Here is a 56,429-nt window from a genome sequence, read left to right as displayed (position 1 = left end):
AGGGGTTTCCGGCCCGCGGAGACGTGCTCACCCTCAGCGGAACCGAGGATGAGCATCTCCTGCCAGGCGGGTGGCTCCGAACGGGGCGTGACGCGCCGTCAGGGGGTGACCGCGAAGTGGGCCAGGATGCGGGCGCCGAGGTCCTGGTCGCCGTCGACGGTGACCGGGCCGGGGCGGCCGCGGCCGCAGGCGAGGCGGAGGTAGGTCTCCCAGTCGAGGGTGAGGCGGACGTCGGGGGCGAGGCTGACGGTCTCGTCGGCGGTGGCCCGGCCGTCGTCGCCGACCCGGACGGTGCGGAGGAACTCGACCGGGCCGGAGACGTCCAGGGCGAGGGTGGTGCCGGGCGGGGCGCCGACGGCCTTGCGGAGCACCTTGGGGAGGCCGGCCAGCAGGACGTCGCGGGAGATCAGGGCGGCGGGGGAGTCCAGGTTGCCGGGGACACCGAGCGCCCGGCGGAGGTCCTGCTCGTGCACCCAGACGTCGAAGGTGCGCAGCCGGAGCAGCTCGGTGTACGGCACGTCCCGGGAGAGCGGGCCGGCCGGCCAGCGGACCAGGTCGTCCGGCTCGTGCTTGGAGGTGCGCAGCGCCCGCGAGCGGCGGATGACGGTGTACTCCAGCTCGCCGGTCATCTCGGGCGCGGTGTGGCAGCGCCGCTTGTCGACCGGGAGCTCCATGTAGCGGGCGAACTCGTCGGTGACGTGCCGGAGGTCGCGCGGCAGGGAGTGGATCGGGCGCGGGTCGCCGAGCAGTTCGGACTCCAGCGCGATGATGTGCGAGACGACGTCGCGGACCGACCAGCCGGGGCATTCGGTGGCGCGGTTCCAGGCGTCGGTGGGCAGCGGGGCCAGCAACTCGGCTATCGCCTCGATGGACTGCGTCCACGCGTCGATGCAAGCCTGCACGGTCTGGTTCTCCGTCACGGGATTCTCCGGCCCTCCGTCAGCTTCCGTACTGTGCCGCCCTGGAGCGCGAACCCGGGTGTTCCGGCTTCCGGGCGGCGGCGCTAACCGCACGTTACGCTGCCGGGTGACAGCCGGGCAGTGCTTTCGGGTGACGATCGTAGGACTGGTCTCATGGACGGTGGTAGTGTGCGCGCTTCATTGATCCAAATCGACGTCTCGGACGTCGAACCGCCCGCCGAACGGCGGGCCAGGGTAGCCGCGTTGGTCCGTGCCCAGGAGGGCGCCGACCTGGTGGTGCTGCCCGAGTTGTGGCCGCTCGGCGGCTTCGCCTACGACGCCTGGTCGGACGGCGCGGAGCCGCTGGACGGGCCGACCGCCGAGGCGATGTCGGCCGCCGCCAGGGCCGCCGGGGTGTGGCTGCATGCCGGTTCGATCGTCGAACGCGATCCGGACGGCCCGATCTACAACACCTCCCTGCTGTTCGCCCCGGACGGGGAGCTGACCACCACCTATCGCAAGATCCACCGCTTCGGTTTCGACAGCGGCGAGGCGATCGCGATGGGGGCCGGGCAGGAGATCGTGGCCACCACCACCGAGCTGGGCACCATCGGCCTGGCCACCTGTTACGACCTGCGCTTCCCGGAGCTGTTCCGGGCCCTGCTGGACGCCGGGGCCGAGCTGCTGCTGATCCCGGCCGCCTGGCCGGAGCGGCGGCGCGAGCACTGGACCCTGCTGGCCCGGGCCCGGGCGGTGGAGGAGCAGGCGTACGTGCTGGCCTGCAACACCGCCGGCACGCACGGCGGGGTCGAGCAGGCCGGGCACAGCATCGTGGTCGACCCGTGGGGCAAGGTGCTGGCCGAGGCCGGGGCGGGCGAACAGGTGCTGACCGTGGACTTCGACCCGGCGGGGGCGGCCAAGGCCCGCTCCGAGTTCCCGGTGCACCGGGACCGGCTGCTCGGCATCCCGGCCCCCGTCCAGCGCTGAGCCGGGCGGTGCCGCACCGGGCCGCCCCGGTGGCCGGGCGCATGTCCGGGTATGGACACTGATAGGGCTCTTGCGCACCAGGTGGGCGCATTTGAGAAGATGAGCCCTGGTCGTGTTCCTGCCGGACCGGCCGCCGTGCAGTGCCGAGCCCGGAGAGGAGGCTGCCGCCCGGATGTCCAGCCCCACGGCTCCCCCCGGCGACGGCCGCCCGGCGATCCAGCGCAACAGCCTGCGCGAGCAGATCGCCGCCGCGCTGCGCGAGGAGATGATGGCGGGCCGCCTGGCGGCCGGCCGCAACTTCACCGTCAAGGAGATCGCCGAGCTGTACGGCGTCTCCGCCACCCCGGCGCGGGAGGCCCTGGTCGACCTGGCGGCCCAGGGCCTGCTCCGGGCCGAGCACCACCGGGGCTTCACCGTCCCGGAGTTCGACTGGTCGGACTTCGTGGAGATCTTCGAGGCCCGCACCATGCTGACGGACAGCGCCCTCCGCCGGCTCGGCTCCCGGGCCAGCGGCTACGACTGGCGGCGGCTGCCCTCGCTGCGCCGCCGGGCCGAGGCGGCCCAGCGGGCCTCCCGGTCCGGTCAGCTGGACGTGCTGGTCGGCTGCGACCTGCGGTTCTGGCACGAGGCCGGGGCGCTGCTCGACAACTCCCGGGTCTCCGGTTACCTGGGCTGGCTGCGGGTGCAGTCCTGGATGTTCGCCGCTCCGCACCTGCGGTCCGCCGGTGCGCTCGAAGGGGTCTGCTGGGACCGGCACCCGGAGCTGGTGGACCGGATCGAGGCCCGGGACATCCCGGGGGCGCACCAGGTGGTGAACGAGTACAACCTGTTCACCGTCGAGCTGCTGGCCCGGCTGACCGGTCGGCCGCTGGACTCGGTGGCGGTGCTCCCGCTGCTCCGCGAGCCGGTGGCGGCGCCGCAGCCGACGGCGCCGGCCGCCGCGGCGGGCGAGGTCGGGCTCGGTCTGGTGCCGCTGCCCAGGGCCGTCCCGCCGGGCCGTTTCGGCCGTCCGCGACAGCCCCGGGCCGGGGCAGGTACCGAGGAGCCGGTGGCGCAGTAGGGTGGGCTCTTCCCGTGTCCGCCCTCTGAGAGGAAGAGCCGGCCCATGGCCTGCGACCTCTGGCTCGTCCCGCTGGTGGACGTCCTGACGCACAGCCCCGAGAACCCGTTCCGGGACGACCTCGTCCGCTACAACGCGGCCCTGGTCGCGCACGGTCTGCCGGAGGTCCCGGTGTACCGGTACTCGCCGGAGCTCAGCGGCTCGGTGGAGCCGATCGCCGCCTTCGACTACGACTCGCTGCACTTCCTGCGGCGGGCCTACCTGCTGGGCCTGACCGGCTTCGCGATCGAGCCGGTGGACGCGCTCGGCGGCGACTACGAGCAGCTGCTGGAGATGTTCGAGTCGACCGCCGAACAGTCCCACCTGGTCTGGCACTTCGACCACGCCGGGGCGTACGTGCCGATCGACTTCCAGCTCCCGCTGGTCGCGGACGAGCTGCTGGCCTCGGGCGGCCCGCTCGGCTCCTCGTACGGGCTGCTGCGCGAACTCCAGGCGGTGGCGCCGGTGTTGGGCCTCGACCCGCTGAACCCGCCGGCCCCGACCCGGCCGTTGGCGCCCACTGACCTGGAGCAGACCTTCGAGCCGCCGATCGACGACCAGCACCCGTTCGCCCGGGAGCGGCACGCCTGGGCGGGGCTGTACGCGGCGGCCACCCGGAGCGTCACCCAGGGTTCGATGATCGTCTTCGCCTGAACCGGCGGGGCGGGGGCGCCCGAGCCCGTTGCCGGACTGGTGCATCGTTTCTGCGCGGACGCCCGACCGGGCGCCCGCGCAGTGTGCGGTCAGCGCAGCGGGCCCTCCGGCGGCCGCTGGCGCGGCATGGTCGGCCGGGCGCCCGGCGGCGGCAGGATCCGGACCTGGGCGCCGGCCCCGTTCTCGGTCCGGCCGCCCCACGGGCCGGGGGACTGGGTGGGCAGCTGGGTCATGGTGGCGCGGAACTCCAGCATCCACTCCGAGGTCTCGCCCCTGACCACGTCCGAGACGTCCTCGCAGAACCGGCGCAGCACGCCGAGGCAGCGCTCGGCCGCCTCGCCCGCGGTGCCCTCGGTCGGGCCGAGCACCTCGCGCACGCACTCCGAGGCCCAGTCGAACTGGAACGCCTCCAGTCGGCGCTGCAGTGCCTGGGCGGTGCTGACGTCCCGCATCCAGCCCGAGGTCTGGCCGAACGCCCGGTCCACCCCGAGGCAGGCGGCGGAGAGCGCCAGGCCGACGTAGCCCCAGCTCGGCGAGGCCCAGGAGACGCCACTGAGCGCGAGCAGCGGGTCGACCGCCCCGCCCACCGCGAACCCGGCCGCGCCGAACCGCAGCAGCCTGGCCCAGCGGCGTTTCCAGACCCGGTCCCGGCGGTACCAGTCGATCGCCTCGACGGCCCGCTCCTCGGACCAGCGGTACAGCTCCTCAAGACGCTCGGCCGGCTCTCCCCAGTCCCCGAGCGGGAACTGGCGGGCACTCAGATCGGTGCGGCGGCGGGTGGGGGTCCGGGCGGTGGAGGCCGCGACGGGCTGGTCCTCCTCACCGACCTCCTTGCCCCAGGGGCTCTCCTCGGGCTGCATTTCCGGCTGGCTCACCTGTGGGGCTCCCTGTGGCGGGCGGACTGCTGAGGCCCTGGCGGGTACCGGGCCTGACGGTGCGTCGAGCGGTCAGTGTTCCGGACACCGGCCAGATGTGACACTTCGTCGGACGGTCGGCACCGCGAGCGGTTGTGGGTCGCCCATGGTGTCGTGCAACGGTGACGGCCGGTGCTCGTCCAACAGCACTTCTTACCGCCAAATGGCTGACCATGGGGCCGCTTCGGCAGCGATCGTTATCGGATTTCACCCCATCAAGCCGAGGTGGGAGAGTTGCGGCGGTCGGTGAGATTTCACCCTTCCGAGCGAGCCCGTCCGGTCCTGTCGCCGTGACCCGGCCGCTCCGGGTGGTCCGGCCCCGGGGCGGGAATGGAGCTTCCTCCAACTCCGGGGGCCCGTCCACGGCTCCGGTTGGAGGTTCCGACGGGCCCTGCGACCGACCCGATCCGGCCACCGACTACCCTTCAAGGCGTGAAGGTCCTCGTCATCGGCGGCGGCGCCCGCGAACACGCCCTGTGCCGCTCTCTGTCCCAAGATCCCGCCGTCACCGAGCTGCACTGTGCCCCGGGCAACGCCGGGATCGCACAGGTGGCGACGGTCCACCCGGTCGACCAGCTGGACGGTGCGGCCGTGGCCGCGCTGGCCCGGCGGCTCGGCTCCGACCTGGTCGTGGTCGGCCCGGAGGCCCCGCTGGTCGCGGGAGTCTCCGACGCCGTCCGGGCGGTCGGCATCCCGGTCTTCGGTCCGTCCGGGGAGGCCGCCCAGCTGGAGGGCTCCAAGGCCTTCGCCAAGGACGTGATGGCCGGCGCCGGCGTGCCCACCGCCCGCTCCTACGTCTGCACCACCGAGGCCGAGGCGGCCGAGGCGCTGGACGCCTTCGGCGCCCCGTACGTGGTGAAGGACGACGGCCTGGCGGCCGGCAAGGGCGTGGTGGTCACCGCCGACCGCGCCGAGGCGCTGGCGCACGCGGTCTCCTGCGACCGGGTGGTGATCGAGGAGTACCTGGACGGTCCCGAGGTCTCGCTGTTCGCGATCACCGACGGCGTCACCGTGCTGCCGCTGGTGCCGGCGCAGGACTTCAAGCGCGCGCTGGACGGCGACCAGGGCCCGAACACCGGCGGCATGGGCGCGTACTCGCCGCTGCCGTGGGCGCCCGAGGGCCTGGTGCAGGAGGTCCTGGAGACCGTCCTGCAGCCGACCGTGGACGAGCTGCGGCACCGGGGCACCCCGTTCTCCGGCCTGCTCTACGCCGGTCTGGCGCTCACCTCGCGCGGCACCCGGGTGATCGAGTTCAACGCGCGCTTCGGCGACCCGGAGACCCAGGTGGTGCTGGCCCGGCTGCGCACCCCGCTGGCCGGCGTGCTGCTGGCCGCCGCCGAGGGCACCCTCGACACCCTGGAGCCGCTGCGCTGGGACGAGGGCGCCGCGGTCACCGTGGTGATCGCCTCCGAGGGCTACCCGGCCGCCCCGCGCACCGGTGACCCGATCGACGGCCTGGACGCGGTCGAGGCCGAGGGCGCGTACGTGCTGCACGCCGGGACGGCGGCCGGTCCGGCCGGCGAGGTGCTCAGCGCCGGTGGCCGGGTGCTCTCGGTCACCGCGGCCGGGGCCGACCTGGCCGAGGCCCGTGAGCTGGCCTACCGGGGGGTCGCCCGGATCTCGCTCAAGGGCGGGCAGCACCGCACCGACATCGCGCTGAAGGCGGCTCAGTAGCCGACCGTCCACCGAGGGCGCTGCGACCGGGGTCATCCCACCGGCCGCAGCGCCCTCCGGCGTTCTCGGACACCAGTCGCCACACCGGTCGGCGGCAGGATTCCAGTCCTTCGGGTGATCCGGTCGCCATCCGGCTGACGTGACCGGGCCCCGGGTCGTAGGGTGCGCTGGATCGCGTCGGCGGGCCGTCCGCCGGTGCGGCCGCCACCGGGTGTCCGGGCGCGGCCGGGGGGATGCTGTCGGTGGCGCTCGGTTCGGCCGTCGTGTCATCAGGACGGGTGGAAACGGTAGCGATCCGGAACGCCCGCCCACGGGCAGGCGTCAGAACTGTCAGAAGTGCCAAGCACGATGCACAAGCGGGGCCGACGTCCGTCGTCCCCCGTTCGGATACTGATCATTTCGAGTCGGCTCGGGTGCCCGGGTCGTGGCCGACCTCCCGTCACCGGGAGCCGCCGCGATCCGTGGCGGTCGGCTCCGAAGGGGGTGCCGCGCCGTATGGCCGCTGTCGACGCAGCCCGCGCACGTGCCCAGGCCGTGCTCCGGGTCCGTGGGCGGGCCCTGGGGGTCGCCGCGCTGCCCGCCGCCCTCGCGGTGGTGCTGTTCGCGGGCCGGTTCACCGGCCGGATCGGCGCTCCCGGCGCCGCCGACGCGGCGGCCTGGGACGCGGCCCGCTGGGTGGTGGGCGGCATCGCGGTCCTGGTGCTGCTCGGCACCTGGCTGGTGGCCAGGACGTACGCCCGGGCCGAGCCGCCGCGCACGCCTGCGGTGCCGATCGCCCGCTCCGCCGCCCCCGAGCTCTACCGGCAGATCGGTGAGCTGGCGGAGCGGCTCGGGGTGCCCGCTCCGTCCGGGATCGCGATCACCCCGGACTGCGACAGCTGGCTGGAGGAGGTGCACCGGCCCGGCCGGCACCCGGTGGCCCCGGCCGCCCCGGTGGCCGGGGAGGTGCTGTCCGGTGCGCCCGACCGGGCGGTGGGGACGGCGCCGGTGCTGGTGATCGGCTCGCCGTTCCTCTGGTGGATGCGGGCCGGGGAGCTGCGTGCCCTGCTGGCCCCGGTGGTGGCCGGCACGGCCGCCGCCGCCGATCCGGAGATCGCCGCCGCCCGGCGCTTCCTGCGCGGTCTGGACGCCTCGCTCGGCGAGCCCCGGCGCGGGCCCGCCGCCCTGCTGGACCGGATCACCAAGCTGCTGCTCGGCGCCTGCCGGGAGCACTCGGCCGAGCTGGAGCGGGCGGTCGCGGCGGCCGCCTCCGAGCAGGCCAAGGCGGTCGACTACGGCCTGCGGATCGCCGCCCAGGAGCAGGTCGGCCTGGCCTACGCGGGGTGGGACAGGCTGCTCACCCGGGTCGCGCTGCCCGCCTGGCGGCTCGGCCGGCACCCGGCCCACCTGAACGCGGGCGTGGTCGCCGCCCTCACCGAGCTGTCCCGCCGGGACCGGCTGGCCGACGGGTACGAGACCCGGCTCGGCGACCGCCCGGCCTGCGACCTGCTGGAGGAGCCGGGTTCGGTGGACGCGGCCGTCTCGCTGCTGGCGGCCGAGGTGCTGTTCGGTGAGCCGTTCGGCACCGCGGGCACCGGTTGGCGGGAGCTGGACTGGGCCGACTACCCGGCCGAGGTGGTCGGGCTCGGCTGGCGCGGGCAGGCCGACGCGCTCCGGGCGGTGCTCGGCGAGGGCGCCCCCGAACAGGCCGCGCCCGCCCTGCACCTGGTGCTGGCCCGGCTCGCGGAGGGGGCCGGTGAGCCCCTGGCCGCAGCACTCGCCGCCCACCTGGCGCGCACCGCGCAGGTCGCGCCCCCTCTGCAAGTGGTCCGCAGCGGGCGGGACTTGCTGGTCGACCACGTCACCGCGCTGGTCTGCCTGGCGGCGGTGGACACCGGTCTCGGCCGCCCCGGGATGGACTGGCTGGACGGCCCGGTGCTGCTGCTGGGCGGCACCCGGCGCCCCGAGTTGGCCGCCCTGGTGGCCGATGCGGTGGAGCAGGGCAAGGACGCACCGCTGCGATCCTGGCTGGAGTCGGCCGGGCTGCGACTGGCCGGCCCGGTCCGGCTCTGACGCCCGGTCGGGTTGCTCCGAAGACGAACAAAATTTCAACAATACTTGTTGCTACGGTGGGGTGACGCAGCGCCAGCACTGTGGTGTGCTGGACCGCACGCACATCCGCTTGGCACATGCCACCGGGGGCCGAGTCGGGCCGGTGCGAGTGTGGGAGGGGCGCGTGGGGACGGAACTCAACCGCCGCTGGGAGTCGGGCACGCTGAAGCACGGTGTCTCGGACCCCTTCGGCCAGGGCCCACTGCCGTGGCTGCGGAGCCCGGACCAGTACGTGGCCGGCATCGAGGGCGCGGTCCCGTGGTACGTCAGCCTGGACGCGCCCGGCCAGCTCCCGGCGGGCGTGCCCCGCCCCCGGCCGCCGGTCGGCACCCCGGCCAACTCGGACGACGTGCAGCAGCAGATCAAGGGCTTCGCCTCGGCCGGTGTGATCCGCCCCGGCGGCTCGATCGACCTGCGGGTCACGGTGAACCCGCCGCGCGAGTTCACCGTGGACGTCTACCGGATCGGCCACTACGGCGGCGACGGCGCCCACCACGTGACGTCCAGTCCGCTGATCGCCGGGCTGGCCCAGCCCGCGCCGCTGGTGGTCGGCCGCACCGTCTCCTGCCACCACTGGTGGCAGTCCTGGCGGCTGCACGTGCCGACGCACTGGCGCCCCGGCGCGTACGTCGCGGTGCTGACCACCGCCGACAACCTGCACCGCAGTCACATCCCGTTTACCGTGCGGGACTTCGACGAGCAGACGCACCCCGCCGAGCTGCTGCTGGTGATCCCGGACGTCACCTGGCAGGCGTACAACCTCTTCCCCGAGGACGGCCGGCAGGGGGCCAGCCTCTACCACGCCTGGGACGGGCACGGCGGGCTGCTGGGCGAGCAGGAGGCGGCCGTCACGGTCTCCTTCGACCGCCCGCACGCGGGGGCCGGGCTGCCGCTGCACGTCGGCCACGCGTACGACTTCATCCGCTGGGCCGAGCGCTACGGCTACGACCTCGCCTACGCCACCGCGACCGATCTGCACGCCGGGCTGGTCGACCCGTCCCGGCACCGGGCGCTGATCTTCCCCGGCCACGACGAGTACTGGTCCGAGCCGATGCGCCGGACGGTCGAGCGGGCCAGGGACGGCGGCACCTCGCTGGTCTTCCTGTCCGCCAACTCCCTGTACTGGCGGGTCGACCTCACCCAGAGCCCGGCCGGGGAGCCCAACCGGCTGCTCAACTGCCGCAAGCGCCAACGGCTGCACCCCGGCCACCCGGCGGCCGGTCCGGCGGGCGGCCAGAGCGCGCTCTGGCGGGACGCCGGCGAGCCGGAGCAGCACCTGCTCGGCGTCCAGTACGCCGGCCGGGTGCCCACCCCCGTGCCGCTGGTGGCCCGGAACACCGACCACTGGCTCTGGGAGGGCACCGGGCTGGCGGAGGGCGAGGAGCTGGCCGGCCTGGTGGCCGGCGAGGCCGACCGCTACTACCCCAAGGTCGCGCTGCCCGAGCACACCGAGCGTTCCCTGCTCGCGCACTCCCCCTACCGGGACACGGCGGGCCGGACCAGGTACCAGGAGACCTCGCTCTACCGGGCGCCCAGCGGTGCGTACGTGTTCGCCGCGGGCACCTTCGCCTGGTCGCCCGCGCTGGACCGGCCCGGGCACACCGACGAGCGGATCCAGCGGGCCACCGCCAACCTGCTCGACCACCTGTGCAAGGAGGCAGTGGGCCGCTCATGAAAGACTCGGACCCCGGAGCCCCCCTTCTCTGAGGACTGAGACGACCTTGAGCGGATTTGTCACCAAGCCCGAGCCGGTCCAGGTACCTGGTCTGGAACACCTGCACACCGGCAAGGTGCGCGACCTCTACCGGGCCGCCAACGGCGACCTGGTGATGGTGGCCAGCGACCGGACCTCCGCCTTCGACTGGGTGCTGCCGAACGAGATCCCGGACAAGGGCCGGATCCTCACCCAGCTCTCGCTCTGGTGGTTCGAGCGGATCGCCGACATCGTCCCCAACCACGTGATCTCCACCGAGCTCCCGGCCGGGGCGCCCGCCGACTGGAAGGGGCGCACGCTGATCTGCCGCGCCCTGGAGATGGCTCCGGTCGAGTGCGTCGCCCGCGGCTACCTGACCGGCTCCGGCCTGGTGGAGTACCGCGCGGACCGCACGGTCTGCGGCATCGCCCTCCCGGCGGGTCTGGAGGACGGCTCCGAGCTGCCCGCCCCGATCTACACCCCGGCCCTCAAGGCCGAGGTCGGCGAGCACGACGAGAACGTCCCCTACGAGGAGACCGCCCGCCGGCTCGGCGCCGAGCTGGCCACCACCCTCCGGCAGACCACCCTCGCGGTGTACGGCCGGGCCCGGGACATCGCCCGCGAGCGCGGCATCATCCTGGCCGACACCAAGTTCGAGTTCGGGCTGCTGGACGGCGAGTTGGTGATCGGCGACGAGGTGCTGACGCCGGACTCCTCGCGCTTCTGGCCCGCCGACCAGTGGGAGCCGGGGCGCGCCCAGCCCTCCTTCGACAAGCAGTTCATCCGCGACTGGCTGGCCTCGCCCGAGTCCGGCTGGGACCCCAAGGGCGAGCTCCCGCCGCCGGCGCTGCCCGCCGAGATCGTCGCGGCCTCCCGGTCCAAGTACGTCGAGGCGTACGAGCGGCTCACCGGCAACACCTGGGAGTAGGCGGCTGCGCCTTTTGCAGCGCCCCGGTTGCACTCTCCAGGGGCTCGGGGCTGCACTGTAGGCAGGCGCTCCAGGTCGACTACCCAGGGGCTCGGGGGCTGCACTGTAGGCAGGCGCTCAACGGTCAACTACCCAGGGGCTCGGGGCTGCACTTTTGGCAGGTGCTCAGCGGTCTACTACCCAGGGGCTCGGGGGCTGCACTGTAGGCAGGCGCTCAACGGTCTACTACCCAGGGGCTCGGGGAACTGCGAGGAGGTCTGGCGTTCGGGTCACTGCGAAAGTGCCTGACCAGCTACGCGACGATCACCTTGCAAGGGCCGGCGTCGCAGTTCCCCGAGCCCCTGACTCTCCCGAACCACCTGCCAAAGGCCGGCGTCGCCCACGCGGCGGAGCCGCACCACAGCAGAGCCCCTGGACCGTAGCCGGTGAGCACCTGCCAAGCGGTCGGCGTCGCCCGTGCGGTCAGATCCAGCCGTGTTCGCGGGCGATGCGGACCGCTGCGTGGCGGTTCTCCGCGCCGAGTTTGGTGGCGGCGGCCGAGAGGTAGTTGCGGACGGTGCCGGCCGAGAGCGAGGCGCGTTCGGCGATCTCGGCGATCGAGGTGCCGTGGGCGGCGAGCTCCAGGACGTCGGTCTCCCGGGGGGTGAGCGGGCTCTCGCCGGCCGCGATGGCGTCGGCGGCCAGCTCCGGGTCGACGTACCGGCCGCCGGACCGGACGGTGCGGATCAGGCCGGCCAGGTCGGCGGCGGAGACGGTCTTCGGCAGGAAGCCCCGGACCCCGACCTCCAGGGCGCGCTTGAGGTAGCCGGGCCGCCCGTGGCCGGTGACGATCATGGTGCGGCAGTCCGGCAGGACCCGCCGCAGCTCGGTGGCCACCTCGATGCCGTCCATCCCGGGCATCTGCAGGTCGAGCACCGCGACGTCGGGGCGGTGCGCCTTGGCCATCGCCAGCGCCTCGGGGCCGGTGGCGGCCTCGGCCACCACGGTGAGGTCGTCCTCGAGGGCGAGCAGCGCGGCCAGCGCGCCCCGGATCAGGTGTTCGTCGTCGGCGAGCAGGATGCGAATGGTCATCCGGCGGAGACCTCCATCGAGAGGGCGGGTGCGGTCAGCGGCAGGTCCACGGTGAGCCGGAACCGGCCGGGCCCGGCCGGTGGCGTGTCGAGTCGGCCACCGTACACGGCGAGCCGTTCGCGCAGGCCGGTCAGGCCGGTGCCGGCGGTCCCCGGCCGACCCTCCGTCACACCGTCGTTCTCGATCTCCAGCAGGGCCTGGCCGCCGCCGACCCGGAGTCGGATCAGGCAGCTGGTGGCCTCGCTGTGCCGGAGCACGTTGGTGGTGGCCTCGCGGACCGCCCAGCCGAGCACCGACTGTGCGGTGACCGGGAGTTGGTCGACGCTGCCGAGTTCGACCTCGCAGGCCACGTCGGCGGCGCGGAGCACCGAACGGGCGCCGGTGAGTTCGGCGTGCAGGTCGGCGGTGCGGTAGGCCCGGACCACGTCCCGCACCTCGCGCTGGGACTCCTGGGCGATCCGCTGCACCTCGGTCATCTGGTCGGCGGCCTCCGGGCGCCCCCGGCGGGCGAGTTGGGCGGCCAGTTCGCTCTTCAGCGCGATGGTGGTGAGGTTGCGGCCGAGCACGTCGTGCAGGTCGCGGGAGAACCGCAGCCGCTCTTCCGCCACGGCCAGCCGGGACTGGGTCTCCCTGGCCCCGTCCAACTCCCAGACCACGCCGGACAGCCAGGCCGAGCAGCGGCAGGTGACGCCGAACAGCAGACAGGACAGCGCGATGCCGGTGATCGCCCCGAGGGCGGTCCCGATCGACAGGCCCGCCAGCAGCAGGGCGGGCAGCACCAGCAGCAGGACGATGCCGCCGAACGCGGCGGACAGCCGGTGCGGCAGGACCACGGTGACTGGGCCGAACCAGAACATCAGCAGCAGCGGGGTCATCGACACCCCGGTCAGGTCGTTCCCGCCGGTGAGCACCACCGCCCAGACGCCGGCCAGGGCCACCGTGGTGGACATCGCGAGCAGCAGCACGGGGCGGGGGCGGCGGCCGAGGTAGTGGGCCAGCCCGGCCCGGACCACCAGCAGGGAGAGCACCGTGCCGGTCAGCGCGCCGAGGGCCAGCACTTGCAGGGTGAGTACGGACAGCTTCTCGGCCTGGCCGACGGCGGTGCCCAGGACCGCCAGCGGTTCGACGCCCACCGCGATGTAGAGCGACCAGCGGACGTAGAGCTCGGTCCGCTGCGGCTTGCCCTGGGCGTGCCAGCGGCGCAGCGGGTGGGCCAGTTCCACGGGTTCTCCTCCGGAGGGTGTCGGTGCTGTGGTCTTCCTATCAGTCAGCGCCGGGGCTCCCAACGGAACCAGCGGTTGGTGGCCCAGCCCGCGGCCGCGGTCCAGGCCAGGGCGAGGGCCAGCAGCGGGAGGGCGTCGGACCAGCTGCCGACGAAGTCGGTGGCGGGCGCGGTGCCGTCGGTGCCGAACCAGCCGAGCCGGATCAGCTGTTGGGCCGGGGTGGTGGGCAGCGCCCGGAAGACGGCGGCGAGCTGGTCGGGCATGGTGTCCAGCGGGATCAGCAGGCCGGAGCCGAACTGGCTGAGCAGCAGCACCGGCAGGGTGGTGAGGCCGGCACTCTCGACCGTCCTGGTGACCACACTGGACAGGGCGGCGAGTGCCACCAGCAGCACGATGCTCAGGACCAGCCCGGCCAGCACCAGCAGCGGGTTGACCGGCATCGACAGGTCCAGGACCGCGGCCCCGGCGCCGCAGAGCACCACGCTCAGCAGCAGGGCCAGCACGACCGAGGGGACGGCGGTGCCGGCCAGGATCTCCAGGTCCCGGGCCTCGCCGGTGCGCAGCCGCTTCAGCACCAGCTCACCGCGCCGGGCGACGTACGCGGCGGTGAGGTTGTAGTAGACGACGAACATCGGGATCAGTCCGAGCAGCCCGGTGACCAGCAGGGCGCCGGTCGGGACGCCGGGGTAGTGGTCGGCCTGCTGCTTCATCGGTTCGGCCAGTGCGACCACCATCAGCACCGGTAGTGCGAGGGCGGTGAACAGGGCGGTCCGGTTGCGCAGCAGCAGGGTGGTCTCGGCCCGGCCGAGGGAGCGCAGACGGCTGGTGGCGGTGGTCATCGGACGGCTCCGGTCGGCTCGGTCGCGGGGAGGGCGGCGGGGGTGGGCGGGGTGGCGGCGACCGCGAGGAAGGCCTCCTCCAGCGAGGCGCTGCGGGCGTCCAGCGCACCGAGCGGGACCTGGTGCCGGGCGGCCCAGTCCAGCAGCTCGGTGAGGGTGGACTGCAGGGTCGGGGTCCGGACGGTGATCCGGCGGCCCTCGGCGGTGACCTCGGCGCCGGGCAGCGCGGGCAGTGCGGCGGCCTCGAACGGGCCGCTGCGCTCCGGGAGTTCGAAGGAGATCCGGGAGGGCCGGCCGGCGATCACCTCGGCCACGGTGCCCTCGGTGACGATCCGGCCGCCGTGCATGATGGCCAGCCGGTCGGCCAGCTCCTCGGCCTCCTCCAGGTAGTGCGTGGTGAGCAGCACGGTGGTGCCCTGGGTACGGAGTTCGCGGACCAGCCGCCAGGTGGCGGCCCTGGCCTCCGGGTCGAGGCCGGTGCTGGGCTCGTCCAGGAACAGCACCTCGGGGCGGCCGAGCAGGGCCAGCGCCAGGTCGAGCCGCCGGCGTTCGCCGCCGGAGAGCTGCTTGACCCGGACGGTGCGCCGGTGCAGCAGGCCGACCAGGTCGAGCGCCTCGTCCACGGGCCGGGCGCCGGTGGTCATCCCGGCCCAGGCCCGGCCGGTCTCGGCGACGGTCAGTTCGGACGGGAAGCCGCCCTCCTGGAGCATGATCCCGATCCGCGGCCGGACGGCGGCGCGCTCCCGGTACGGGTCGTGGCCGAGCACCCGGATCCGGCCCTCGGTCGGCGCGGCCAGGCCCTCGATCAGTTCCATGGTGGAGGTCTTGCCGGCGCCGTTGGTGCCGAGCAGGGCGAAGAGTTCGCCCCGGCGCACGGTGAGGTCGAGGCCCCGGACGGCGTCGAAGCCGCCCGGTCCGGCCGGGCCGTAGTGCCGGCGCAGGCCGGTGACCTCGATGACGGGTGGCTCGGTGCGGCTGGTGTCCATGCACCGAGCCTCCCGTCCGGGCGGCCCGGTGGGCAGTGCGCGCCGTCACCGGTGGGGGACGCGTTCACACGGGTCGGCGGTGACAAATGTCAGGGGACGGGCGGCGGAAACGACGAAGGACCCCCTCGACGAGGGGGTCCTTCCACTGAGCGGACGACGAGATTCGAACTCGCGACCCTCACCTTGGCAAGGTGATGCTCTACCAACTGAGCCACGTCCGCACGATCTTCGGTTGTTTTCACTGCGAGCGGACGACGAGATTCGAACTCGCGACCCTCACCTTGGCAAGGTGATGCTCTACCAACTGAGCCACGTCCGCACGGTGCTTCTTGAAGCACCGGCCGCCGTCCGGTCTCCCGGGCTGGCGACAGAAAGAACTCTACCCCATCGGGACGAGTGGTCGCCCCACCCTTTCCGCCGGGGCGGTCGGGGCGGGGCGACCAGCCGGTCGGACCAGGTCAGTTGGCCTCGGCGAAGGACTCGTAGACGTGCTTGGGAATGCGGCCCCGGGCGGGCAGCTCCATGCCGCGGGACTGGGCCCAGGCGCGCACGGCGGCCGGGTCCGGGGTGAGTGCGGTGCGGCGGAAGGACTTTCCGGCGCGGCTCTGCCGGCGGCCGGCCGCGACGAACGGGGCGAGAGCCTCCCGCAGCTTCTCCGCGTTGTCCAGGGACAGGTCGATCTCGTACGACTTTCCGTCCACACCGAAGTGGACGGTCTCGGCGGCGGCGCCGCCGTCCAGGTCGTCGGAGAGCGTGACAACTACACGCTGAGCCATGGGTGTCGATCCTCTCGGGCAATTCGGCCGCCGGATGCGGGATGCGCCCGTGCGACCCGATGTGCACCAGTCACGCGAGCGCTTACGGGCAGGCAGGAAGCCGCGCTGGATACGCAGCACTCGCCGTCACCGGTGGCCCTATTCTGCACCCAAAGGGGGCCGAAATCGAAGAGTCCTGCTTTCTTTTCCGGATATTCACGTGTGTTCGTCGGCGCGGGATAGCGAGTGATGTGGATGGTCGTTCTGTCCCGTAGTGCCGGTATTCGGACGTTCCAGAAGCAGCTGCGGAATCCGGCGTAAAGGGGAGTGGCCGGAGGGCATGGGGACGGCGGAACCCTTGGGGCGTAAGGGGCATAGGTCTACGCGCGTCGCCTGCTCCGGACCCGGCCCGGCCAGCAAAGTCGCCCGAATGCCCCGGTAGTCTGGAGGTCCCCCGCCTCACGCACCACACCACCGGGAGTGCCAGTGGCTCGCGTCGTAGTCGACGTCATGCTCAAGCCCGAGATCCTCGACCCCCAGGGCCAGGCGGTGCAGCGTGCACTGCCGCGTCTTGGATTCGCCGGGATCGCCGATGTCCGTCAGGGCAAGCGATTCGAACTGGAGCTGGAGGGTCCGGTCGACGACGCCGCGCTCGCCCGGATCCGGGAAGCCGCCGAGACCTTCCTCGCCAACACCGTGATCGAGGACTTCACCGTCCGGATCGAGGAGGAGGGGAAGTGACCACTCGCGTCGGCGTCGTCACTTTCCCCGGTTCCCTCGACGACCGCGACGCCCAGCGCGCGGTCCGGCTGGCCGGCGCCGATCCGGTCGCCCTCTGGCACCGTGACAAGGATCTCCACCAGGTCGACGCGGTCGTCCTCCCCGGTGGATTCAGTTACGGGGACTATCTGCGCTGCGGCGCGATCTCCCGCTTCTCCCCGGTGATGGCCACCATCATCGAGCAGGCGAAGCTGGGAATGCCGGTCCTCGGTATCTGCAACGGCTTCCAGGTGCTCTGCGAATCGCACCTGCTGCCCGGCGCGCTCACCCGCAACGACTCGCTGCACTTCGTCTGCCGCGACCAGAAGCTGCGGATCGAGAACGCCGGCACCGCCTGGACCCGGGATTACACGGCCGGCCAGGAAATCGTCGTCCCGCTGAAGAACGGCGAGGGCCGCTTCGTCGCGGACCAGCCGGTGCTCGACCAGCTGGAGGCGGAGGGCCGGATCGTGGCCCGCTACCTGGACGTCAACCCGAACGGTTCGTACCGCGACATCGCCGGCATCACCAACGCCGCCGGCAATGTCGTCGGTCTGATGCCGCACCCGGAGCACGCGGTCGAGCCGCTCACCGGCCCGACCACCGAGGGCCTGGGCTTCTTCACTTCCGTCCTCAAGCAGTTGGTGAACGCCTGATGACCCTCGACACCGTCAAGAACGCCGAGCAGACGCCCGAGGCCGACCAGCCCTGGTCCGAACTCGGTCTGAAGGCCGACGAGTACGCCAAGATCCGGGAGATCCTCGGCCGGCGCCCCACCGGCGCCGAGCTGGCGATGTACTCGGTGATGTGGTCGGAGCACTGCTCGTACAAGAGCTCCAAGGTGCACCTCAAGCAGTTCGGCGAGAAGAAGCCGGACAGCGACGCGATGCTGGTCGGCATCGGCGAGAACGCCGGTGTGGTGGACGTCGGCCAGGGTTACGCGGTGACCTTCAAGGTCGAGTCGCACAACCACCCGTCGTACATCGAGCCCTACCAGGGCGCGGCCACCGGCATCGGCGGCATCGTCCGCGACATCCTGGCGATGGGTGCCCGCCCGGTCGCCGTGATGGACCCGCTGCGCTTCGGTGCGGCCGACCACCCGGACACCCGTCGGGTGCTGCCCGGGATCGTGGCCGGCATCGGCGGCTACGGCAACTGCCTGGGCCTGCCGAACATCGGTGGCGAGGTCGTCTTCGACTCCTGCTACCAGGGCAACCCGCTGGTCAACGCGCTCTGCGTGGGCGTCATGAAGCACGAGGACATCCACCTCGCGCAGGCGTCCGGCGCCGGCAACAAGGTCATCCTGTACGGAGCCCGGACCGGCGGCGACGGCATCGGCGGCGTCTCGGTGCTGGCCTCCGAGACCTTCGACGCGACCGGCCCGGCCAAGCGCCCGGCCGTCCAGGTGGGTGACCCGTTCCAGGAGAAGCTCCTGATCGAGTCCACCCTGGAGATCTTCGCCGAGAAGCTGGTGCTCGGCATCCAGGACCTCGGCGGTGCCGGACTCTCCTGCGCCACCTCGGAGTTGGCCTCGGCCGGCTCCGGCGGCATGCGGATCGAGCTGGACACCGTGCCGCTGCGCGACAACACGCTCTCTCCTGAGGAGATCCTCATGAGCGAGTCGCAGGAGCGGATGTGCGCGATCGTCGAGCCGGGCAAGGTCGCCCGCTTCCTGGAGATCTGCGAGAAGTGGGACGTCATCGCCACCGTCATCGGTGAGGTGACCGAGGGCGAGCGGCTGGAGATCTTCTGGCACGGCGAGCTGGTGGTCGACGTCCCGCCGCGTTCGGTCGCGCACGACGGCCCGACCTACCACCGCCCGTACGCCCGGCCGAGTTGGCAGGACGCCCTGCAGGCGGACGCGCCGACCGCCGAGCGGCTGCTCCGCCCGTCCACGGGCGAGGAGCTGAAGGCCGCGCTGCTGGCCGTGGCGGGGTCGCCGAACCAGGCCTCCAAGTCCTGGATCACCGACCAGTACGACCGCTACGTGATCGGCAACACCGTGCTGGCCACGCCCGAGGACTCGGGCATGATCCGGATCGACGAGGAGACCAACCTCGGCGTCTCGGTGGCCACCGACGGCAACGGCCGTTTCACCAAGCTGGACCCGTACACCGGCGCCCAGCTGGCGCTGGCCGAGGCGTACCGCAACGTCGCGGCCGGTGGCGCCAAGCCGCTCGCCGTCTCCGACTGCCTCAACTTCGGTTCCCCCGAGGACCCGGACGTGATGTGGCAGTTCGCCGAGGCGACCCGCGGTCTGGCCGACGCCTGCCTGGTCCTCGGTACCCCGGTGACCGGTGGCAACGTCTCGCTGTACAACCAGACCGGTGAGACCGCCATCCACCCGACCCCCGTGGTCGCGGTGCTCGGCGTGATCGACGACGTCACCCGGCGGACCCCGATCGGCTTCGCCGAGGAGGGCCAGCTGGTCTACCTGCTCGGCGACACCGCCGACGAACTGGGCGGCTCGGCCTGGTCGCAGGTCGCGCACAACCACCTCGGCGGCCTGCCGCCCAAGGTGGACCTGGAGCGCGAGCGGCTGCTCGGCGACATCCTGATCGCCGCCTCCCGCGACGGCATGATCGACGCCGCGCACGACCTCTCCGACGGCGGCCTGGCCCAGGCCCTGGTGGAGAGCTGCCTCAAGGGCGGGAACGGCGCGCGCCTGATCGTGCCGACCGGTCTGGACCCGTTCGTGTTCCTGTTCTCCGAGTCCGCGGGTCGTGCCATCGTGTCGATCCCGCGCAGCGAGGAGCTCCGGTTCAACGACATGTGCGGCGCCCGGGGCCTGCCGGCCACCCGGATCGGCGTGGTCGACGGTGACTCCCTGGAGATCCAGGGCCAGTTCACCGTCTCGCTGGCCGAGCTGACGGACGCGCACACCGGTGTGATCGAGGCACTGCTCGCCTGACGGCGTCTCGGCAGCTGAGGGGCGGCCCGGTCGGGCCGCCCCTTCGCTGTACCCTCGCGGAATGGCGAACTCCGCGAACCGTCCCCGTAGTTACGATCCCGCCAAGGTGCGGTCCGCCCTGGCCGGGCAGACCGAGGCGCTGCGCGGTGCGGTGCACGAGCTGTGCGCCCACCCGGACGCCGCTTCGCTGTTCGACCGGCCGACCAGGCTCGGCGACTGGCGGGTCCGGCAGCTGATCGCCCACCTCGGCTTCTGCCTGGACTGGCTGCCCCGGCACCTCGACGAGCCGGTGCCGGACGGTGCACCGCTCTCGCTGGTGCAGTGGGTCGGGGCGACCAGGACCGCCGCGGCGGCGATCGACGCCGCGGTGCGGGAGCACGCGGAGGGTGCCTTCGCCGGCTCGCCGGCGGAGGTGGCCGAGGAGTTCGACCTCGCCTGCGACCAGCTGCTGGCGGCCCTGGAGCGGCCCGAAGTGGCCGACCCCGCACGGCGGTTCGTGATCCGGTTCGGGCCGATCCTGCTGACCGACTTCCTGGTCACCCGGCTGGTCGAGACGGTGGTGCACGCGGACGACCTGGCGGCCGCCCTGGAGCTGGCCGCGTTCCCGCACGACCGCCAGGCGCTGGCCGCCGTCACCCGGCTGCTGGCCGACGCCTTCGCGGATCAAGTCCCTGGTGGTGCGGTCGAGTTGCGGATCCCGCCGTACGCCGTCGTGCAGGCCGTCCCGGGCCCCCGGCACACCCGGGGCACTCCGCCCAACGTGGTCGAGACCGACCCGCTCACCTGGCTCCGCCTGGCCACCGGGCGCACCACCTGGTCGGCGGTCGCCGATACGGCGCTGCACGCCAGCGGCGAGCGGAGCAACCTCGCGGAGTACCTGCCGGTCATGGGCTGAGGGCTGCACTTTCGGCAGGCGCTCAGCGGCCGACTACCCGGGGGCTGCGCCTTTTGGCAGGGCGTTCAGTTGCACTGTCCAGGGGCTCGGGGAACTGCGAGGAGATCTGGCGTGCGGGTCACTGCGAAAGTGCCTGACCACTTACGCGAGGATCACCTTGCAAGGGCCGGCGTCGCAGTTCCCCGAGCCCCTGGCGCCGTAGGCGGTCGAGCGCCTGCCAGAAGAGCCGGCTACTTACGGGCGGGCGGGGCCGGTGAGGTACTTGCCGGCGTCGTTGTAGGGCCAGGCGTTGGAGACGCAGCCCTCCAGGCCGTAGATCTGCTGCATCATCGCCGGGGCCGGCTGGCCCGGGCCGGGGCAGCCGAGGTGGTTGCGGCCGATCCGGTGGCCGACCTCGTGGTTGATGATCAGGGCCCGGTACTCCTCGATCGGGCCGCTGAACTTCGGTGAACCGGTGTTCCAGCGCTTGATGTTGACCATCACCTGGCGGTTCACGTTGCAGTTCACCTCGCCGCCGGTGTCCAGCCCGGCGGTGGCGCAGATCTTGTCGACCTCCTCCGGCGAGGCGATCTTCACCGTGAAGTCGTAGGTCCCGGTGGCCACCAGTTGGAAGGAGTCCTTCCCGTCGGTGGTCCAACTCCGCTTGTCCGCGAGTATGTTCTGCACCTGCTGGGCGGCGGTCGCGGCGTCGATGCCGATCCCGTCCTCGACCTCGACCTTGTACTTGCGCAGCGTCCCGCCCTTGCCGACCACCGGGCCGTTCGCCTGGACGGTGGTGAAGGTGCCGAGGCCCTTCCCGTCGACCGCCGGGGTCGGGGCGGGCGCGGGCGGCGGCACCTCGGCGGGCGGCGGGGTGGTGGCGGGGGACTCGGCGGCCGGGACGGCCCTGGCCTGGGAGGTGGGCCCGCCGGCCGGTGTCCCGCCGGAGTCACCGGTCAGCTTGTAGGCGGCGGCGCCGCCGAGCACGGTCAGTGCCGCGACCAGCCCCACGGCCAGCACCCGCCGTCGCCGCACCCGCTGCTTCCGCCGCCGTACGTTGGCGGCGCGCCGACGGCTGGGGGCGGGGGAGCTGCTGGGATTGGGTCGCACTACTGAAGCTCTCTGGTCGGCCGGCAGAACTGACGCACTGTCGATCAGGACGATACCTGTCGCTCGGCCAGTTCCTCCGGCCGGTCACAGGATCTTCGAATCGTCGGCCGTGGTTGACCCGGTCGGTCCGACTGGCAGACTGCAGGTATGAGTATTCACCAGAACCTGCTCGGCGGCCCCGAGCCGACCCGACTGCCGGAGGACGAGCAGCCCTACCGGATGCTGGGCGAGGAGTCGGCCTCGCCGACCCAGGTCGCCGCGGCGTTCCCGACCTTCTCGCTGGCCTGGGCGATGCTGGCCGACGACGCCTACGACGCCGGTCGGGTGGTCGAGTCCTACGCCTACGCCAGGACCGGGTACCACCGGGGTCTGGACTCGCTGCGCCGGGCCGGCTGGAAGGGCCACGGGCCGGTGCCGTGGGACCACCGGGGCAACCGGGGCTTCCTGCGCTGCCTGGCCGGGCTGGCCCGGGCCGCCGAGGCGATCCAGGAGACCGAGGAGGCCGAGCGCTGCTGGACCTTCCTCAAGGACAGCAGCGCCGAGGCGTACACCGAGCTCAGGCCGTAGCACCCGGAACGTGACGGAGCCCCCTCGACCGGGAAGGGTCGAGGGGGCTCCGGCGTACCGAACCGGCGACTACTTGATCCGGGTGCCCGCGGAACGCAGCGCCTGGGTCGCCTCGACCACGCGGGCGGCCATGCCGGCCTCGGCCAGCTTGCCCCAGGTGCGCGGGTCGTAGGTGCTCTTGGTGCCGACCTCGCCGTCGACCTTCAGCACGCCGTTGTAGTTGCGGAACACGTGGTCCACGATCGGGCGGGTGAAGGCGTACTGGGTGTCGGTGTCGAGGTTCATCTTCACGACGCCGTTCTCCAGCGCGGTGGCGATCTCCTCGGGGGTGGAGCCCGAGCCGCCGTGGAAGACGAAGTCGAACGGGTCCTTCTTGCCGTACTGCTTGCCGATCTCGTCCTGGAGCTCGCGGAGCAGCTCCGGCTTCAGCACGACGTTGCCCGGCTTGTACACGCCGTGCACGTTGCCGAACGAGGCGGCCAGCAGGTAGCGGCCCTGCCCGCCCAGGCCGAGCGCCTCGGCGGTGCGGACGGCGTCGTTCACCGTGGTGTAGAGCTCGTCGTTGATCTCGTGCGAGACACCGTCCTCCTCGCCACCGGTCGGGGTGATCTCGACCTCGAGGATGATCTTCGCGGCCCGGGCCTGGGCCAGCAGCTCCCGGCCGATCGCCAGGTTGTCGGCCAGGGTCTCGGCCGAGCCGTCCCACATGTGCGACTGGAAGAGCGGGTTCTGACCGTTCTTCACGCGCTCGGCGGAGACGGCCAGCAGCGGGCGGACGTAGCCGTCCAGCTTGTCCTTGGGGCAGTGGTCGGTGTGCAGCGCGACGGTGATGTCGTACTTGGCGGCCACGATGTGGGCGAACTCGGCGAGCGCGACGGCGCCGGTCACCATGTCCTTGTTGTGCTGGCCACCCAGGAACTCCGCACCACCGGTGGAGATCTGGACGATGCCGTCGCTCTCGGCCTCGGCGAAGCCGCGCAGCGCGGCGTGCAGGGTCTGGGTCGAGGTGACGTTGATGGCCGGGTAGGCGAACTTGCCCGCCTTGGCCCGGTCCAGCATCTCGTTGTAGACCTCGGGAGTTGCGATGGGCATGCGAATCCGCTCCTGTCGGTGCTCGGCGTACGGACGACCTGTCCGACGCTCGGTACGCCTTCGGTACGACGCGCGGTACCGGGAATGCCGACGCGGCTCTGCGGTGCGGCTGGTGGTACCTCGGTTCGACGGAGTCCGCCGCGGTGTGCACTGAGGGTGGGTGCGACCGCGGGCCGGACACCTGTGTCATCTTCCCAGACTCCCGCCCCGGGATCACCCCGCGGCCCGCTGGTTGGGACGGACGGCGCCGGGAGAGGGGCCGAAGGGCCTCGGCGGGGGAGGGACGTTGAGCCCCCGGCAAGGTGGGGGCGCTATCCTGCGCCCGTGGACTACAACCAGCTCGCCGTCAATCTGCTTGACGCCAAAGCCCTTGTCGCATCGGTGGGTGCGATCGGCATTCTGGCGATCATCTTCGCCGAGACCGGCCTGCTGGTCGGGTTCTTCTTCCCGGGCGACTCACTGCTGATCCTGGCGGGGGTGGCGGCCTCCTCGGCCGCCTCGTCGGTGCTGGGCGAGGGCGCCCAGATGTCGATCGCGCTGCTGCTGATCGGCGCGCCCGTGTGCGCCGTGGCGGGAGCCCAGCTCGGGCACTTCTTCGGGGCCAAGGTCGGCCCGCGGATGTTCGACAAGCCGAACTCGAAGATCTTCCGCCGCGAGTACGTGGTCAAGGCGGAGGAGTACTTCGAGAAGTTCGGCCCGGCCAAGGCCGTGGTGCTGGCCCGCTTCATCCCGATCGTCCGGACCTTCCTGAACCCGGTCGCGGGCACCCTGGAGATGCCGGCCAGGACCTTCTTCGTCTGGAACGTGGTCGGCGGGGTGCTGTGGACCGAGTCGATGCTGCTGATCGGCTACTTCACCGGTGACCAGCTCGCGCCGGTGATCGACAAGTACCTGATCCCGGCGATGGCGCTGATCATCCTGGTCTCGGTCTCGCCGATCATCTTCGAGGTGCTGCGCGAGCGGAAGAAGAAGAAGGCCGAGGCCGCCGAGGGCGGCGAGCCGGTCGCCAGCGGCCGGCACCGCAAGGGCTGAGCCCGGACGGGTACGACGAAGGGGGCCCCGACCGGGGCCCCCTTCGTCGTGCGTCACGGGGTGACGGTGCCCGGTGTTTCACGTGAAACACCGGGCACCGTCGGGCTGTCGGACCGTCAGCGGCCGCCCGGGACCTCAGAGGCCGAGGTCGTCCAGGGTGTAGGCGGTGACGTACGGCAGGCCGGCCTTCTCGATCGCCGGGGCCGCGCCGCGCTCCACGATCACCGCGACGCCGACCACCTCGGCGCCCGCCTCGCGGAGCGCCTCGACCGCGGTGAGCACCGAGCCGCCGGTGGTGGAGGTGTCCTCGACCGCCAGCACCCGGCGGCCCTTCACGTCCGGGCCCTCGATCCGGCGCTGCAGGCCGTGCGCCTTGCCCGCCTTGCGGACCACGAAGGCGTCCAGCTTCCGGCCGCGCGCGGCGGCGGCGTGCAGCATGGCGGCCGCCACCGGGTCGGCGCCCAGGGTCAGCCCGCCGACCGCGTCGAACTCCAGGTCGGCGGCGGCGTCCAGCATGACCCGGCCGACCAGCGGCGCCGCCTCGGCGTCCAGCGTGATGCGGCGCAGGTCGACGTAGTAGTCGGCCTCCAGCCCGGAGGAGAGGGTGACCTTGCCGTGCACGACGGCCTTGTCCTTGATCTGCGCCAGCAGGGCGTCGCGGTCGTTGCTCATGGGCGTTGAGTCTACGGGGGAGGGGTTCAGCGCTTTCGCAGGGCGCGGACCAGCACCACCGCGCCGCCGATCAGGGCCACCCCGCCGCCGATCATCCAGGGCAGCGCGGTGCGGTCCTGCTGGTGCAGCGGCTCCGGACCGCTCCAGCGGGTCGCGGCCCTGGCCCGGGCGCTGCGGGCGGGCAGCGCGGGGGCGTACCGGCCGCGTGGCGGCGCGTGGTCCACCTCCTCGGCCGACCGGCCGACGATGCTGCGCCGGACCGGCCCGGCGCCGCTGTCGCCGGTCAGGTACTCCAGGCCCGCGTCCTTGATCGGCAGCGGCTCGACCGGCACCGGCTCGACCGGATCGGTCGGTTCGTCGGCGAACGCGATCAGGTCGGCCAGGTCGTCGTCCAGCTCGGTGGCGAAGCCCGCCGCGTGGTCCTCCAGGTAGAGCACGGTGGCGGCCTCCGGCTCGGCGCCGCTCACCTCGGCCGCCAGGTCGTTGGCGAACCGGTCCAGCAGCCGGCGGCCCGCCGTGCCCAGGGCTACCGCGTCGAACTCGGTCAGCCGCCCGGTGGCGGTCAGGTCGGCGGTGAACCGCAGCGCGCTGCTGCCGTCGTCCGCGCCGGGCTGCACCGAGATCCGCACGGTCGCGGTCACCTCGCCGCTGCCCCGGGACTCCTGGCCCTCGGCCAGGGCGGTCAGCACGCCCTCGCGGCCGTCGATCAGCGAGAGCACGCCCTTGTACGTGATGGTCGAGCCACCGATCCGCAGCCGCAGCCGCCCGGCCAGCTCGTCACCGGCGGCCTCGGCCTCGGTGCTCAGGCCCGGGACGCAGCGCACCAGCAGATCCCGGTCCCGCAGTGCCTGCAGGACGACGGTGGCCGGCAACTGGACGACAACCTCATGCTCCATGCCTGCGAGCCTACCGACCCGGCCCCCGGACCGAGAGCATCCGGTCAGGTCGATCTGGGCCGGCGCCCGCTCAGTCCAGCAGCCCGCGCGGCTCCGGGACCCGCTCGGGCCGTTGGGCGGCGAGCCGGTCGGCGGCGCCGAGCAGCGTCTCGGTGGTGAGCGAGCGGGTCGGGGCGGTCAGCACCAGCTGCGGGGGCGTGCGGGCCGCCAGCACGAAGGTCTCCGGACCGCCGGGCCCGGCGGGACAGCTCCGCGGGCCGTCGGCGGCGGCGTACGGGACGGTGTGCAGGCCGACCGCGCGGACGGTGGCCTCGGTGGACCAGACGGTGTCGGTGCGCACCACCAGCCGCCCGCCGGGGGCCAGCGCCCGGGCGGCCAGCCCGTAGAACTCCCGGGAGTCGTAGGGGAGTCCGCGCAGGGTGGAGAGCACCACGTCGTACGAGCCCGCGCTGCGCAGCCAGTGCAGCGGCTCGGCGGTCACCAGCCGGACCCTGGCGTCCTCCAGCGAGTGCCGGCTGAGCGCCGAGAGGGCTGCGTCCCGGCGGACCAACTCCGGGACGGCGGGGTCGAGTTCGACCACGGTGACGTCCCGGACGGCGGCCCGCCCGAGCACCTCGCGGAGCGCCATGCCGTCCCCGCCGCCGAGCAGCAGCACCCGGCCGACCGGGCCGCTGCCGAGGGCCGGGTGCACCAGCGCCTCGTGCTCCCGGTACTCGTCGGGGCCGCAGAGCGCCAGCCGCCCGTTCAGGAACAGCTCCAGCGGGGCGGACCGCTGCGGGGGCACCCGGGGCGCGGATTCGGCACCGGTGGTCGATTCGGCGGTGTCGGGTGCCCCGGTGGCGGAGCCGGCCAGCACGATCTCCTGGTGCCTGCTCTGGATCGCCAGCCGGACCTGGGCGCCGTACAGCGCGTTCCGGGCGGCCCGTTCGATCACGCCGGTGAAGGCCGCGGCCACCGCGAGCACCACCAGGACCAGGCCGCAGCCGGCCCAGAGCAGCAGCCTGGTCCGCGGCGAGGGCTCGTCCCGGAACAGCCAGAGCACCACGGCGGCCCCCGCCACCGCGTTCACCGCGCCGGTCACCAGCGCCCCGGTGGTCTGGCCGAGCAGCGGCAGCAGCAGGAACGGGAAGGCCAGCCCGCCGATCAGCGCGCCGACGTAGTCGGCGGCGAACAGGTCGGCGGCGGCCCGGCCCGCGTCCTCCCGGCGGATCCGCTGGATCAGCGTCATCAGCAGCGGGATCTCGGCGCCGATCAGCACGCCGATCAGGAAGGTGGTGCCGACCACCCCGGCGGTCGTCACGCCGTACCGGTCCAGCCAGGCCCAGGCCGAGTAGAGCAGCAGCACGGAGAGCCCGCCGGTCAGCGCGAGCGCGCACTCGACCAGGGCGAAGGAGGTGGCGGGGCGGCGGGTGAGCCGCTTGGCCGCCAGCGAGCCGACGCCCATCGCGAACACCATCACCGACAGCACGACCGAGGTCTGGGTCATCGGGTCGCCGATCAGGTGCCCGCCCAGGGCCACCAGCTCCAGCTCGTACACCAGACCGCAGGCCGCACAGACGAAGGCCGCCAGCAGGACCAGCAGCCGGGCCGCCCTGGCCCGGCCCCGGCCCGGCCACCGGCGTCCGGGGCCGCCCGCCGGGCCGCCGGCCCGGACCGCGCGGGCGCCGATCCCGGCCAGTCCGGCCGGGTCCTCGGTGCTCGGCTGGACGGGTCGGCCCGCCGGATGGTTGATCACGAACAAACGCTAGGCGAGGTGGGTGGCCGACCGCTGCACCCATTCGACGGACAGGGCCGTGCACCGAATTGACGTTTCATCAACACGGGCTACCGCCACTCGGGTCCGGCTCGGACGGAGTTCCGAAAACCGTCAGTGAGGACCGGGTGCAGACCAGCCGGCCCTCCTGGGGGTAGGCGTGCCAGGTCCGCCAGTTCACCCGGCGCTCGTCCCCGCTGGCGACCAGGGCGGTGAACGCGCTCGGGTCGCCCGGGAACACCCCGGCCAGTGCGCTCGGATGGCCCTCGACCAGCGCCAGCAGCTCCTGGGCGCGGGCGGCGAAGACGTGCGGCGGCAGCTCCTCGATCCGGGCCGCGAACTCGTACTCCCAGCCGCCGACCTGCTCGGCCACCCGGGCGGGCAGCGGGGTGCGGCGGCCCGGCAGACAGGCCACCGTCTCCAGGCACTCGCCGGGGCCCGCCGCCAGGATCACCTGGTGGGAGGCGCCGAGCAGTCTCAGCTGGAGCGTACCGCCGGAGAGCCGGTCGGTGCCGAGGCGGTCGAGTCTCAGGTCGCGCACCGCGAGTGCGGGCAGCGGACTGCCGCCCAGGCACCAGGCCAGGTCACCGGCCCGGGTGTCCGTGTAGGAGGTCTGCAGTGTGGTGAGCATGCTGGGCTCCGCGTTTCAGCTCCGTGCGCGCCCGCCGTCAGCATCCGGCCCGGCACGGTGGCGGGGCTGTTCGAGGCTGTGCGGTCCCTGGCGCGGCCGACCGTGGAAGGAAGGATTCCGGCTGGAGATTCAGCAGCAGAGAAGCACGAATTCTCCGGGTCCGTCAGGGATTTACCCAGCTTTGCCCGGCATTCACCGTTCCGGCAGCACTCTCCGTCTGGGTGTGATCATCCCGGTGCATGACTCTGTCCGGCGCGCGCCCTTTTCGCCGGGGTATGCGCCGTGTGCGACCGTCGTGCGCCGGGGTACGCCCGCCGACCGTCGGGGGTGGCGCGTCCGGTCAGAGCCGCCGGAGCCGGGCCACCGCCTCGGCGAGCACGTCGTCGCGCTTGCAGAAGGCCCAGCGCACCTGGCTGCGGCCGGCCTCGGTGTCGTCGTAGAACACCACGTTCGGAATCGCCACCACTCCGCAGCGTTCCGGCAGCTTGCGGCAGAACTCCAGCCCGTCGGTCTCGCCGAGCGGGGTGATGTCGGTGGTGATGAAGTAGGTGCCCTGCGGCCGGAACACCTCGAAGCCGGCCGCCACCAGACCCTCGGCCAGCAGGTCCCGCTTGCGCAGGTGGTCGGCCCGCAGGGTGTCGAAGTAGGCGTCGGGCAGCCGCAGCGCGTCGGCGACCGCGTACTGGAACGGCCCCGCGCTGACGAAGGTCAGGTACTGCTTGGCGGTCCGGACGGCGGCCACCAGCTCCGGCGCGCCGGCCACCCAGCCGACCTTCCAGCCGGTGAAGGAGAAGGTCTTGCCGGCCGAGGAGATGTTCACGGTGCGCTCGCGCATGCCCGGCAGGGCGGCGATCGGGTGGTGCGCACCGGCGAACACCAGGTGCTCGTACACCTCGTCGGTGATCACCAGCAGGTCGTGCGCACAGGCGAGTTCGGCGATGCCGCGGAGCTCGTCCGGGGTGAGCACGGTGCCGGTCGGGTTGTGCGGGGTGTTCACCAGCAGCAGCCGGGTGCGCGGGGTGATCAGGGCGCGCAGCTCGTCCAGGTCGGGCCGGAAACCGGGGGCCCGCAGGGTGAGCGGCACCCGGGTGGCACCGGCCATCGCGATGCAGGCGGCGTAGGAGTCGTAGAACGGCTCCAGCGCGATCACCTCGTCGCCGGGCTCCAGCAGGGCCAGCAGCGCGGCGGCGATCGCCTCGGTCGCCCCGGCGGTGACCAGCACCTCGGTGTCCGGGTCGTACGACAGCCCGTAGAACCGCCGCTGGTGCTCGGCCACCGCGGCCCGCAGCTCCGGGATGCCGGGGCCGGGCGGGTACTGGTTGCCCCGGCCGTCCAGCACCGCCCGGGCGGCCGCCTCGGCGATCTCGCGCGGGCCGTCGGTGTCCGGGAAGCCCTGACCCAGGTTGATCGAACCGGTGGCGACGGCCAGTGCGGACATCTCCGCGAAGATCGTCGAACCCATCCCCGCCAGCCTGCGGTTCAGCAGCGGCCTCGTACCCATCCCGGCTCCTCAGTTGGTGGTCGAGGTCATCCTCTGCGGTGGGCCGGGCGGGGGCAAGCACTTCTCCGGACCCGCGCGCAGGCCCGCCCCGGGCGGGGCGGGCCTGCGGGTGGTGCCGCGGGGATCAGCTCTCGTCGGTGGGGGCGTCGCCCTCGCCGTTCTCGCTCTCGATCTCCTTCTGGAGGCCGAGGCGCTCGACGATCCACTGCTCGAAGCCGACCGCGGCCTGGGTCCAGTTGGCGGTGGTGGTGACGAAGTAGTCCAGGTTGACGCCGGTGCCGACGATCATCTGGGACTCACCGATGAGGCGGACCACGCCGTCCTCGTGGGTGTGCGTGTAGACCTTCGGCCAGAGGGTCTCGCGGTTCCACTCGTCGATCAGGTCGAGGATCTCGGCCTTGTCCTCGAGCGGGTAGGACCGGTCGTAGAAGGCGCGGACCGCGAAGAGCTCCTTCTGGTCGCCGCGGAACATGTAGTAGACGCGGAAGCCGTCCCACGGCGCGGTGAGGTCACCCTCGTCGTCCACGACGTGCTTGAGCTGCATCTGGTCCAGCAACTGGGTGACCAGCGCCTGGTCCGGCACCACGATCGGCGGCGGGCCGGAGGGGCCCGGCTGGCCGCCCTGCGGGGCGCCGAACGAGGGGATGGACGACGGGTCGATGCTCATCAGGGGGTCCTCTTCTCAGTGCACAAGGGTGGCTGGCAATGAGGGGCCGCCCTTCCAGGCACCATCCTGCCTCATTCGCGGCCCGGGACACAGGGGGTACCCGGGCCGCGCGGGCGGGGTCAGCGCTTGGCCGGCGGAGCGGTCGGCTGCTCGGCCCGGACGGTCAGCCGGTCGGCGTCCTCGTCCCGCTCCACCAGCACCGTGTCACCGTCGCGGACCTGCCCGGACAGGATCGCCCGGGCCAGCTGGTCCCCGATCGCGGACTGCACCAGCCGGCGCAGCGGCCGGGCCCCGTAGGCCGGGTCGTAGCCGGTCAGCGCGAGCCAGTCGCGGGCCGCCGGGGTGACGTCCAGGGTGAGCCGGCGGTCCTCCAGCCGGCCGGCCAGCAGGGCGACCTGGAGGTCGACGATCCGGCTCAGCTCGGCGGTGCCCAGCGGCTCGAAGACCACGATGTCGTCCAGCCGGTTCAGGAACTCGGGCTTGAAGGCCGACCGGACGGTGTCCAGCACCAGCTGCTTCTTCCGCTCCTCCGGGGTGGCCGGGTCGACCAGGTACTGGGAGCCCAGGTTGGAGGTGAGGATCAGGATCGCGTTCCGGAAGTCCACCGTACGGCCCTGGCCGTCCGTCAGGCGGCCGTCGTCCAGCACCTGGAGCAGCACGTCGAAGACCTCGGGGTGGGCCTTCTCCACCTCGTCCAGCAGCACCACGCTGTACGGGCGGCGGCGGACCGCCTCGGTGAGCTGGCCGCCCTCCTCGTAGCCGACGTAGCCGGGCGGGGCGCCGACCAGCCGGGAGACCGAGTGCTTCTCGCCGTACTCGCTCATGTCGATCCGGACCATCGCCCGCTCGTCGTCGAACAGGAAGTCGGCCAGCGCCTTGGCGAGTTCGGTCTTGCCGACGCCGGTCGGGCCGAGGAAGAGGAACGAACCGGTCGGCCGGTCCGGGTCGGCGATGCCGGAGCGGGTCCGCCGGACGGCGTCCGAGACCGCGGCCACCGCCTCCCGCTGGCCGATCAGCCGGCGGCCCAACTCGTCCTCCATCCGGAGCAGTTTGGCGCTCTCGCCCTCCAGCAGCCGGCCGGCCGGGATGCCCGTCCAGGAGGCCACCACGTCGGCCACGTCGTCCGGGCCGACCTCCTCCTTGACCATCGACTCGCTCGCGTCCTCGTCCTTGGCGTGCTGCTGGGCCTCGGCGAGCTGCTGCTCGGCGGCCGGCACCTCGGCGTACATCAGCTTGGAGGCGCGCTCGAAGTCGCCGTCCCGCTGGGCGCGTTCGAGGGCGCCGTGCAGGTCGTCCAGTCGCTCCTTGAGCTCGCCGACCCGGTTCAGGGACTTCTTCTCCTGCTCCCAGCGGGCGTTCAGCGCACTCAGCTGCTCCTGCTTGTCGGCCAGGTCGCGGCGCAGCCGGTCCAGCCGGTCCACCGAGGCCGGGTCGGACTCCTTCTCCAGGGCCAGCTCCTCCATCCGCAGCCGGTCCACGGCGCGCTGGAGCTCGTCGATCTCGACCGGGGAGGAGTCGATCTCCATCCGGAGCCGGGAGGCGGCCTCGTCCACCAGGTCGATCGCCTTGTCGGGCAGGAACCGGGCGGTGATGTAGCGGTTGGACAGGGTGGCGGCGGCGACCAGGGCGGCGTCCGCGATCTGCACCTTGTGGTGCGCCTCGTACCGGCCCTTGAGGCCGCGCAGGATGGCGATGGTGTCCTCGACGCTCGGCTCGCCGACCAGCACCTGCTGGAACCGGCGCTCCAGCGCCGGGTCCTTCTCGATCCGCTCGCGGTACTCGTCCAGCGTGGTGGCGCCGACCATCCGCAGCTCGCCGCGGGCCAGCATCGGCTTGAGCATGTTGCCCGCGTCCATCGCGGAGTCGCCGCCGGCGCCCGCGCCGACCATGGTGTGCAGCTCGTCGATGAAGGTGACCACCTGGCCGTCGCTGGACTTGATGTCGTTCAGCACGGCCTTCAGCCGCTCCTCGAACTCGCCCCGGTACTTCGCCCCGGCGACCATCGCGGAGAGGTCCAGCGAGACCAGCCGCTTGCCGCGCAGCGAGACCGGCACGTCGCCCGCCACGATCCGCTGGGCCAGGCCCTCCACCACGGCGGTCTTGCCGACGCCGGGCTCGCCGATCAGCACCGGGTTGTTCTTGGTCCGGCGGGAGAGCACCTGGATCACCCGGCGGATCTCCTGGTCCCGGCCGATCACCGGGTCGAGCTTGCCGTCCCGGGCGGCCTGGGTGAGGTCGGTGCCGTACTTCTCCAGCGCCTTGTAGGTGCCCTCCGGGTCGGCCGAGGTGACCTTGGCGCTGCCCCGGACGTCCTTGAACGCGGCCAGCAGCGCCTTGGCGGTGGCGCCGTGCTGCTGCAGCAGGTCGGCCACCTGCCCGCCCTCGGCGGCCAGACCGACCAGCAGGTGCTCGGTGGAGAGGTACTGGTCGTCCAGGTCATCGGCGCGCTTGCCGGCCTCGGTCAGCACGGCCATGGTGTCCCGGGCCAGCTGCGGGGCCGAGACGGTGGAGCCCTGTGCGCTGGGCAGGGTGCCGAGCTGCCGCCGGGCGGCGGCCAGCACGGCGGGGACGTCCGCGCCGACCGCTTCGAGCAGCGGGCGGGCGATCCCCTCGGGCTGCTCCAGCAGGGCCAGCAGGATGTGCACCGGCTTGACGTCCGGGTTGCCTGCGGCGCTGGCCTGTCGGATCGCGGCGGACAGGGCGTCCTGGGTCTTGCTGGTGAACTTGCTGGCGTCCACTGCGGGCGGCCTCCTCTGTGACAGACGGACTGTGCGACAAGTTGAGTCTACCTCGCTCAACTTCATCGGGTCAGCGGATTCAGTGTTTCCGGGTCAGGCCGAGCAGCTCGCGGGCCGGGCCGGCCGGGCGGTGGCCGGCGGGCCAGACCGCCCGCAGCGGCCGGGCCAGGTCCACCTCCACCGGGACCGCGACCAGGCGGCGGGTGGCCAGCTCCTCGGTGACGGCCAGCTCGCTCAGGCAGACCGGCCCGGCGCCGGTCATCGCGGCCGCCTTCAGCGCGGTGGAGGAGGCCAGTTCCAGCCGGGGCGTGGTGGCCCCGCCGTACGGGGCCAGGGCCTGCTCCAGCACCTCCCGGGTGCCCGAGCCCGGTTCGCGCAGCACCAGCGGGGTGGCGGCCAGCTCGGCCCCGGTCAGCGGGGTGCGGCGGCGGGCCCACGGGTGGCCGGGGGCGACCACCACCACCAGCCGGTCGGCCGCCACCACCGCTCCGGCCAGCCCGGGCGGCGTGGTCGGGCCCTCCACGAAGCCGAGGTCCGCGTCGCCGGCCAGCACGTGCGAGGCGACGTCCGCCGAGTTCGCGGTGCGCAGGATCACCGAGGTGTCGGGGCTGACCTGGTGCAGCGCCAGCAGCCAGCCCGGCATCAGGTACTCGGCCACGGTCAGGCTGGCCACCACGGTCAGCCGGGCGTCCCGGTGCTCGCGCAGCGCGTCGATCCCGGCGTCCAGCGCCTGCGCCGCCTCGACCACGTTGCGGGCCCACTCGACCACCACCCGGCCGGTCTCGGTCGGCCGCGAACCGCGCGGCGAGCGCTCCAGCAGCGGCACCCCGATCTGCCGCTCCATGCCCTTGATCCGGGCACTGGCGGCGGGCTGACTGACCCCCAGCTCGGCCGCCGCCCGCCCGACGCTGCCCAGTCTGGCCACCGCGAGCAGCAGTTCCAGGGCGCCGAGCTCGGGGACACGCGGGGAGAGGGGCATAGGGTCAGGCTATGTGCTCATAGGGCACGGCGCGCTACCGGATGATCGTTCCGGGTCGCAAGGTGGAGGCATGGCCACCCTCACCGCTTCCCGCACCGCCGCATACGGCCTCGACCTGGGCCGACTCGGCCCCAACTGGTACGCCGCCGTGATGGGCACGGCGATCGTCGCCAACGCGGCGGCCGCCCTCCCGGTGCACGTCCCGGGGCTGATCGGCTTCGGCGAGGTGGTCTGGGCGCTCTCCTTCCTCGCCCTGGCGGCGTTGGTGGCCGGCCGCGCGGTGCACCTCACCCGGCACCGGGCCACCGCCCGCGAGCAGCTGCTCGACGAGCCCGCCACCGCCGTCTTCTACGGCTGTCCCCCGATGGCCCTGATCGCGGTCGGCTACGGCACCCTGACCCTCGGCTCCCGGCTGCTCGGCACCGGGCCCGCGGTCGCGATCGACCTGGTGCTGTGGACCGTCGGCACCGGTTACGCCGTCCTGGTGGCGGCCGGCATCCCGTACCTGATGATCACCCGGCACCGGGTCTCCGCCCTCCGGGCCAACCCCACCTGGCTGCTCCCGGTGGTCGCCCCGATGGTCGCCGCCGCGCTCGGCCCCGCCCTGATCCCGCACCTGCCCGCCGGGCTCGGCCCGGCGATGCTGTACGGCTGCTACGCGCTGTTCGGTGCCAGTCTGCTCGGCACCCTGCTGGTGCTGCCGGTGGTCTTCGCCGGACTGGTGCACAGCAAGCTGCCCGCCCTGGTGCTGACCCCCTCGCTGTTCCTGGTGCTCGGCCCGCTCGGCCAGTCCACCACCGCCGTCAACCAGCTGGCCGACGCCGCGAAGACGGCGGCCCCCGCGCTGGCCGGGCCCGCGCTCGGCTTCGCGGTCCTGTACGGCGTCGCCGCCACCGGCTTCGCGGTGCTCTGGCTCGGGGTGGCGATCACCGCCAACCTGCGGGCGCTGCGGGCCGAGCTGCCGTTCGCGATGACCTGGTGGGCCTTCACCTTCCCGGTCGGCACCATGGTCACCGGCGCCGCCGGGCTGGCCGGGCACACCGGGTTCGACGGCTTCACCGCACTGGCCGTCGCGCTCTACCTGCTGCTGGTCGCGGCCTGGGCGGTCGCCCTGGTCCGGACCCTGGCCGGGCTGCTGGACGGCCGGCTGCTCGGCCGGGTGCAGCTCGCCTGACCGCCCGTCCGACGCCCGGCGGGTCGGCTCCGGCTGCAGGTTCCTGCACTTGCGGGAACATGCAGTCGGACGCCCCTTGTTCACCGGCCGCCCCGCTGTGAGGGTGGAGGCACGCCCAGGTCGCCCGGGCAACCGCAGCTCGGGAACGGCGACTTGTTCCACTACGGGGGTGCCCCGGTACGTACGCGTGCCGGTGCAGACGAAGTGGGGCCCCGATCGGATCGCCATGTGTGGTGATGGCCCCGGTCCGGAGTCGGCGAGGCGTTGCTGCTCCGCCTCACCGGAAGTGCTCTGACCGAGCGTGATGTCGACGGGTTCCCCGGGCCTTCGGGCTCGGGGGACGCGTCGGATCCTCCCTGGGAGATCATGGGCTGGACGACCCACGGGGTGAGCGACGGCTAGGAGGTGCACCCGTACGTGGCCTCCACCGAGGAACTGCCCGACCAGACCGCCCGCGCGCTCTACCTGTCGATCCTGGCCGACGGTGGCCGGCTGCCGTTCGCCGCCCTCGACGACCTGGACAACACCGACCGCGCCGCCCTCGACCAGCTGGTCAGCTCCGGCCTGGTGCTGACCAACGCCCTCGACCGGATCTACCTGGCGGTCAGCCCGCGTTCGGTCGGCGAACGGCTCTGCACCGAGCTGCGGTCGACCGCGACCAGGCTGCTGCTCCGTGCCGAGGAGCTGCCCGACGAGCTGAGCGGGCTCACCCGGGCGTACGAGTCCGCCCCGCGGGTCGCGCTCGAACCCGACCGGCCCAGCTACCTCGACGGCCGGCAGCAGATCCGGCAGCGGATCGCTGAGCTGCTCTCCGAGTGCCGGTTCGAGGTGCTGACCGCCCAGCCGGGCACCCGGCACCCCGAGACGCTGGCGGTGGCCCGCCCGCAGGACCTGGCGCTGCGTCGGCGCGGCATCCGGATGTGCACCGTCTACCAGCCCGGCGCGCTGACCGAACCGCACACCGTCGACTACGCGGTCGCGCTGTCCGCGCAGGGCTCGGAGCTGCGGCTCCTGGACGAGCCCTACCAGCGGATCCTGATCATCGACCGGGCGGTGGCCGTGGTGCCCGCCGCCCCGGACGGCCTCGGCCGGGCCGCCTTCATCTCCGACCCCACCGCGGTCGCCTTCCTGGTCGCCGTCTACCAGCGGGACTGGGACCGGGCCGAGACCGTCGACTGGTCCCGGCTGGGTGGCGCGTCGGAGCTGCCGGCCGCCGCCCACCGGGTCGGCCGGATGCTCGCCACCGGGCTGACCCAGCGTGCGGTCGCCGGCCGGCTCGGCCTGAGCGAGCGGACGGTGGCCGGACACATCGCCAGACTGCGCGAGCGGTACGGTGCGCAGACCCTGTTCCAGCTCGGCTGGCAGATGCGCGGAGGGCGCGGTGACTGAGCTGCGGCTGCCGGACGAGGCCGAACGCGAGCTGTACCTGGAGGTGCTCGCCCAGGGCGGCCGGATCACCCTGGCGATGGCCGCCGGGGTGGACCAGGACGCGCTGGCCGGGCTGCTGGCCGGCGGCCTGCTGGTCGGCAGCGCGCACGGGGGCGGCTACACCGCGGTCAACCCGCGCTCCGTCGGCGCCAGGATCAGTGCCGAACTCCGCTCCACCGGTACCAGGTTGCTGGTCGAGGCCGAGGAACTGCCCACCCTGTTGGGTGAGTTGACGAAGGTGTACGAGAGCGCCCCGCGCCGCTCGGTCCGCTCCAGCGTGGTCCGGCACGTGCACGAGGCCGCCGACATCGTGCACCGGATGCGGGAGTTGGAGGCGGGGGCCAGGGAGGAGATCCTGCTCGCCCAGCCCGGCGGCCCGCTGCCGCCCGCCCAGCTCGACCGGGCGGTGGCCAGGGCCCGGGACTTCGCGGGCCGCGGTGGCACCGTCCGGGCGCTCTACGAGCCGTCCGTCCGGACCGACCAGCCCACCGTCGGGTACGCCGCCGCGATCGGCGAACTCGGGATGGCGGTCCGGGTGCTGGGCGAGCCGTTCAAGCGGGTGATGATCTTCGACCGGTCGGTCGCGGTGGTCCCCGCGGCCGCCGACCACAGCAGCGCCGCCTTCGTCGAGGACCCGGCCGTGGTGGCCTTCCTGGTCGGTGGCTTCGAGCGGGACTGGGCCCGGGCCGAGCGGGTGAAGTGGAGCGACGCCGACACCTGCGCGGACGAGCGCCCGGTCGACGAGCAGATAGGCCGGCTGCTCGCGGCCGGCCTGACCCAGCGCACCATCGCCACCCGGCTCGGGCTGAGCGAGCGCACCGTCGCCGGACACATCTCCCGGCTGCGCGAACTCCACGCGGCGGAGACCCTGTTCCAGCTCGGCTGGCTGCTCCGCGGCGGCCGCGGTGCCTGACCTGCCGCTGCCCGGTGAGGCCGAACGCGCCCTCTACGCCGAGGTGCTGGCGCAGGGCGGCCGGGTGCTGTTCCGGGACGTGGCGCACCGGGACGCGGGCACCGTGCTCCGGCTGCTGGAGCTCGGGCTGCTGGTGCACCACGCCACCGACGCCACCCTCACCGCCGTCAACCCGCGCACCGTCGCCGAACGACTGGCCGCCGACCTCCGCTCGGCCGGCACCCGGATGCTGGTCAGGGCGGACGAACTCCCTGCTCCGCTCGACGAGCTGGGCCGGGCCTACGACGCGGCGCCGCGCAAGGTGGAGCACTCCGGCGGGGTGCTGCACATCCAGGACATGGAGCAGATCAGGTCCCGGATGCTGCAGCTCGAAGCGGACTGCCAGGAGGAGTGCCTGGCCGCCCAGCCCGGCGGTGCCAGGCCCGCCGGGCACCTCAGCGAGGGGAAGGACCGGCTGCACCGCTTCCTGGACCGGGGCACCACCCTGCGGCTGCTCTACCAGCCGCCCGCCAGGGACCACGGCCCGACCGCCGAGTACGTCGCGGAGCTGAGCGAGTGGGGTGCGCGGGTCCGGGTGCTGGACGAGCCGTTCACCCGGATGCTGATCTTCGACCGGACCACGGCGGTCATCCCGGCGGCGGCCGACAACACCAGGGCCGCCGTGGTCGAGGACCCGGCCGTGGTGGCCTTCCTGGTCAGCGGTTTCGAGCGGGACTGGGAGCGGGCCGAGCGGGTGCACTGGCAGGCCGTCGGCGACGGCGCGCACGAGCAGGTCGGTCGGCTGCTCACCGAGGGGCTGACCCAGCGGAAGATCGCCAGCCGGCTCGGCCTGAGCGAGCGCACGGTGGCCGGGCACATCGCCCGGCTGCGCGAGGTGCACGACGCCGAGACGCAGTTCCAGCTGGGCTGGCAGATGCGGGGCGCCCGTGCTGGTGAGTGAGCCCGAGCGGGCGTTCTACGCCGAGGTGCTGGCCCAAGGCGGCCGGGTGCTGTTCCGCGACGTGGCCGGTGCGGACACCGGGACGGTCCTGCGCCTGCTGGAGCTGGGCCTGCTGATCCACCACACCGGCGACGCCACGCTCACCGCGGTCAACCCGCGGACGATCGCCGAGCAGCGTGGTGCCGAACTCCGTACGGTGGGCACCCGGGCGCTCCGGCAGGCCGACGAAGTGCCGGACCTGCTGGCCGAGTTGACCAGGGCGTACGACGCCGTGCCGCGCCGGATCGAGAGCACCAGCACGGTGCTGCACATCGAGGACATGGAGGAGATCCGGTCCCGGATCGTCCAGCTCGACGTGGACCGCCGGGACGAGCTGCTGGCCGCGCACCCCGGTGGGGCCAGGCCGATGGACCACGTGCGGGTGGGGATGGACCGGACCCGTCGGTTCGTCGAGGACGGCGGGGTCCTGCACATCCTCTACCAGGACGGCGCCCGGGCGGACGGCCCGACCGCCGAGTACGCGGCGATGCTGAGCGAGTGGGGTGCGCGGGTGCGGGTGCTGGACGAGCCGTTCACCCGGATGCTGATCTACGACCGGACGACGGCCGTCCTCCCGGCGGCCGCGGACAACGCCACCGCCGCCATCGTCGAGGACCCGGCCGTGGTGGCCTTCCTGGTCAGCGGTTTCGAACGGGACTGGGAACGCGCCGAGCGGGTGCACTGGGGCGCCGACGGGGACGGTGTGCACGAGCAGGTCGGTCGGCTGCTCACCGAGGGGCTGACCCAGCGGAAGATCGCCAGCCGGCTCGGCCTGAGCGAGCGGACCGTGGCGGGCCACATCGCCCGGCTGCGGGAGCGGTACGACGCCGAGACGCTGTTCCAGCTGGGCTGGCAGATGCGGGGGGCGGAGGTGCCGGGGGACCGAGCACTCCCGCCACCCGCTCAGCCGGTGGCGACGCCCGGGGCCCAGTAGCCGAAGCCGGAGAGCGGGGGCTCCTGGCGGGGGCTGGGGAAGGCCTCGGTCGGCGCGGTCCAGAAGCCCTCGCGGAGCGAGAGGGCCATGCCGGCCCAGTCCAGCGCGGTCTCCACGGTGTGCCGCAGGGCGTCCTGGGACCAGGTGTCGTCGAAGACCAGCGGCAGGACGGGTGCGACCTGCTCGATGGTGGCGATCAGCGGGTTGTGGGTGATGGCCTCGTCGACCAGCAGCACCACCGGCTTGCGGAGCGAGGAGGCCCAGCCGAGCTCCAGGGCGACGCCGGCCGAGAGCGGCGCGCCGACGTAGGCGAACACCAGGTCGGCGGTCTGCAACGCGCGGAAGTCGGAGGGCACCCGGGGCTCCGGCGCGCGGCCGGCCACCGTCCAGGCGTCGCTGTGGTGCGCGCTGTAGACCGCGGCACCGCTCTTCAGCAGGGTGGATCGGAGGGTGGTCAGCCTGGTCCGGCTGGCCAGGGTGACGACGCTGTCGGCCGGTCCGGTCAGCCGCATGAGCGGCGCGGCCAGGAACACCCGAGCGCGCCGACCCTCGGGGGTCTGGGTGGCGCGATTGCGCAGGTAGGGCTCACTCATGTCGACTCCGGGGTCGCCGTTCGGGAAGGTGCACTCCGGGCGGCTGGTTGGTGGCTGCTGGGGGAGGATCAGTTCGGCGGTAAGGCCGGGTAATTTGAATGTGCACCGGCAAGTGTGGTGATCAAGCCGGGGGCATCGGGAGCGAACTGATCGTCCATCGGTTGCTCTCTTCGCGTCCACTGCTCCGTGGTGTCATCTCACTGCATGGCAGGCAGATGACGCACCCGAGATGACCAGCCTCTGGTGACATGAAGGCGCATTCTGCGGCATCATGTGGGCGATTGTCTTATTCATTGGTACTTTCTGGATGCCGCAGGGCTTGGGGAGGTTGTAGTCGCATGTCAGGCTTCTACCGTTCGGTGCGCCGCATAGCGGTTTCGTTCGTTGTCGCCCTTGGGGTCTTCGCAGTTGGCGCGCAGGTCGCCGACAGCATTTCTTCGCATGAGCCTGCCAATAGCGTGGCTGTGCGGGTAACCAACGTGGTGACTCTCGAGGACAGCAACTGGACCTGAGCGGGGCGGAATCCGTGATCGGCCACGGGGGACCGATCACTCGAAACCGGACGTCTCGACCTCTGGTTGTGTCGGGTTGGAGCGGGCCAGGACCCACCCGAGCTGGAACAGCGACTCGACGTGATAGTCCTCGCGCATCTCGGCGATGTGGCGCGCCAAGGTGCGCTCGCTGATTCCGAGACTGCGCGCGATCACGCGGTGGCTGGTTCCCTTCAGCATCAGGTCGATGATCGTCTGTCGGAGCCGGGAAACGACCTGCTGGGGCACCGCGCGGGCGCCGTCGAAGTCGATGGCGCGGCTCCAGTTGCGCTCGAAGACCTCGGCCACGATGTAGCTGATGATCGCCTGGTCATGCACGAAAGCGGCCAGGCTCAGGTCGTCGGCGACCGGGATGATCGCGGTCCGCCGGTCGATCACGAGAATGCGGGTGTACGGCTCGTCGAGCGTCCTGACCTGGGCTCCGGCCTGGGTGACGGCGGCGACGTAATCCCGCGTCGGGGCGTGGTACCGGGTGCTCGGGTGGTAGATCGTGCGGGCCGTCGCACCCCGGCGCAACAGCGCCAGGTCGCGGTCGATGCTGCTGGCGAGGGCCTCGGGCGGGCGGGGCCCGCCGGGCTGGGCGGCCAGGAACTCCTCCGAGCAGCTGTTGGTGAGCTGCTGGAGCCGCTGGTTGATCAGCACCTTGCCGCGGACGTACTCGATCGTGCCGCCGGCCTGCTCCGAGGGGTGGAACTCCTCGGTGAGGTCCTTCAGCGCGGCCGGCAGCGCCACCGCGCGGGTGAGCAGGTTGAGCGCCTGCTGCTGCCAGGCGGCCGCCAACCCCTCCGCCAGTTGCTGCGGATCGACGGCGACGAGCACGTCGGGCCGGTCGGTGTCGGGGACCAGCAGGCCCATGTCCAGCAGCTCCTGCAGGGCCGGCTTCGCGTCCGCCGGAAGATCGCTCGGGGCCAGCTCCTCGTTGGACCGGACCACCGCCCGGTACAGCTCCCTGGCGTCCGCCGACAGGATGCTCAGCCCGCCCGTGGTGAGGCCGGGCTCAGCCGTCTCACTCATCTGCGGCTCCTCGGAGTTGGCTCAGCTGCTGCTGGTCGCGGACACATGGGGTACAGAGGGGATCTTAGGCTTCCGCCGCCTTCTCCGGTCTGCTACGGCGGAAGCGAACCATCGGTATCCGGCACTCTCCCACTGCACGTGAGCCGCCGGTAGCCCCCTGACTGGGGGCACCGGCGGCTCGGCTGGACTGCGGGCAGGGTCAGCGCTTCGGCCGCCAGACCACCAGGGCGCTGGACTGCTGTACCTGCTGGTACGGCACCAGGTCCCGCCGGTACGAGGCGTGCACCGCCGCCTCCCGCTGCTGGAGGGCCGAGGCGGCACCCTCCAGGGAGTCGGCCAGCTCGCCGATCCGGGACTGCAGGGCGGCCACCTGGTTCTCCAGCTCGATGATCCGCTTGATGCCGGCCAGGTTGATGCCCTCGTCCTGGGACAGCCGCTGGACCTCGCGGAGCTGCTGGATGTCCCGGGCGGAGTAGCGGCGGCCGCGGCCGGCCGTGCGGTCGGGGCAGACCAGGCCGAGGCGGTCGTACTGGCGCAGGGTCTGCGGGTGCAGGCCGGAGAGCTCGGCGGCGACCGAGATCACGTAGACCGGGGTGTCCTCGGTCAGCACGTAGTGGGTCGCGGCCGGGCGGGGGCGGCCCAGGCCGGGGCCGCCGGGGAGGCCCTCGCCGAGGCCGGGCCCCGGACCGATCGGGGTGTCGGGGGTCATCGGGTCATCACGCTCCCTCTGCCGCCTTGAACAGGGCGGCTCGCGGGTCGTCCGAGGCGGTGGCCTCGCGGTACTGCTCCAGGGCCTCCAGGGCTTCGCCCTCGAGGTGCTTGGGGACCACGACCTCCACGGTGACCAGCAGGTCGCCGCGGGTGCCGTCGGTGCGGGTCGCGCCCTTGCCGCGGGCCCGCATGGTCAGGCCGTTGGCGCTCCCGGCCGGGAGCTTGAGCTTGACCGAAGGTCCGTTCAGCGTCGGCACCTCGATGGTGCCGCCCAGCGCGGCTTCCGGGAAGGTGATGGGCACGGTGACGGTGAGATTGTCCGCCTTCCGGCCGAACACCGGGTGGGCGTCGACGTGCACGGTGACGTAGAGGTCACCGGGCTGGCCGCCGCGCTCGCCCTGGGCGCCCTTGCCCTTGAGCCTGATCCGCTGCCCGTCCTGCACCCCGGCCGGGATCCGGACCTGCATGGTGCGGGCCGAGGAGGCCCGGCCGCTGCCGTGGCAGACCGTGCACGGGTCGTCGACCAGCATGCCGCGGCCCTTGCAGTCCCGGCAGGGCTCGGAGAGCGCGAACGCGCCCTGGCCCCGGCTGACCGTGCCGGCCCCGACGCAGGTCGGACAGACCCGGGGGGTGGTGCCGGCCTTGGCACCGGTGCCCGAGCAGACCCGGCAGGCGGCCTGACTGGTCATCCGGAGCGGGACGGTGGCGCCGTCCACCGCCTCCTCGAAGGCGAGCGTCACCTCGGTCTCGACGTCGGCGCCCCGGCGCGGCTGCGGCTGTCGGCCGCCCCGGTTGAACAGGCCGCCGAAGATGTCGCCGACCCCGCCGCCGCCCTGCGGGCTGTTGCCGAACAGGTCGCCGAAGTCGAAGCTGCCGCCCTGCGGGCCGCCGGCCCGGTACCCGCCGTTGCCGAACAGGCTGCGGGCCTCGTCGTACTCCTTGCGGCGCTTGTCGTCCGACAGGACGTCGTACGCCTCGGAGATGTCCTTGAACCGGTCCTCCGCCTTGACGTCACCCTTGTTGGCGTCGGGGTGGAACTCGCGGGCGAGCTTCCGGTAGGTCTTCTTGATCTCGGCGGTGGTGGCGTCCTTGGGCACACCGAGGACCTTGTAGTAGTCCTTCTCCACGTAGTCCTTCGCGCTCATGGCTGCTGCCACCTCCCGGCGTCGTTCGCTGTTGCTCGTTCGGACACGGCACTGCGGAGCCGCCCGTCGTCCAGGACGACGGACGACTCCGCAGCGCTCGTTCGGTCAGCTCTCGGTGGCACCGTCGGCCTTGTCGGAGTCCGACGAGTCGGCATCCGGCGCGGCCGTGCTCTGGGTGCCCGGCTGGGGCTCCGCCACGGCCACCATCGCCGGGCGGATGATCCGCTCGCCGATCCGGTAGCCGGGCTGGAGGATCTGCACGCAGGTGTCCTCGGTGACGTCCGAGGAGTAGCTGTGCATCAGCGCCTCGTGCAGCGTCGGGTCGAAGGGCTCGCCCTCCTTGCCGAACTGCTGCAGGCCCAGCTTGGCGACCACGGTCTCCAGGTTGTCGGAGACCGACTTGAAGCCACCGGTGACCTCACCGTGCTCACGGGCCCGGCCGATGTCGTCCAGCACCGGGATCAGGGCCTCCAGGATGTTGGAGACCGCGATCTCGCGGACCGTCAGACGATCCCGCTCGACCCGCTTGCGGTAGTTCTGGTACTCGGCCTGGAGACGCTGCAGGTCACCCGTGCGCTCGGTCAACTCACGCTTCGCAGCAGCGAGTTCGTCGGCACCGGCACCCGCGACGGCCTCCTCGGCGGCCTTCAGCACGGCTTCCTCGGCGGCGGAGTCGTCGCCGGGCTCGCCGCCCTGCGGCTTCTCCGTCATGCCGCACCACCCTTGGGCTTCTCGTCGTCGACGATCTCGGCGTCGACCACGTCGTCGTCCTTGGCGGCACCGGCGGCGTCACCGGCCGGGGCGGCACCCGCGGCGTCGTTCTGCGCGTACAGCGCGGCGCCGAGCTTCTGGGCGGTGGTGGACACCTTCTCGGTGGCCTCGCGGATCGCCGCGATGTCCTCGCCCTTCAGCTTCTCCTTGAGTTCGCCGATCGCGGTCTCGACCTCGGTCTTGACGTCCTCGGGCAGCTTCTCGGTGTTGTCCGCGATGAACTTCTCGGTCGAGTAGACCAGCTGCTCGCCCTGGTTCCGGGTCTCCACGGCCTCGCGGCGCTCGTGGTCCTCGGCCGCGTACTGCTCGGCCTCGCGCATCATCCGCTCGATGTCGTCCTTCGGCAGCGCGGAGCCACCGGTGACGGTCATCCGCTGCTCCTTGCCGGTGCCGAGGTCCTTGGCGCCGACGTGCATGATGCCGTTCGCGTCGATGTCGAAGGTGACCTCGATCTGGGGCAGGCCACGCGGGGCCGGCGGCAGACCGGTCAGCTCGAACATGCCGAGCTTCTTGTTGTACGCCGCGATCTCGCGCTCGCCCTGGTAGACCTGGATCTGCACGGACGGCTGGTTGTCCTCGGCCGTGGTGAAGATCTCGGAGCGCTTGGTCGGGATCGTGGTGTTGCGCTCGATCAGCTTGGTCATGATGCCGCCCTTGGTCTCGATCCCCAGGGACAGCGGGGTGACGTCGAGCAGCAGGACGTCCTTGACCTCACCCTTCAGCACACCGGCCTGCAGCGCGGCGCCGATGGCGACGACCTCGTCCGGGTTGACGCCCTTGTTGGCGTCCTGACCGCCGGTCAGCTCCTTGACGAGCTCGGCGACGGCGGGCATCCGGGTGGAGCCACCGACCAGGACCACGTGGTCGATCTCGGACAGCGCGATGCCGGCGTCCTTGATGACGTTGTGGAACGGGGTCTTGCAGCGCTCCAGCAGGTCGGCGGTCAGCTGCTGGAACTGGGCCCGGGTGAGCTTCTCGTCCAGGTGCAGCGGGCCCTCGGCCGACGCGGTGATGTAGGGCAGGTTGATCGAGGTCTCGGAGGACGAGGACAGCTCGATCTTGGCCTTCTCGGCCGCCTCGCGCAGGCGCTGGAGCGCCATCTTGTCCTTGGAGAGGTCCACGCCGTGACCGGACTGGAAGACCTTGACCAGGTGGTCGACGACCTTCTGGTCCCAGTCGTCGCCACCGAGGTGGTTGTCGCCGTTGGTGGCCTTCACCTCGACGACGCCGTCGCCGATCTCCAGCAGCGAGACGTCGAAGGTGCCGCCGCCGAGGTCGAAGACCAGGATGGTCTGGTCGTCCTTGTCGAGGCCGTAGGCCAGCGCGGCCGCGGTCGGCTCGTTGACGATGCGCAGGACGTTGAGGCCCGCGATCTCACCGGCCTCCTTGGTCGCCTGGCGCTCCGAGTCGGAGAAGTACGCCGGGACGGTGATGACCGCGTCGGTCACCGTCTCGCCCAGGTACGCCTCGGCGTCGCGCTTCAGCTTCTGCAGGATGAAGGCGCTGATCTGCTGGGGGTTGAAGTCCTTGCCGTCCAGGTTGATCTTCCAACCCGTGCCCATGTGGCGCTTCACCGAGCGGATCGTGCGATCCACGTTGGTGACCGCCTGGCGCTTGGCGACCTCGCCGACCAGGATCTCGCCGTTCTTGGCGAAGGCGACGACGGACGGCGTGGTCCGGGCGCCCTCGGCGTTGGTGATGACGGTGGGCTCACCGCCTTCGAGAACGCTGACGACCGAGTTCGTCGTGCCGAGGTCGATGCCGACCGCGCGTGCCATCGTTGGTACCTCCATGAAGAAGTTGAGCTTTACAGGCTCAAGGATGCACGACTCGATCGGGTGCGTCAACAGCCATGAGCCGACCGGGCTCAACTTTACTGCGCGCTTATCCGCAGGGCTCGCCCGGACGGGTGAGTATCCCCTTAGTGACTGCCGCCATACCTTGAGCGTCTTCTGAATGGGTGTTAACGCGCGGTAGTCTCCGGGCCGTCGGCCCTGAAAGTTACTGATGAGTACACTCGGAGGGTCCGCCACCCGACCCGCTACACCCCAGCCGCTGAGACGGAGAGCCGATGCAGCTAGCAGCGATCGTCATCTCGCTGGTCACCACTGTGATCGGCACCGCGCTCGCCGCCCGCGCGGCCGCGTACATCTACCGGGTGGTGAAGACCGGTGCGCCGGACTCCACCCGTACCGCCAACCCGGTGCAGAGGACGAAGACGGTCGCCGTCGAGTTCCTCGGCCACACCAGGATGAACCGCTGGGGCGTGGTCGGCGTCGCGCACTGGTTCGTCGCGGTCGGCTTCTTCACCCTGGTCTCCACCCTGGTGACCGCCTTCGGCCAGCTCTTCGACGCCGAGTGGGTCATCCCGGTGATCGGGCACTGGCTGCCGTTCGAGATCTTCACCGAGCTGGTCGGCACGCTGACCACGCTGGGCATCGCCACCCTGATCGTGATCCGCCTGCTCAGCCTGCCGGGCCGGGCCGGGCGGAAGTCCCGGTTCGCCGGCTCGATCGCCTGGCAGGCGTTCTACGTCGAGTACACGATCCTCGGCATCGGTCTCTGCATCATGATCCTGCGCGGTCTGGAGGGCGCCCTGGCGGGCGCCGACCACTACGAGGCGGCGTACCTGGTCTCCTACCCGCTGGTGCTGGCCTTCAAGGGCCTGGCGCACGGGACGCTGGAGAACCTGATCTACCTGTTCGCGATGCTGAAGATCTGCATCTCGTTCGCCTGGGCCGCCACGATCGGGATCAACCCCTCGATGGGTGTCGCCTGGCACCGCTTCCTGGCCTTCTTCAACATCTACTTCAAGCGCGAGGAGGACGGCGGCGTCGCCCTCGGCGCGCTCCGTCCGATGACCAGCGGCGGGCAGCCGATCGACTTCGAGGACCCGGCCGACGACGCGAACTTCGGCGTATCCCAGGTCGAGCACTTCGCCTGGAAGGGCATCCTCGACTTCTCCACCTGCACCGAGTGCGGCCGCTGCCAGTCGCAGTGCCCGGCCTGGAACACCGGCAAGCCGCTCTCCCCGAAGCTGCTGATCATGAGCCTCCGGGAGCACGCCTTCGCCAAGGCGCCGTACCTGCTGGCCGGCGGCGGCAAGGACGCCGAGGGCAACGAGATCGGCACCCCCGAGCAGCTCAAGGACGTCCCGGCGGCCGCGCTGGCCGAGGCCGAGCGCCCGCTGATCGGCACCGCCGAGGAGAACGGCGTCATCGACCCCGACGTGCTGTGGTCCTGCACCACCTGCGGGGCCTGCGTCGAGCAGTGCCCGGTGGACATCGAGCACATCGACCACATCGTCGACATGCGCCGCTACCAGGTGATGATCGAGAGCTCCTTCCCGACCGAGGCCGGGACGATGCTCAAGAACCTGGAGAACAAGGGCAATCCGTGGGGCATGGCCACCAAGGCCAGGCTCGACTGGGTCAAGGAGCTCAAGAAGGAGACCGGCATCGAGGTGCCGGTGATCGGTGAGGACATCGACCCGGCCGAGGTCGAGTACCTCTACTGGGTCGGCTGCGCCGGCGCCCTGGAGGACCGGGCCAAGAAGACCACCAAGGCCTTCGCCGAGCTGCTGCACACCGCGGGCGTGAAGTTCGCCATCCTCGGCAAGGAGGAGACCTGCTCCGGCGACTCCCCGCGCCGGCTCGGCAACGAGTTCCTGTTCCAGATGCTCGGCGCGCAGAACGTCGAGACCCTGAACGCCGCGCTGGAGGACGCCCCGGTCAAGCGGATCGTGGCCACCTGCCCGCACTGCTTCAACACCATCGCCAACGAGTACCCGCAGCTTGGCGGGCACTTCGAGGTGATCCACCACACCCAGCTGCTGCAGCACCTGATCGACGAGGGCCGGCTGCTGCCGGTCAACCCGGTCGAGGGTCTGATCACCTACCACGACCCCTGCTACCTGGGCCGGCACAACAAGGTCTACAGCCCGCCGCGCGAGATCATGGACAAGGTCCCCGGTCTGCGTCAGCAGGAGATGCACCGGCACAAGGAGCGCGGCTTCTGCTGCGGCGCCGGTGGCGCGCGGATGTGGATGGAGGAGCGGATCGGCAAGCGGATCAACACCGAGCGGGTGGACGAGGCGCTGTCGCTGAACCCCGACATCGTCTCCACCGCCTGCCCGTTCTGCCTGGTGATGCTCTCCGACTCGGTGAACGGCAAGAAGAACGAGGGCGCGGCCAAGGAGCACCTCAAGGTGGTCGACGTGGCCCAGCTGCTGCTCGACTCGGTGAAGGCCAAGCCGGCCGAGTCGGAGCCGGTCGAGGCCTGACCGCTCGTCAGCACCGGCCCCGTCGCCCCCTGCTGGGGCGTTCGGGGCCGGTTCGCTTTCCGTCAGGTGAACGGTGCGTCGGTACGTGTCGCAACCCCGCTGGAACGGGGCGCCTTTGGAAGCAAATACAGTAGGCCCGTGGGCTCGTGTGTGCGGGTCCCGAACAGGACAGGCGAGTCGCCCCGGAACAGCCGGTGACGGCAAGGGGCAAGGGGAGAGGCGCGGACCATGACCGAGGCGATCATGCTGGTCGGTGGGAAGGGCACGAGGCTGCGGCCGTTGACCACCCACACGCCGAAGCCGATGCTGCCGGTGGCGGGGGTGCCGTTCATCGCGCACCAGCTGGCCCGGGCGGCGGCGGCGGGGGTGACCCGGGTGGTGCTGGCCACGTCCTACCTGGCCGAGGTCTTCGAGGACCACTTCCAGGACGGCAGCCCGTACGGCATCGAACTGGTCTACCTGACCGAGAAGGAGCCGCTGGGCACCGGCGGCGCGATCCGGAACGCCGCCTCCGGCCTGACCTGCGGCCCGGACGAGCCGGTGCTGGTCTTCAACGGTGACATCCTCTCCGGCCTGGACATCGCCGCGCTCCGGGACGGCCACGTGGCCGCCGGGGCGGACGTCACGCTGCACCTGACCCGGGTCGAGGACCCGCGCGCCTTCGGCCTGGTGCCGACCGACGCGCACGGGCGGGTGCTGGAGTTCCTGGAGAAGCCGGAGACGCCCGAGCAGATCGTCACCGACCAGATCAACGCCGGCTGCTACGTCTTCACCCGCTCGGTGATCGACCGGATCCCGGCCGGCCGCGAGGTCTCGGTCGAGCGCGAGACCTTCCCCGAGCTGCTGGAGACCGGTGCACTGGTCCGCGGCGTGGTGGACACCTCGTACTGGCTCGACCTGGGGACCCCCGGCGCCTTCGTCCGCGGTTCGGCCGACCTGGTGCTCGGCCTGGTCGACTCCCCGGCGGTGCCGGGCCCGACCGGCGAGGCGCTGCTGCTGCCGGGCGCCACGGTGGCCCCGGCCGCCGTGCTCAGCTCCGGCACCGTGGTCTCCGACGGTGCGGTGGTCGAGGCCGGCGCGATCGTCGAGGGCAGTGTGATCCTGCCCGGCGCGGTGATCGGCCCGGACGCCTACGTGAAGGACTCCATCGTCGGCGCGTACGCCACGGTGGGGGCGCGCAGCTCGCTGGACGGCGCGGTGATCGGCGACGGCGCCACCGTCGAGTCCGACAACGAGCTGCCCAGCGGCATCCGGATCGCCTGCGGCGTCCTGCTCCCGGTCGGTGCCGTCCGCACCACCGCCGGCCCGGGCGGCTGCCCGGCCGGTGAGACCTCGGCGGCGGTCGTGCACGCCCGCTCGGTCGCGGCGCGCTGAGCCCACCGTGACCCCGTCCGTGACGGGGTCACAGCACTGCTGCAATCCCGCGCCGAAGCCATGATCAACCGACGGGCGGTCAGCTCGAACGGGTACCTTCGACTCGTGGCTGGCAACGGATACGACAACGGTGAGGGCGCCGCCGACCCCCGACGGGGGTGGGCAGCGGCGCCCGGTGGGCAGGACCCGCAGCAGTACCCCGGGGGCGGCCCGGTGGGGGAGCCGGAGTACTTCACCGCACCCCACCCGGGCTACCCGCCGGGTGCTCCCGGTGGTCCTGGTGGTCCCGGGGCTCCCGGGGCGTACGACCCCGACCAGCCCGGGCACACCCGGGCCTTCACGGTCGAGGACGAGCAGTACTACTCCACCGGTCCCGGTTACCCGGGCGGCCCGGACCACGCCGGCCCGCAGGGGCAGGACAACGTCGCGGTGTACCGGGCCGGCGGTCAGTCCGCCCCGCACCAGGGCGGCCCCCGGCTGGCCTGGAAGGAACTGCTGACGGGGATCTACCGGGCCCCGTCCGCCACCTTCGACCGGATGCGCGACCACCAGGTCTGGTTGCCCGCGCTGACCGTCTCGCTGGCCTACGGCGTGCTCGCGGTGCTCGGCATCGGCCTGACCAAGGACGAGGTGGTCAACTCCACCTTCACCGTGGCGCTGACCGCGATCGCCGGTGCGGCGGTCGGCTTCACGCTGGCCGGCGTGATGCTGGGCGCGGTCACCTACGGCCTGGCGCGCCAGCTCGGCGGCGACGGCCCCTGGCAGTCCACCGTCGGCCTGGCCGTCATCATCGGGTGGACCAGCGACGTCCCCCGGCTGCTGCTGGCGCTCTTCCTGCCCGCCGACAACCTGGTGGTCCAGGTGCTCGGCTGGGTCACCTGGCTGCTCTGCGCCGTGCTGCTGACCACCATGGTGCGCCGGGTGCACGACCTGCCCTGGGGCAAGGCCGCCGGTGCCGCCGCCCTGCAACTGCTCGCCCTGCTGGTGCTGATCAAGCTCCCCACGCTCGGCTGAACCATCTCTTCGTACGGAGCCCTCGCATGACCACCCTCCCCACCACCCACGTCAGCTTCCCCGCCGGGGCGGTGACCGGCGAGTCACCCGTGCTCGCCGTCCACCCGCTCGCCGACGGCCGGTACGCGGTGGTCACCGAGGCGACCCCGTTCCACCCGCTCGACCACACCTGGCCCGACCAGCCCGCTGACCTCGGCACGCTGACCGTGGACGGCGTCGCGCACCCGGTGGTCGACTGCCTGACCGGCGGGTACGGCCCGGCCGGGGAGTTCCTGGTCGGCGCGGACATCCCGGTCCGGCGGGGCGACCCGGAGTGGTCCTGGCTGGTGCTGCACGTGCTGGCCGCCGACCCTGGCGCGGTCACCGGCCGGCCGGCCCAGCTGTCGGTCGACGCCGACCGTCGGGCGCTGCTCTCCGCCGCGCACAGCGGCTGCCACCTGCTGGCGCTGGCCCTGAACGCCGCGATCGCGCCGCGCTGGCGCAAGGACCCGGGCCGCTCCGACGCCTTCGGCAGCCCCGACTTCGACAGCCTGGCGATGGCCTCCTCGGTGATGGACACCGAGGCCAGCACCGACACCTACCGGCTCGGCAAGTCGCTCCGGAAGAAGGGCTTCACCGCCGAGGCCACCGAGGAGTTCCCGGCCCTGGCCGACGCCCTCCCGGCCCTCACCGAGGCGGTCAACGCCCAGCTCGCCGCCTGGGTCGCGGCCGACGCCCCGGTCCGGATCGAGGTGCCCGGCCCCGAGCTCACCGCCCGCCGCCAGTGGCACTGCGAGCTCCCGGCCGGTTCCGCCGCCATCGCCTGCGGCGGCACCCACCTGCACCACCTCGGCGAACTGGCCGAGCTCCGCACCGAGTTGACCCTGTCGGAGGACGGCAGCGAGCTGGTCGCGGTGACCCGGCCGAAGCGGGCCTGAACACGCGAAAGGGGGGCCGGTCCAGTGGACCGGCCCCCCTTTCGCGTGCGCTCGCTACACGTCCGAGCGGTGGAAGTTCAGGTGCGAGCGCGAGGCCGTCGGGCCGCGCTGGCCCATGTACCGCGAGCCGTACCGCTCCGAGCCGTACGGGAACTCGGCCGGCGAGGACAGCCGGAACAGGCAGAGCTGACCGATCTTCATCCCCGGGTACAGCTTGATCGGCAGCGTCGCCACGTTCGACAGCTCCAGCGTCACGTGACCGCTGAACCCGGGATCGATGAAGCCCGCCGTCGAGTGGGTCAGCAGCCCGAGCCGCCCGAGGCTCGACTTGCCCTCCAGCCGGGAGGCGATGTCGTCCGGCAGCGTGACCGTCTCGTAGGTCGAGGCCAGCACGAACTCACCGGGGTGCAGGATGAACGCCTCGTCACCCTCCGGCTCGACCAGCCGGGTCAGGTCCGACTGCTCCACCGACGGGTCGATGAACGGGTACCGGTGGTTCTCGAACACCCGGAAGTAGCGGTCCAGCCGGACGTCGATACTCGACGGCTGGACCATCGCAGGGTCGAACGGGTCGATCACGACCCGGCCCTTGTCGATCTCGGTACGGATGTCCTTGTCAGAGAGCAGCACGTCCCCGAGGGTACGTGCATGACCACGCCCCGGACGAATCCCGTCCGGGGCGCGGTCACGGTCCGTCCGCTGCTCAGGCCAGGAACTCCGCCGCCTCCAGCCGCAGCGCCCGCGCCAACTGCACCCCCGACAGCTCACTCACATCCGCCGGCACCGAACTCCGCAGCCGCCCGCACTGCGGACACCGGATCAACCGCCCCGGCCCCAGCCGCGCCGCCCCGAGCGTCTGCATCGGAAACGTCGAAGTACTGAACAGGTGCCCCTCGGCACAGCGGACGACAGTGCGCTGCTCCATTGCGATCCCCTTCCCAAACCCGATGACGCCACCACGCCCCAGGGGCCACAAACACCCCGAGCCAGCGTCACATTAGGGGATCTACCGGACATTCACCGCCCCAACTCGCCGCCCCCGCCGATGTCGACCGAGGTCAGTCGGCGGATGGGGTAGAGTGTTGGATGATCGAGCAGTCGGTGACGGCTCGTCAAGCGGGCGTAGTTTAATGGTAGAACATGAGCTTCCCAAGCTTATAGCGCGAGTTCGATTCTCGTCGCCCGCTCCAGTACAAAGCCCCAGGTCAGCGGCCTGGGGCTCCTGGTTTTCTAGATCGATTCGGGATTCTGAGCCATGAGCTTGGATTTTTCCGTTTTTCTGGGGTTGCGGCGTGAGTCTCGCCGCCGGTGGCGCGGGGTCCGAGTGCGGCTGGCTGTCGGGAGTGAATCTGAAGTTCAGTCATATGGCCTTTCCGGGCGGGAACTTGCTCGGATTCTCCGATGAATTTCTGAGGCTTCGTCAGTGTATGTCCACTCCCGCGTATGTCCTGATCGGGCTTGTGGCGGGGGGTGAAGGTGGTCCGGGGGTTGGTGCGCACGAGTAGCGCACGAGTAGTGCAAGGGCCTGGCCGGCTGCAGCGGATCCCGTGTCCTGCCGCCTCCGTGGCCCGGTCTGGGCTATGAGCTTTCCGGGCTCATGTTGTCGATGGGAACCTCAGTTCGAATTGAGGTTGCGGTGTATGTGGGACCAACCTGCCGATCCCTTGATTCGCAGCCCGGAGGCGTGTCTGTAGCGCGCCGAGCTGCGTCCTCGCTGATCACGCCAAGGCCCGACTCCTTCAAGCCCTCCTGACCTGTGGGTAGCCCGCTCTTGCACGCCACTCGGCGCGGTATCTCCAAGCGGGGGTGGCTTCGACCTCGTAGGCATGGTGCACGTTTCCCGGTCGATGGCGTCCCGTGAGTGATGTAGCAGGGATCTTGGAGTGACCCCTGGTCACGAGGAATGCATCGCGCAACTCTTCGAGTAGAAGGGGGAGTTCACCCAGTGAGGCACGGGGTGTGTCCAGCAACGGCTCTGTCGCACATCCGGTGGTGACGGACTGTCACCTCCCTGACTATGGGTGACGCTCGGATGCCGGTGACCCCTCTGGCCTGCGCGTTCGACTCCCTGTCACGCGGGGTCGTCCAACTGCTGGACGACGCGGCTCGGCGGGCGTCGGCTGTCCGAATCGGAGCTCCTCCAGGGCGGAACGGCCCCCGCTGACCCGCGGACTCCTCGACCTCTGACGTCACCTCACCAATATGACGCTCCGTCACCACCGGATGTGCAACAGTGCCCTTTGAGGCCGTGCCTGACCTAACGACCTCGTGCATGGTTGGCCGTGGGTCGTGCTTGGCGGGGTGATGAGCTTGTTGATCAGGCCGCTCGTCCTGCCGGGAGGGTGAGCAACTTCCTTTTGTGCGTGGCTTGTTGGTCAGACAGGAGTCCGGCGAGGGCTCGGATGGTGTCTGGCAGGTGGTGGCGGTGGCCGTGATGGCGGGCGAGGGCGCGCCAGTTCTTCAGGTGAGCGATTCCGTGCTCGACCGGGATGCGACGTGAGGAGTGTTCGAAGCGGGCCTGTTCGTGGTGGGCCATCAGCCACTGGACCTGGTCGAGGTTCTTGCCGCGGCGTTTGCGGGGCGGGGTGACGACCTGGCCGTAGGTCTGGGCGGCCAGTCCCTGGTAGTCGGCGTCCGCGAGGATCTCCAGGTGAACCGTGTCGGCGAGCAGGTCAACCAGGCCGGCGTCGCGGACCTGGGTGATATCGGCGACCGAACCCGCCCGGACCTCGCCGCAGAACAGCAGGCGGCCGCGGTCGTCGGTGACTACCAGCGCCTTCATCGCGTTCATCCGGCTCTTGCCCGAGACGAAGCGGTTGCGGCCGCGTCGATGGGCGGCCGGTCGGCGGACCCGGATCTCGGTGGCGTCGATGATCCCGGTCCGCCCGGTGGCGCCGAGGTGGGCGATCACGTCCGCGAGGGTGCGAAGCCGCTGGCCTGGTGCGATGCGGCAGCCGCGATCTGCGAGCAGGGGCCGGATCTGACCGACCGCGCGGGTGATCGTGGAGCGGTCCACGTCGAACCAGCAGGCCAGAACGTCGTGGGTGACGCCGTGTCGCAGGTGCACGAGGGTGGCCAGGAGCCGGTCGACGAAGACGAGCTTGTACTTCGCCCCCGCACCGACCGCCCGCCGCCGGGGCCGGTCGCACAGCTCGGCGTCACGACGGGCTTGCCACACTGGTCCCAGCTCGGCCACCAGGTCTGCGATCACCACCTGCGACAGGCCCGTGATCCGACGCTCCGAAACGATCAACGCACGTGCTGCAGTCCCCACCACGTCTGGTCCAACGAGCCAACCGCACACAGGCCACGGCCAACCATGCACGAGGTCGCTAGGCACATTGCGGAGGTGCTGGGCGTTCCGGGGGGCACGGGTTATTGAGCCGATGGTTCGGGGCTTTGGTCGTTCTCCGCCGGCTGGCTGATCCCGGTGCGGATGCGGTGGTCGAGCTTGGCGGCGAGTTCGTGTTGGCGGTCGTTGTTGGAGTGCTGGTAGATGAGGGCTGCGCGTGGTGTGCTCTGGCCCATGCGGACCATGAGGTCTTTGAGGCTGGTGTTCTCCTGGGAGAGGAGGGTGTTGCCGGTGTGGCGCAGGTCGTAGAAGGTGAAACTCGCGGGGAGGTCCGGGACGTGGGTGCGGGCTGCTTTGAACTTTCGGCCGAAGGTTGAGCGCCGGTACGGGGCGCCCTTCTCGCCGACGAAGACCAACCCGAGGGGCCCGGGTTCGGCGTAGTGGTTCATGTGCAGGCGTAGTGCGTCGTCGAGGAAGGCCGGCAGGTGGACGGTGCGCGTTCCAGCCCTGGATTTGGTGCGGCCGGTTACGCGCCTGCCGCTGGGGAGCTCCGGTGAGGCGGAGCCGATCCTGATCAGGCGTTTGTCGAGGTTGATGTTCTCGCGGCGCAGGGCTGCCAGTTCCTCGGGCCGCAGGGTGGCGAACGCGCCCAGCAGGACGAGGAGCCGCCACCTGTCGCCGACGTTGTCCGCGAGTGCGAAGACCTGCTCCACTGTGGCGACACTGCGCTCGGCCGGGTACTCGCTGCCCGCACCACGGATGCGGCACGGGTTGCGGGGGAGCGTCTCGTCGTCGGCAACGGCGGTTTCCATGATGGCCTTCAGCAGCCGGTACGCCTTGGGGGTGACGGAGGGGGCGGTGGTGCTGCTCTGCTCGGTGTTCCACGCCCGGACCTTCGCGTAGGTGATGTGGGTGACGGGTGTGTTGCCGAAGGTGGGGAGGAGGCGCGTCCGCAGCAGGCGCTGGTAGAGAGCACGGGTGGTGGGCATCAGGGGGCGGTTGTCGATCCAGTCCTTGGCGTAGTCCTTGAACAGGACGCCTTGCAGGGGGGACGTGCGTGGTGTCCGGCGGCCGTGGGCGAGATCGTCCTTGACGAGGGCCAGCCAGGTGATGGCTTCGAGTTCGGTGTCGAACGTCTCCGGGGACCGCTGTGTCTGGCCGTTACGGTCGGTGTAGCTGGCGCTCCAGCGGCCGGAGCGGTACTGGCGGGTGTTGCCGAAACCGTCGGTGGCTCTGCTTCTTCCTCAGGGGGCTGTCGAACAATAACTCCTAGATCTTGGTGAGGATTACGGGGGTGTGAGGTCGTGCCCGGCAATCGCGGCGAGCTGTTGTGCCGTGGTCA

At 72.0% G+C, this 56,429-nt stretch carries 49 protein-coding genes, 3 tRNA genes and 1 pseudogene; 24 read left to right on the top strand and 29 right to left on the bottom strand.

Features of this window, described 5'->3' with window-relative positions:
- Window positions 1–98 precede the first annotated feature (98 nt).
- A complete protein-coding gene (locus tag ACIRPK_RS29665; protein WP_403043971.1) occupies window positions 99–920 on the bottom strand; it encodes a maleylpyruvate isomerase family mycothiol-dependent enzyme in 822 nt (273 codons plus the stop codon).
- A 168-nt stretch (window positions 921–1,088) separates the two neighbouring features.
- Here ACIRPK_RS29665 and ACIRPK_RS29660 point away from each other — a divergent pair, with 168 nt between their 5' ends.
- The 3 genes from ACIRPK_RS29660 to ACIRPK_RS29650 all read left to right on the top strand — a co-directional run bounded on the left by ACIRPK_RS29660 (window position 1,089) and on the right by ACIRPK_RS29650 (window position 3,639).
- Window positions 1,089–1,886 carry a carbon-nitrogen family hydrolase gene (locus ACIRPK_RS29660; RefSeq protein WP_403043968.1) on the top strand — a complete coding sequence of 266 codons (798 nt, stop codon included), beginning with the start codon at window positions 1,089–1,091 and terminating at the stop codon, window positions 1,884–1,886.
- Between the two features lie 172 nt (window positions 1,887–2,058).
- On the top strand, window positions 2,059–2,946 hold the full coding sequence (locus ACIRPK_RS29655; RefSeq protein ID WP_403043966.1) for a GntR family transcriptional regulator: 888 nt from the start codon (window positions 2,059–2,061) through the stop codon (window positions 2,944–2,946).
- A 45-nt stretch (window positions 2,947–2,991) separates the two neighbouring features.
- Entirely contained in the window at window positions 2,992–3,639 is a 648-nt protein-coding gene (locus tag ACIRPK_RS29650) for a hypothetical protein (RefSeq protein WP_403043963.1), read from the top strand.
- An 89-nt stretch (window positions 3,640–3,728) separates the two neighbouring features.
- Here ACIRPK_RS29650 and ACIRPK_RS29645 read toward each other — a convergent pair whose 3' ends face one another.
- Window positions 3,729–4,514 carry an SLATT domain-containing protein gene (locus ACIRPK_RS29645; protein ID WP_403043961.1) on the bottom strand — a complete coding sequence of 262 codons (786 nt, stop codon included), beginning with the start codon at window positions 4,512–4,514 and terminating at the stop codon, window positions 3,729–3,731.
- A 471-nt stretch (window positions 4,515–4,985) separates the two neighbouring features.
- Here ACIRPK_RS29645 and purD point away from each other — a divergent pair, with 471 nt between their 5' ends.
- The 4 genes from purD to ACIRPK_RS29625 all read left to right on the top strand — a co-directional run bounded on the left by purD (window position 4,986) and on the right by ACIRPK_RS29625 (window position 10,939).
- Window positions 4,986–6,227, top strand: a complete 1,242-nt coding sequence (gene purD, locus ACIRPK_RS29640; protein WP_403043958.1) for a phosphoribosylamine--glycine ligase — start codon at window positions 4,986–4,988, stop codon at window positions 6,225–6,227.
- Between the two features lie 495 nt (window positions 6,228–6,722).
- Window positions 6,723–8,279, top strand: coding sequence for a hypothetical protein (locus ACIRPK_RS29635; RefSeq protein WP_403043955.1), 1,557 nt, complete (start codon window positions 6,723–6,725; stop codon window positions 8,277–8,279).
- A gap of 163 nt (window positions 8,280–8,442) precedes the next feature.
- Complete coding sequence (locus tag ACIRPK_RS29630) at window positions 8,443–9,993, top strand: N,N-dimethylformamidase beta subunit family domain-containing protein (RefSeq protein ID WP_403043953.1); 1,551 nt, start codon at window positions 8,443–8,445, stop codon at window positions 9,991–9,993.
- 46 nt (window positions 9,994–10,039) lie between these two features.
- Window positions 10,040–10,939 carry a phosphoribosylaminoimidazolesuccinocarboxamide synthase gene (locus ACIRPK_RS29625; RefSeq protein ID WP_403043951.1) on the top strand — a complete coding sequence of 300 codons (900 nt, stop codon included), beginning with the start codon at window positions 10,040–10,042 and terminating at the stop codon, window positions 10,937–10,939.
- A 462-nt stretch (window positions 10,940–11,401) separates the two neighbouring features.
- Here the strand turns inward: ACIRPK_RS29625 and ACIRPK_RS29620 are convergent, their stop codons facing one another.
- The 7 genes from ACIRPK_RS29620 to ACIRPK_RS29590 form a co-directional block, all read right to left on the bottom strand.
- On the bottom strand, window positions 11,402–12,010 hold the full coding sequence (locus ACIRPK_RS29620) for a response regulator (protein WP_403043949.1): 609 nt from the start codon (window positions 12,008–12,010) through the stop codon (window positions 11,402–11,404).
- Complete coding sequence (locus tag ACIRPK_RS29615; protein WP_403043946.1) at window positions 12,007–13,233, bottom strand: sensor histidine kinase; 1,227 nt, start codon at window positions 13,231–13,233, stop codon at window positions 12,007–12,009. Before ACIRPK_RS29615 ends, ACIRPK_RS29620 begins: the two co-directional genes overlap by 4 nt.
- Window positions 13,234–13,277: 44 nt before the next feature.
- Entirely contained in the window at window positions 13,278–14,072 is a 795-nt protein-coding gene (locus ACIRPK_RS29610) for an ABC transporter permease (protein ID WP_403043943.1), read from the bottom strand.
- Window positions 14,069–15,058, bottom strand: a complete 990-nt coding sequence (locus ACIRPK_RS29605) for an ABC transporter ATP-binding protein (protein WP_403043940.1) — start codon at window positions 15,056–15,058, stop codon at window positions 14,069–14,071. The genes ACIRPK_RS29610 and ACIRPK_RS29605 overlap by 4 nt, the downstream gene beginning before the upstream one ends.
- Before the next feature lie 148 nt (window positions 15,059–15,206).
- Window positions 15,207–15,279 (bottom strand) — tRNA-Gly (locus tag ACIRPK_RS29600).
- A gap of 25 nt (window positions 15,280–15,304) precedes the next feature.
- A tRNA-Gly gene (locus ACIRPK_RS29595) sits at window positions 15,305–15,377 on the bottom strand.
- 139 nt (window positions 15,378–15,516) lie between these two features.
- Window positions 15,517–15,834, bottom strand: coding sequence for an Lsr2 family protein (locus tag ACIRPK_RS29590; RefSeq protein WP_057230366.1), 318 nt, complete (start codon window positions 15,832–15,834; stop codon window positions 15,517–15,519).
- A 465-nt stretch (window positions 15,835–16,299) separates the two neighbouring features.
- On the opposite strand from ACIRPK_RS29590, the gene purS reads away from it, so the two are divergent.
- The 4 genes from purS (at window position 16,300) to ACIRPK_RS29570 (ending at window position 20,378) form a co-directional block, all read left to right on the top strand.
- The gene (gene purS / locus ACIRPK_RS29585; RefSeq protein ID WP_238860359.1) at window positions 16,300–16,554 is read left to right on the top strand and encodes a phosphoribosylformylglycinamidine synthase subunit PurS; all 255 of its coding nucleotides are present in this window, start codon (window positions 16,300–16,302) and stop codon (window positions 16,552–16,554) included.
- Window positions 16,551–17,228 carry a phosphoribosylformylglycinamidine synthase subunit PurQ gene (purQ, locus tag ACIRPK_RS29580; RefSeq protein WP_403043936.1) on the top strand — a complete coding sequence of 226 codons (678 nt, stop codon included), beginning with the start codon at window positions 16,551–16,553 and terminating at the stop codon, window positions 17,226–17,228. The genes purS and purQ overlap by 4 nt, the downstream gene beginning before the upstream one ends.
- On the top strand, window positions 17,228–19,483 hold the full coding sequence (gene purL / locus ACIRPK_RS29575) for a phosphoribosylformylglycinamidine synthase subunit PurL (protein WP_403043933.1): 2,256 nt from the start codon (window positions 17,228–17,230) through the stop codon (window positions 19,481–19,483). Before purQ ends, purL begins: the two co-directional genes overlap by 1 nt.
- A gap of 61 nt (window positions 19,484–19,544) precedes the next feature.
- Window positions 19,545–20,378 carry a sterol carrier family protein gene (locus ACIRPK_RS29570; protein WP_403043931.1) on the top strand — a complete coding sequence of 278 codons (834 nt, stop codon included), beginning with the start codon at window positions 19,545–19,547 and terminating at the stop codon, window positions 20,376–20,378.
- Between the two features lie 234 nt (window positions 20,379–20,612).
- Here the strand turns inward: ACIRPK_RS29570 and ACIRPK_RS29565 are convergent, their stop codons facing one another.
- Complete coding sequence (locus tag ACIRPK_RS29565; RefSeq protein ID WP_403043929.1) at window positions 20,613–21,467, bottom strand: DUF3152 domain-containing protein; 855 nt, start codon at window positions 21,465–21,467, stop codon at window positions 20,613–20,615.
- A 147-nt stretch (window positions 21,468–21,614) separates the two neighbouring features.
- Between ACIRPK_RS29565 and ACIRPK_RS29560 the strand changes: the two genes are divergently transcribed.
- The gene (locus tag ACIRPK_RS29560) at window positions 21,615–22,034 is read left to right on the top strand and encodes a DUF3151 domain-containing protein (protein WP_403043927.1); all 420 of its coding nucleotides are present in this window, start codon (window positions 21,615–21,617) and stop codon (window positions 22,032–22,034) included.
- Between the two features lie 69 nt (window positions 22,035–22,103).
- On the opposite strand, the gene fbaA is transcribed toward ACIRPK_RS29560, so the two are convergent.
- A complete protein-coding gene (fbaA, locus tag ACIRPK_RS29555) occupies window positions 22,104–23,126 on the bottom strand; it encodes a class II fructose-bisphosphate aldolase (protein ID WP_403043925.1) in 1,023 nt (340 codons plus the stop codon).
- A 324-nt stretch (window positions 23,127–23,450) separates the two neighbouring features.
- Between fbaA and ACIRPK_RS29550 the strand changes: the two genes are divergently transcribed.
- Window positions 23,451–24,158 carry a DedA family protein gene (locus tag ACIRPK_RS29550; RefSeq protein ID WP_403043922.1) on the top strand — a complete coding sequence of 236 codons (708 nt, stop codon included), beginning with the start codon at window positions 23,451–23,453 and terminating at the stop codon, window positions 24,156–24,158.
- A 135-nt stretch (window positions 24,159–24,293) separates the two neighbouring features.
- Here the strand turns inward: ACIRPK_RS29550 and pyrE are convergent, their stop codons facing one another.
- From pyrE to ACIRPK_RS29510, 8 genes are all read right to left on the bottom strand, one after another.
- Entirely contained in the window at window positions 24,294–24,830 is a 537-nt protein-coding gene (pyrE, locus tag ACIRPK_RS29545) for an orotate phosphoribosyltransferase (protein WP_403043920.1), read from the bottom strand.
- A 26-nt stretch (window positions 24,831–24,856) separates the two neighbouring features.
- Entirely contained in the window at window positions 24,857–25,726 is an 870-nt protein-coding gene (locus ACIRPK_RS29540) for an SRPBCC domain-containing protein (protein WP_403043918.1), read from the bottom strand.
- 70 nt (window positions 25,727–25,796) lie between these two features.
- Window positions 25,797–27,461 carry a spermidine synthase gene (locus ACIRPK_RS29535; RefSeq protein ID WP_403043915.1) on the bottom strand — a complete coding sequence of 555 codons (1,665 nt, stop codon included), beginning with the start codon at window positions 27,459–27,461 and terminating at the stop codon, window positions 25,797–25,799.
- A 79-nt stretch (window positions 27,462–27,540) separates the two neighbouring features.
- Complete coding sequence (locus ACIRPK_RS29530; RefSeq protein ID WP_403043913.1) at window positions 27,541–28,110, bottom strand: DUF2617 family protein; 570 nt, start codon at window positions 28,108–28,110, stop codon at window positions 27,541–27,543.
- 340 nt (window positions 28,111–28,450) lie between these two features.
- Window positions 28,451–29,611: a pyridoxal phosphate-dependent aminotransferase gene (locus ACIRPK_RS29525; protein WP_403043910.1), complete on the bottom strand. Its 1,161-nt coding sequence runs from the start codon at window positions 29,609–29,611 to the stop codon at window positions 28,451–28,453.
- A gap of 124 nt (window positions 29,612–29,735) precedes the next feature.
- Entirely contained in the window at window positions 29,736–30,278 is a 543-nt protein-coding gene (locus ACIRPK_RS29520) for a YbjN domain-containing protein (RefSeq protein ID WP_403043907.1), read from the bottom strand.
- Window positions 30,279–30,397: 119 nt separating this feature from the next.
- Window positions 30,398–33,016 carry an ATP-dependent chaperone ClpB gene (clpB, locus tag ACIRPK_RS29515; RefSeq protein WP_403043905.1) on the bottom strand — a complete coding sequence of 873 codons (2,619 nt, stop codon included), beginning with the start codon at window positions 33,014–33,016 and terminating at the stop codon, window positions 30,398–30,400.
- A gap of 79 nt (window positions 33,017–33,095) precedes the next feature.
- The gene (locus tag ACIRPK_RS29510) at window positions 33,096–33,995 is read right to left on the bottom strand and encodes a LysR family transcriptional regulator (RefSeq protein ID WP_403043902.1); all 900 of its coding nucleotides are present in this window, start codon (window positions 33,993–33,995) and stop codon (window positions 33,096–33,098) included.
- A gap of 70 nt (window positions 33,996–34,065) precedes the next feature.
- On the opposite strand from ACIRPK_RS29510, the gene ACIRPK_RS29505 reads away from it, so the two are divergent.
- From ACIRPK_RS29505 to ACIRPK_RS29485, 5 genes are all read left to right on the top strand, one after another.
- Window positions 34,066–35,169 carry a C4-dicarboxylate ABC transporter gene (locus ACIRPK_RS29505; RefSeq protein ID WP_403043900.1) on the top strand — a complete coding sequence of 368 codons (1,104 nt, stop codon included), beginning with the start codon at window positions 34,066–34,068 and terminating at the stop codon, window positions 35,167–35,169.
- 417 nt (window positions 35,170–35,586) lie between these two features.
- Entirely contained in the window at window positions 35,587–36,558 is a 972-nt protein-coding gene (locus ACIRPK_RS29500; RefSeq protein ID WP_403043898.1) for a LuxR C-terminal-related transcriptional regulator, read from the top strand.
- Window positions 36,551–37,510 carry a LuxR C-terminal-related transcriptional regulator gene (locus ACIRPK_RS29495; protein WP_403043896.1) on the top strand — a complete coding sequence of 320 codons (960 nt, stop codon included), beginning with the start codon at window positions 36,551–36,553 and terminating at the stop codon, window positions 37,508–37,510. The genes ACIRPK_RS29500 and ACIRPK_RS29495 overlap by 8 nt, the downstream gene beginning before the upstream one ends.
- Window positions 37,503–38,450, top strand: a complete 948-nt coding sequence (locus tag ACIRPK_RS29490; RefSeq protein WP_403043893.1) for a LuxR C-terminal-related transcriptional regulator — start codon at window positions 37,503–37,505, stop codon at window positions 38,448–38,450. The genes ACIRPK_RS29495 and ACIRPK_RS29490 overlap by 8 nt, the downstream gene beginning before the upstream one ends.
- The gene (locus ACIRPK_RS29485; RefSeq protein WP_403043890.1) at window positions 38,443–39,423 is read left to right on the top strand and encodes a LuxR C-terminal-related transcriptional regulator; all 981 of its coding nucleotides are present in this window, start codon (window positions 38,443–38,445) and stop codon (window positions 39,421–39,423) included. The genes ACIRPK_RS29490 and ACIRPK_RS29485 overlap by 8 nt, the downstream gene beginning before the upstream one ends.
- Here ACIRPK_RS29485 and ACIRPK_RS29480 read toward each other — a convergent pair.
- Window positions 39,393–40,016, bottom strand: coding sequence for a hypothetical protein (locus ACIRPK_RS29480; protein ID WP_403043888.1), 624 nt, complete (start codon window positions 40,014–40,016; stop codon window positions 39,393–39,395). The genes ACIRPK_RS29485 and ACIRPK_RS29480 overlap by 31 nt on opposite strands.
- Before the next feature lie 338 nt (window positions 40,017–40,354).
- On the opposite strand from ACIRPK_RS29480, the gene ACIRPK_RS29475 reads away from it, so the two are divergent.
- Complete coding sequence (locus ACIRPK_RS29475; protein ID WP_403043885.1) at window positions 40,355–40,528, top strand: hypothetical protein; 174 nt, start codon at window positions 40,355–40,357, stop codon at window positions 40,526–40,528.
- Window positions 40,529–40,564: 36 nt separating this feature from the next.
- On the opposite strand, the gene ACIRPK_RS29470 is transcribed toward ACIRPK_RS29475, so the two are convergent.
- The 5 genes from ACIRPK_RS29470 to dnaK form a co-directional block, all read right to left on the bottom strand.
- Window positions 40,565–41,581 carry a hypothetical protein gene (locus ACIRPK_RS29470; protein WP_403043882.1) on the bottom strand — a complete coding sequence of 339 codons (1,017 nt, stop codon included), beginning with the start codon at window positions 41,579–41,581 and terminating at the stop codon, window positions 40,565–40,567.
- 199 nt (window positions 41,582–41,780) lie between these two features.
- Window positions 41,781–42,290: a heat shock protein transcriptional repressor HspR gene (locus ACIRPK_RS29465; RefSeq protein WP_403043880.1), complete on the bottom strand. Its 510-nt coding sequence runs from the start codon at window positions 42,288–42,290 to the stop codon at window positions 41,781–41,783.
- A 7-nt stretch (window positions 42,291–42,297) separates the two neighbouring features.
- On the bottom strand, window positions 42,298–43,437 hold the full coding sequence (dnaJ, locus tag ACIRPK_RS29460; protein WP_403043877.1) for a molecular chaperone DnaJ: 1,140 nt from the start codon (window positions 43,435–43,437) through the stop codon (window positions 42,298–42,300).
- Window positions 43,438–43,542: 105 nt separating this feature from the next.
- The gene (gene grpE, locus ACIRPK_RS29455) at window positions 43,543–44,148 is read right to left on the bottom strand and encodes a nucleotide exchange factor GrpE (RefSeq protein ID WP_184916038.1); all 606 of its coding nucleotides are present in this window, start codon (window positions 44,146–44,148) and stop codon (window positions 43,543–43,545) included.
- Window positions 44,145–45,986 carry a molecular chaperone DnaK gene (gene dnaK, locus ACIRPK_RS29450; protein ID WP_403043875.1) on the bottom strand — a complete coding sequence of 614 codons (1,842 nt, stop codon included), beginning with the start codon at window positions 45,984–45,986 and terminating at the stop codon, window positions 44,145–44,147. Before dnaK ends, grpE begins: the two co-directional genes overlap by 4 nt.
- A gap of 293 nt (window positions 45,987–46,279) precedes the next feature.
- On the opposite strand from dnaK, the gene ACIRPK_RS29445 reads away from it, so the two are divergent.
- From ACIRPK_RS29445 to ACIRPK_RS29430, 4 genes and pseudogenes are all read left to right on the top strand, one after another.
- Window positions 46,280–48,490 (top strand): (Fe-S)-binding protein, encoded by a 2,211-nt coding sequence (locus ACIRPK_RS29445; RefSeq protein WP_403043872.1) that lies wholly within the window; start codon window positions 46,280–46,282, stop codon window positions 48,488–48,490.
- 228 nt (window positions 48,491–48,718) lie between these two features.
- Window positions 48,719–49,783: pseudogene (locus ACIRPK_RS29440) on the top strand (sugar phosphate nucleotidyltransferase); the annotation flags it as partial.
- A gap of 186 nt (window positions 49,784–49,969) precedes the next feature.
- Window positions 49,970–50,878, top strand: a complete 909-nt coding sequence (locus ACIRPK_RS29435; protein ID WP_403043869.1) for a Yip1 family protein — start codon at window positions 49,970–49,972, stop codon at window positions 50,876–50,878.
- 26 nt (window positions 50,879–50,904) lie between these two features.
- Window positions 50,905–51,795: a metal-dependent hydrolase gene (locus tag ACIRPK_RS29430; RefSeq protein ID WP_403043866.1), complete on the top strand. Its 891-nt coding sequence runs from the start codon at window positions 50,905–50,907 to the stop codon at window positions 51,793–51,795.
- A gap of 54 nt (window positions 51,796–51,849) precedes the next feature.
- On the opposite strand, the gene dcd is transcribed toward ACIRPK_RS29430, so the two are convergent.
- On the bottom strand, window positions 51,850–52,425 hold the full coding sequence (dcd, locus tag ACIRPK_RS29425; RefSeq protein WP_403043864.1) for a dCTP deaminase: 576 nt from the start codon (window positions 52,423–52,425) through the stop codon (window positions 51,850–51,852).
- Window positions 52,426–52,498: 73 nt separating this feature from the next.
- On the bottom strand, window positions 52,499–52,720 hold the full coding sequence (locus ACIRPK_RS29420; protein WP_403043861.1) for a hypothetical protein: 222 nt from the start codon (window positions 52,718–52,720) through the stop codon (window positions 52,499–52,501).
- A gap of 191 nt (window positions 52,721–52,911) precedes the next feature.
- Between ACIRPK_RS29420 and ACIRPK_RS29415 the strand changes: the two genes are divergently transcribed.
- A tRNA-Gly gene (locus tag ACIRPK_RS29415) sits at window positions 52,912–52,985 on the top strand.
- Window positions 52,986–54,112: 1,127 nt separating this feature from the next.
- On the opposite strand, the gene ACIRPK_RS29410 is transcribed toward ACIRPK_RS29415, so the two are convergent.
- Window positions 54,113–55,099 (bottom strand): transposase family protein, encoded by a 987-nt coding sequence (locus tag ACIRPK_RS29410; RefSeq protein WP_403043858.1) that lies wholly within the window; start codon window positions 55,097–55,099, stop codon window positions 54,113–54,115.
- Between the two features lie 71 nt (window positions 55,100–55,170).
- On the bottom strand, window positions 55,171–56,121 hold the full coding sequence (locus tag ACIRPK_RS29405; RefSeq protein WP_403044013.1) for a tyrosine-type recombinase/integrase: 951 nt from the start codon (window positions 56,119–56,121) through the stop codon (window positions 55,171–55,173).
- Between the last annotated feature and the right edge of the window lie 308 nt (window positions 56,122–56,429).

It is taken from the genome of Kitasatospora sp. NPDC101801 (assembly GCF_044766665.1).
Lineage (GTDB): Bacteria > Actinomycetota > Actinomycetes > Streptomycetales > Streptomycetaceae > Kitasatospora.
The sequence above is the reverse complement of the archived record's forward strand: the minus strand, read 5'-3'. Positions and strand labels throughout refer to the sequence as shown.

Bases quoted from the DNA above. Each gene is read 5' to 3' on its own strand.
- grpE (WP_184916038.1), bottom strand. From the start codon at position 44,148: ATGACGGAGAAGCCGCAGGGCGGCGAGCCCGGCGACGACTCCGCCGCC.
- ACIRPK_RS29470 (WP_403043882.1), bottom strand. From the start codon at position 41,581: ATGAGTGAGACGGCTGAGCCCGGCCTCACCACGGGCGGGCTGAGCATC.
- ACIRPK_RS29475 (WP_403043885.1), top strand. From the start codon at position 40,355: ATGTCAGGCTTCTACCGTTCGGTGCGCCGCATAGCGGTTTCGTTCGTT.
- ACIRPK_RS29605 (WP_403043940.1), bottom strand. From the start codon at position 15,058: ATGGACACCAGCCGCACCGAGCCACCCGTCATCGAGGTCACCGGCCTG.
- ACIRPK_RS29420 (WP_403043861.1), bottom strand. From the start codon at position 52,720: ATGGAGCAGCGCACTGTCGTCCGCTGTGCCGAGGGGCACCTGTTCAGT.
- ACIRPK_RS29560 (WP_403043927.1), top strand. From the start codon at position 21,615: ATGAGTATTCACCAGAACCTGCTCGGCGGCCCCGAGCCGACCCGACTG.
- ACIRPK_RS29620 (WP_403043949.1), bottom strand. From the start codon at position 12,010: ATGACCATTCGCATCCTGCTCGCCGACGACGAACACCTGATCCGGGGC.
- ACIRPK_RS29635 (WP_403043955.1), top strand. From the start codon at position 6,723: ATGGCCGCTGTCGACGCAGCCCGCGCACGTGCCCAGGCCGTGCTCCGG.
- pyrE (WP_403043920.1), bottom strand. From the start codon at position 24,830: ATGAGCAACGACCGCGACGCCCTGCTGGCGCAGATCAAGGACAAGGCC.
- ACIRPK_RS29480 (WP_403043888.1), bottom strand. From the start codon at position 40,016: ATGAGTGAGCCCTACCTGCGCAATCGCGCCACCCAGACCCCCGAGGGT.
- purL (WP_403043933.1), top strand. From the start codon at position 17,228: ATGACCCTCGACACCGTCAAGAACGCCGAGCAGACGCCCGAGGCCGAC.
- ACIRPK_RS29520 (WP_403043907.1), bottom strand. From the start codon at position 30,278: ATGAGCATCGACCCGTCGTCCATCCCCTCGTTCGGCGCCCCGCAGGGC.
- ACIRPK_RS29610 (WP_403043943.1), bottom strand. From the start codon at position 14,072: ATGACCACCGCCACCAGCCGTCTGCGCTCCCTCGGCCGGGCCGAGACC.
- ACIRPK_RS29590 (WP_057230366.1), bottom strand. From the start codon at position 15,834: ATGGCTCAGCGTGTAGTTGTCACGCTCTCCGACGACCTGGACGGCGGC.
- fbaA (WP_403043925.1), bottom strand. From the start codon at position 23,126: ATGCCCATCGCAACTCCCGAGGTCTACAACGAGATGCTGGACCGGGCC.
- ACIRPK_RS29465 (WP_403043880.1), bottom strand. From the start codon at position 42,290: ATGACCCCCGACACCCCGATCGGTCCGGGGCCCGGCCTCGGCGAGGGC.
- ACIRPK_RS29650 (WP_403043963.1), top strand. From the start codon at position 2,992: ATGGCCTGCGACCTCTGGCTCGTCCCGCTGGTGGACGTCCTGACGCAC.
- dnaJ (WP_403043877.1), bottom strand. From the start codon at position 43,437: ATGAGCGCGAAGGACTACGTGGAGAAGGACTACTACAAGGTCCTCGGT.
- ACIRPK_RS29510 (WP_403043902.1), bottom strand. From the start codon at position 33,995: ATGCCCCTCTCCCCGCGTGTCCCCGAGCTCGGCGCCCTGGAACTGCTG.
- ACIRPK_RS29530 (WP_403043913.1), bottom strand. From the start codon at position 28,110: ATGCTCACCACACTGCAGACCTCCTACACGGACACCCGGGCCGGTGAC.
- ACIRPK_RS29525 (WP_403043910.1), bottom strand. From the start codon at position 29,611: ATGGGTACGAGGCCGCTGCTGAACCGCAGGCTGGCGGGGATGGGTTCG.
- ACIRPK_RS29445 (WP_403043872.1), top strand. From the start codon at position 46,280: ATGCAGCTAGCAGCGATCGTCATCTCGCTGGTCACCACTGTGATCGGC.
- ACIRPK_RS29540 (WP_403043918.1), bottom strand. From the start codon at position 25,726: ATGGAGCATGAGGTTGTCGTCCAGTTGCCGGCCACCGTCGTCCTGCAG.
- ACIRPK_RS29570 (WP_403043931.1), top strand. From the start codon at position 19,545: ATGGCGAACTCCGCGAACCGTCCCCGTAGTTACGATCCCGCCAAGGTG.
- ACIRPK_RS29505 (WP_403043900.1), top strand. From the start codon at position 34,066: ATGGCCACCCTCACCGCTTCCCGCACCGCCGCATACGGCCTCGACCTG.
- dnaK (WP_403043875.1), bottom strand. From the start codon at position 45,986: ATGGCACGCGCGGTCGGCATCGACCTCGGCACGACGAACTCGGTCGTC.
- ACIRPK_RS29655 (WP_403043966.1), top strand. From the start codon at position 2,059: ATGTCCAGCCCCACGGCTCCCCCCGGCGACGGCCGCCCGGCGATCCAG.
- ACIRPK_RS29430 (WP_403043866.1), top strand. From the start codon at position 50,905: ATGACCACCCTCCCCACCACCCACGTCAGCTTCCCCGCCGGGGCGGTG.